59 protein-coding genes and 1 pseudogene (2 of these 60 running past the window's edge) are annotated in these 55,188 nt (G+C 60.1%); 36 read left to right on the top strand and 24 right to left on the bottom strand.

Translation table 11 applies throughout. The annotated features are described in order from the left end of the window. From ATY80_RS11135 to ligD (ATY80_RS11120), 4 genes are all read left to right on the top strand, one after another. Window positions 1-18, top strand: the 3' end of a protein-coding gene (locus ATY80_RS11135) for a DUF4142 domain-containing protein (protein WP_088692477.1). 513 nt of this gene lie to the left of the window's left edge; the window shows 18 of its 531 coding nt (coding positions 514-531); its start codon lies off the left edge, out of view; the stop codon is at window positions 16-18. A 353-nt stretch (window positions 19-371) separates the two neighbouring features. Continuing rightward, on the top strand, window positions 372-1,268 hold the full coding sequence (locus tag ATY80_RS11130; RefSeq protein WP_088692476.1) for a Ku protein: 897 nt from the start codon (window positions 372-374) through the stop codon (window positions 1,266-1,268). A gap of 15 nt (window positions 1,269-1,283) precedes the next feature. Continuing rightward, entirely contained in the window at window positions 1,284-2,093 is an 810-nt protein-coding gene (locus tag ATY80_RS11125; RefSeq protein WP_088692475.1) for a Ku protein, read from the top strand. Further along, the gene (ligD, locus tag ATY80_RS11120; protein ID WP_088692474.1) at window positions 2,090-3,133 is read left to right on the top strand and encodes a non-homologous end-joining DNA ligase; all 1,044 of its coding nucleotides are present in this window, start codon (window positions 2,090-2,092) and stop codon (window positions 3,131-3,133) included. The genes ATY80_RS11125 and ligD (ATY80_RS11120) overlap by 4 nt, the downstream gene beginning before the upstream one ends. Before the next feature lie 67 nt (window positions 3,134-3,200). On the opposite strand, the gene ATY80_RS11115 is transcribed toward ligD (ATY80_RS11120), so the two are convergent. The 3 genes from ATY80_RS11115 to ligD (ATY80_RS11105) are packed head-to-tail and all read right to left on the bottom strand — an operon-like array spanning window position 3,201 to window position 7,271. Then, window positions 3,201-3,728 (bottom strand): DUF4334 domain-containing protein, encoded by a 528-nt coding sequence (locus ATY80_RS11115; RefSeq protein WP_245306816.1) that lies wholly within the window; start codon window positions 3,726-3,728, stop codon window positions 3,201-3,203. Next, window positions 3,676-4,614 carry a hypothetical protein gene (locus ATY80_RS29560; RefSeq protein ID WP_245306815.1) on the bottom strand — a complete coding sequence of 313 codons (939 nt, stop codon included), beginning with the start codon at window positions 4,612-4,614 and terminating at the stop codon, window positions 3,676-3,678. The genes ATY80_RS11115 and ATY80_RS29560 overlap by 53 nt, the downstream gene beginning before the upstream one ends. Window positions 4,615-4,640: 26 nt before the next feature. Then, window positions 4,641-7,271: a DNA ligase D gene (gene ligD, locus ATY80_RS11105; RefSeq protein WP_088692471.1), complete on the bottom strand. Its 2,631-nt coding sequence runs from the start codon at window positions 7,269-7,271 to the stop codon at window positions 4,641-4,643. Window positions 7,272-7,579: 308 nt separating this feature from the next. Between ligD (ATY80_RS11105) and dinB the strand changes: the two genes are divergently transcribed. After that, window positions 7,580-8,659, top strand: a complete 1,080-nt coding sequence (gene dinB, locus ATY80_RS11100; protein ID WP_189637130.1) for a DNA polymerase IV — start codon at window positions 7,580-7,582, stop codon at window positions 8,657-8,659. 161 nt (window positions 8,660-8,820) lie between these two features. Continuing rightward, window positions 8,821-9,810: an IS5 family transposase gene (locus tag ATY80_RS11095; protein ID WP_088692515.1), complete on the top strand. Its 990-nt coding sequence runs from the start codon at window positions 8,821-8,823 to the stop codon at window positions 9,808-9,810. 70 nt (window positions 9,811-9,880) lie between these two features. Here ATY80_RS11095 and ATY80_RS11090 read toward each other — a convergent pair whose 3' ends face one another. From ATY80_RS11090 to ATY80_RS28570, 4 genes are read right to left on the bottom strand one after another with little or no spacing between them, the layout of a single operon-like run. Further along, the gene (locus ATY80_RS11090; RefSeq protein ID WP_088692470.1) at window positions 9,881-10,573 is read right to left on the bottom strand and encodes a response regulator transcription factor; all 693 of its coding nucleotides are present in this window, start codon (window positions 10,571-10,573) and stop codon (window positions 9,881-9,883) included. Then, window positions 10,563-10,952 (bottom strand): response regulator, encoded by a 390-nt coding sequence (locus tag ATY80_RS11085; RefSeq protein WP_088692469.1) that lies wholly within the window; start codon window positions 10,950-10,952, stop codon window positions 10,563-10,565. Before ATY80_RS11085 ends, ATY80_RS11090 begins: the two co-directional genes overlap by 11 nt. A gap of 2 nt (window positions 10,953-10,954) precedes the next feature. Continuing rightward, complete coding sequence (locus ATY80_RS11080) at window positions 10,955-11,596, bottom strand: response regulator (RefSeq protein WP_088692468.1); 642 nt, start codon at window positions 11,594-11,596, stop codon at window positions 10,955-10,957. 10 nt (window positions 11,597-11,606) lie between these two features. Beyond that, entirely contained in the window at window positions 11,607-16,076 is a 4,470-nt protein-coding gene (locus ATY80_RS28570; protein WP_245306814.1) for a PAS domain-containing protein, read from the bottom strand. Window positions 16,077-16,620: 544 nt separating this feature from the next. Here ATY80_RS28570 and ATY80_RS11065 point away from each other — a divergent pair. The 12 genes and pseudogenes from ATY80_RS11065 to ATY80_RS11015 all read left to right on the top strand — a co-directional run bounded on the left by ATY80_RS11065 (window position 16,621) and on the right by ATY80_RS11015 (window position 25,074). Next, window positions 16,621-17,376 (top strand): SDR family oxidoreductase, encoded by a 756-nt coding sequence (locus ATY80_RS11065; protein ID WP_088692467.1) that lies wholly within the window; start codon window positions 16,621-16,623, stop codon window positions 17,374-17,376. An 85-nt stretch (window positions 17,377-17,461) separates the two neighbouring features. Then, window positions 17,462-17,869, top strand: coding sequence for a cupin domain-containing protein (locus ATY80_RS11060; RefSeq protein ID WP_088692466.1), 408 nt, complete (start codon window positions 17,462-17,464; stop codon window positions 17,867-17,869). Window positions 17,870-17,961: 92 nt separating this feature from the next. Then, window positions 17,962-18,708: an NAD(P)H-binding protein gene (locus ATY80_RS11055; RefSeq protein WP_088692465.1), complete on the top strand. Its 747-nt coding sequence runs from the start codon at window positions 17,962-17,964 to the stop codon at window positions 18,706-18,708. 52 nt (window positions 18,709-18,760) lie between these two features. After that, window positions 18,761-19,246: a hypothetical protein gene (locus ATY80_RS11050; RefSeq protein WP_245306813.1), complete on the top strand. Its 486-nt coding sequence runs from the start codon at window positions 18,761-18,763 to the stop codon at window positions 19,244-19,246. 117 nt (window positions 19,247-19,363) lie between these two features. Then, window positions 19,364-20,281 (top strand): MBL fold metallo-hydrolase, encoded by a 918-nt coding sequence (locus tag ATY80_RS11045; protein ID WP_088692464.1) that lies wholly within the window; start codon window positions 19,364-19,366, stop codon window positions 20,279-20,281. 82 nt (window positions 20,282-20,363) lie between these two features. After that, on the top strand, window positions 20,364-21,029 hold the full coding sequence (locus ATY80_RS11040) for a nitroreductase (RefSeq protein ID WP_088692514.1): 666 nt from the start codon (window positions 20,364-20,366) through the stop codon (window positions 21,027-21,029). Window positions 21,030-21,120: 91 nt separating this feature from the next. After that, window positions 21,121-21,260 (top strand): annotated as a pseudogene (locus ATY80_RS28565) (IS1380 family transposase); the annotation flags it as partial. Window positions 21,261-21,591: 331 nt separating this feature from the next. Continuing rightward, on the top strand, window positions 21,592-22,365 hold the full coding sequence (locus ATY80_RS11035) for an SOS response-associated peptidase (RefSeq protein WP_088692513.1): 774 nt from the start codon (window positions 21,592-21,594) through the stop codon (window positions 22,363-22,365). 459 nt (window positions 22,366-22,824) lie between these two features. Further along, window positions 22,825-23,376, top strand: a complete 552-nt coding sequence (locus ATY80_RS11030) for a hypothetical protein (protein WP_088692463.1) — start codon at window positions 22,825-22,827, stop codon at window positions 23,374-23,376. A gap of 181 nt (window positions 23,377-23,557) precedes the next feature. Next, window positions 23,558-23,911: a DUF2934 domain-containing protein gene (locus ATY80_RS11025; protein WP_088692462.1), complete on the top strand. Its 354-nt coding sequence runs from the start codon at window positions 23,558-23,560 to the stop codon at window positions 23,909-23,911. A 192-nt stretch (window positions 23,912-24,103) separates the two neighbouring features. Beyond that, window positions 24,104-24,568, top strand: a complete 465-nt coding sequence (locus ATY80_RS11020) for a hypothetical protein (protein WP_088692461.1) — start codon at window positions 24,104-24,106, stop codon at window positions 24,566-24,568. Window positions 24,569-24,867: 299 nt separating this feature from the next. Further along, window positions 24,868-25,074 carry a hypothetical protein gene (locus tag ATY80_RS11015; protein WP_088692460.1) on the top strand — a complete coding sequence of 69 codons (207 nt, stop codon included), beginning with the start codon at window positions 24,868-24,870 and terminating at the stop codon, window positions 25,072-25,074. Between the two features lie 12 nt (window positions 25,075-25,086). Here the strand turns inward: ATY80_RS11015 and ATY80_RS11010 are convergent, their stop codons facing one another. Continuing rightward, window positions 25,087-25,266 (bottom strand): hypothetical protein, encoded by a 180-nt coding sequence (locus tag ATY80_RS11010; protein ID WP_088692459.1) that lies wholly within the window; start codon window positions 25,264-25,266, stop codon window positions 25,087-25,089. A 199-nt stretch (window positions 25,267-25,465) separates the two neighbouring features. On the opposite strand from ATY80_RS11010, the gene ATY80_RS11005 reads away from it, so the two are divergent. Continuing rightward, window positions 25,466-25,651, top strand: coding sequence for a hypothetical protein (locus ATY80_RS11005; RefSeq protein WP_088692458.1), 186 nt, complete (start codon window positions 25,466-25,468; stop codon window positions 25,649-25,651). A 124-nt stretch (window positions 25,652-25,775) separates the two neighbouring features. On the opposite strand, the gene ATY80_RS30135 is transcribed toward ATY80_RS11005, so the two are convergent. The 3 genes from ATY80_RS30135 to ATY80_RS10990 all read right to left on the bottom strand — a co-directional run bounded on the left by ATY80_RS30135 (window position 25,776) and on the right by ATY80_RS10990 (window position 28,476). Further along, window positions 25,776-25,955, bottom strand: coding sequence for a hypothetical protein (locus ATY80_RS30135; RefSeq protein ID WP_088692457.1), 180 nt, complete (start codon window positions 25,953-25,955; stop codon window positions 25,776-25,778). Window positions 25,956-26,262: 307 nt separating this feature from the next. Continuing rightward, window positions 26,263-27,048: an IclR family transcriptional regulator gene (locus ATY80_RS10995; protein WP_088692456.1), complete on the bottom strand. Its 786-nt coding sequence runs from the start codon at window positions 27,046-27,048 to the stop codon at window positions 26,263-26,265. Between the two features lie 63 nt (window positions 27,049-27,111). Continuing rightward, the gene (locus tag ATY80_RS10990; RefSeq protein ID WP_245306812.1) at window positions 27,112-28,476 is read right to left on the bottom strand and encodes an MmgE/PrpD family protein; all 1,365 of its coding nucleotides are present in this window, start codon (window positions 28,474-28,476) and stop codon (window positions 27,112-27,114) included. Window positions 28,477-28,565: 89 nt separating this feature from the next. On the opposite strand from ATY80_RS10990, the gene ATY80_RS10985 reads away from it, so the two are divergent. From ATY80_RS10985 to ATY80_RS10950, 8 genes are all read left to right on the top strand, one after another. Then, a complete protein-coding gene (locus ATY80_RS10985; RefSeq protein WP_348626632.1) occupies window positions 28,566-28,892 on the top strand; it encodes a (2Fe-2S)-binding protein in 327 nt (108 codons plus the stop codon). Beyond that, the gene (locus tag ATY80_RS10980) at window positions 28,892-30,262 is read left to right on the top strand and encodes an NAD(P)/FAD-dependent oxidoreductase (protein WP_088692453.1); all 1,371 of its coding nucleotides are present in this window, start codon (window positions 28,892-28,894) and stop codon (window positions 30,260-30,262) included. The genes ATY80_RS10985 and ATY80_RS10980 overlap by 1 nt, the downstream gene beginning before the upstream one ends. Continuing rightward, window positions 30,259-31,395: an FAD-binding oxidoreductase gene (locus ATY80_RS10975; protein WP_088692452.1), complete on the top strand. Its 1,137-nt coding sequence runs from the start codon at window positions 30,259-30,261 to the stop codon at window positions 31,393-31,395. The genes ATY80_RS10980 and ATY80_RS10975 overlap by 4 nt, the downstream gene beginning before the upstream one ends. Before the next feature lie 29 nt (window positions 31,396-31,424). Beyond that, window positions 31,425-32,306, top strand: coding sequence for a transporter substrate-binding domain-containing protein (locus ATY80_RS10970; protein WP_088692451.1), 882 nt, complete (start codon window positions 31,425-31,427; stop codon window positions 32,304-32,306). 57 nt (window positions 32,307-32,363) lie between these two features. After that, window positions 32,364-33,140: an amino acid ABC transporter ATP-binding protein gene (locus ATY80_RS10965; RefSeq protein WP_088692450.1), complete on the top strand. Its 777-nt coding sequence runs from the start codon at window positions 32,364-32,366 to the stop codon at window positions 33,138-33,140. Next, complete coding sequence (locus ATY80_RS10960) at window positions 33,133-33,783, top strand: amino acid ABC transporter permease (protein WP_088692449.1); 651 nt, start codon at window positions 33,133-33,135, stop codon at window positions 33,781-33,783. The genes ATY80_RS10965 and ATY80_RS10960 overlap by 8 nt, the downstream gene beginning before the upstream one ends. Then, window positions 33,780-34,502 (top strand): amino acid ABC transporter permease, encoded by a 723-nt coding sequence (locus ATY80_RS10955; protein WP_088692448.1) that lies wholly within the window; start codon window positions 33,780-33,782, stop codon window positions 34,500-34,502. The genes ATY80_RS10960 and ATY80_RS10955 overlap by 4 nt, the downstream gene beginning before the upstream one ends. 63 nt (window positions 34,503-34,565) lie before the next feature. Next, window positions 34,566-36,260 carry a dihydroxyacetone kinase family protein gene (locus tag ATY80_RS10950; protein ID WP_088692512.1) on the top strand — a complete coding sequence of 565 codons (1,695 nt, stop codon included), beginning with the start codon at window positions 34,566-34,568 and terminating at the stop codon, window positions 36,258-36,260. A 437-nt stretch (window positions 36,261-36,697) separates the two neighbouring features. Here ATY80_RS10950 and ATY80_RS10940 read toward each other — a convergent pair whose 3' ends face one another. Beyond that, on the bottom strand, window positions 36,698-36,979 hold the full coding sequence (locus tag ATY80_RS10940; RefSeq protein ID WP_088692446.1) for a DUF982 domain-containing protein: 282 nt from the start codon (window positions 36,977-36,979) through the stop codon (window positions 36,698-36,700). Window positions 36,980-37,262: 283 nt separating this feature from the next. Between ATY80_RS10940 and ATY80_RS10935 the strand changes: the two genes are divergently transcribed. The 3 genes from ATY80_RS10935 (at window position 37,263) to ATY80_RS10925 (ending at window position 38,965) form a co-directional block, all read left to right on the top strand. After that, the gene (locus ATY80_RS10935) at window positions 37,263-37,538 is read left to right on the top strand and encodes a BON domain-containing protein (protein WP_088692445.1); all 276 of its coding nucleotides are present in this window, start codon (window positions 37,263-37,265) and stop codon (window positions 37,536-37,538) included. A gap of 124 nt (window positions 37,539-37,662) precedes the next feature. Continuing rightward, the gene (locus ATY80_RS10930) at window positions 37,663-38,058 is read left to right on the top strand and encodes a DUF1236 domain-containing protein (RefSeq protein ID WP_088692444.1); all 396 of its coding nucleotides are present in this window, start codon (window positions 37,663-37,665) and stop codon (window positions 38,056-38,058) included. A gap of 94 nt (window positions 38,059-38,152) precedes the next feature. Then, window positions 38,153-38,965: a DUF1236 domain-containing protein gene (locus tag ATY80_RS10925; RefSeq protein WP_088692443.1), complete on the top strand. Its 813-nt coding sequence runs from the start codon at window positions 38,153-38,155 to the stop codon at window positions 38,963-38,965. Between the two features lie 234 nt (window positions 38,966-39,199). On the opposite strand, the gene ATY80_RS10920 is transcribed toward ATY80_RS10925, so the two are convergent. The 5 genes from ATY80_RS10920 to alr form a co-directional block, all read right to left on the bottom strand. Continuing rightward, window positions 39,200-39,487 carry a hypothetical protein gene (locus tag ATY80_RS10920; RefSeq protein ID WP_141105552.1) on the bottom strand — a complete coding sequence of 96 codons (288 nt, stop codon included), beginning with the start codon at window positions 39,485-39,487 and terminating at the stop codon, window positions 39,200-39,202. Further along, the gene (locus tag ATY80_RS10915; protein ID WP_088692441.1) at window positions 39,453-39,707 is read right to left on the bottom strand and encodes a hypothetical protein; all 255 of its coding nucleotides are present in this window, start codon (window positions 39,705-39,707) and stop codon (window positions 39,453-39,455) included. The genes ATY80_RS10920 and ATY80_RS10915 overlap by 35 nt, the downstream gene beginning before the upstream one ends. A 432-nt stretch (window positions 39,708-40,139) precedes the next feature. Next, on the bottom strand, window positions 40,140-40,991 hold the full coding sequence (locus tag ATY80_RS10910; RefSeq protein ID WP_088692440.1) for a TIGR01459 family HAD-type hydrolase: 852 nt from the start codon (window positions 40,989-40,991) through the stop codon (window positions 40,140-40,142). After that, entirely contained in the window at window positions 40,981-41,751 is a 771-nt protein-coding gene (locus ATY80_RS10905) for a DMT family transporter (RefSeq protein ID WP_245306811.1), read from the bottom strand. The genes ATY80_RS10910 and ATY80_RS10905 overlap by 11 nt, the downstream gene beginning before the upstream one ends. A 91-nt stretch (window positions 41,752-41,842) precedes the next feature. Then, on the bottom strand, window positions 41,843-42,928 hold the full coding sequence (alr, locus tag ATY80_RS10900) for an alanine racemase (RefSeq protein ID WP_088692439.1): 1,086 nt from the start codon (window positions 42,926-42,928) through the stop codon (window positions 41,843-41,845). A 134-nt stretch (window positions 42,929-43,062) separates the two neighbouring features. On the opposite strand from alr, the gene ATY80_RS10895 reads away from it, so the two are divergent. Next, a complete protein-coding gene (locus tag ATY80_RS10895) occupies window positions 43,063-44,226 on the top strand; it encodes a hypothetical protein (RefSeq protein ID WP_088692438.1) in 1,164 nt (387 codons plus the stop codon). A gap of 7 nt (window positions 44,227-44,233) precedes the next feature. On the opposite strand, the gene ATY80_RS10890 is transcribed toward ATY80_RS10895, so the two are convergent. Then, window positions 44,234-45,250: a C45 family peptidase gene (locus ATY80_RS10890; RefSeq protein ID WP_088692511.1), complete on the bottom strand. Its 1,017-nt coding sequence runs from the start codon at window positions 45,248-45,250 to the stop codon at window positions 44,234-44,236. A gap of 283 nt (window positions 45,251-45,533) precedes the next feature. Between ATY80_RS10890 and ATY80_RS10885 the strand changes: the two genes are divergently transcribed. Beyond that, window positions 45,534-46,487: a C45 family autoproteolytic acyltransferase/hydolase gene (locus ATY80_RS10885; RefSeq protein WP_088692510.1), complete on the top strand. Its 954-nt coding sequence runs from the start codon at window positions 45,534-45,536 to the stop codon at window positions 46,485-46,487. Window positions 46,488-46,618: 131 nt separating this feature from the next. Here the strand turns inward: ATY80_RS10885 and ATY80_RS10880 are convergent, their stop codons facing one another. The 3 genes from ATY80_RS10880 to ATY80_RS10870 all read right to left on the bottom strand — a co-directional run bounded on the left by ATY80_RS10880 (window position 46,619) and on the right by ATY80_RS10870 (window position 49,681). Continuing rightward, a complete protein-coding gene (locus tag ATY80_RS10880; RefSeq protein WP_088692437.1) occupies window positions 46,619-46,906 on the bottom strand; it encodes a DUF982 domain-containing protein in 288 nt (95 codons plus the stop codon). 364 nt (window positions 46,907-47,270) lie between these two features. After that, window positions 47,271-48,233 (bottom strand): asparaginase domain-containing protein, encoded by a 963-nt coding sequence (locus tag ATY80_RS10875; RefSeq protein WP_088692436.1) that lies wholly within the window; start codon window positions 48,231-48,233, stop codon window positions 47,271-47,273. Between the two features lie 2 nt (window positions 48,234-48,235). Next, a complete protein-coding gene (locus tag ATY80_RS10870; protein WP_088692435.1) occupies window positions 48,236-49,681 on the bottom strand; it encodes an amino acid permease in 1,446 nt (481 codons plus the stop codon). Between the two features lie 272 nt (window positions 49,682-49,953). On the opposite strand from ATY80_RS10870, the gene ATY80_RS10865 reads away from it, so the two are divergent. Continuing rightward, window positions 49,954-51,381 carry an aspartate ammonia-lyase gene (locus ATY80_RS10865; RefSeq protein ID WP_088692434.1) on the top strand — a complete coding sequence of 476 codons (1,428 nt, stop codon included), beginning with the start codon at window positions 49,954-49,956 and terminating at the stop codon, window positions 51,379-51,381. On the opposite strand, the gene ATY80_RS10860 is transcribed toward ATY80_RS10865, so the two are convergent. Next, window positions 51,353-52,066 carry a FadR/GntR family transcriptional regulator gene (locus tag ATY80_RS10860; RefSeq protein WP_088692509.1) on the bottom strand — a complete coding sequence of 238 codons (714 nt, stop codon included), beginning with the start codon at window positions 52,064-52,066 and terminating at the stop codon, window positions 51,353-51,355. The genes ATY80_RS10865 and ATY80_RS10860 overlap by 29 nt on opposite strands. A 294-nt stretch (window positions 52,067-52,360) precedes the next feature. Here ATY80_RS10860 and ATY80_RS10855 point away from each other — a divergent pair, with 294 nt between their 5' ends. Continuing rightward, window positions 52,361-52,723 carry a hypothetical protein gene (locus tag ATY80_RS10855; protein WP_088692433.1) on the top strand — a complete coding sequence of 121 codons (363 nt, stop codon included), beginning with the start codon at window positions 52,361-52,363 and terminating at the stop codon, window positions 52,721-52,723. On the opposite strand, the gene ATY80_RS28560 is transcribed toward ATY80_RS10855, so the two are convergent. Together ATY80_RS28560 and ATY80_RS10845 are read right to left on the bottom strand one after the other, a co-directional pair. Continuing rightward, window positions 52,720-53,010, bottom strand: coding sequence for a hypothetical protein (locus ATY80_RS28560; protein WP_141105551.1), 291 nt, complete (start codon window positions 53,008-53,010; stop codon window positions 52,720-52,722). The genes ATY80_RS10855 and ATY80_RS28560 overlap by 4 nt on opposite strands. Before the next feature lie 332 nt (window positions 53,011-53,342). Continuing rightward, window positions 53,343-53,972 carry a hypothetical protein gene (locus ATY80_RS10845; RefSeq protein ID WP_088692431.1) on the bottom strand — a complete coding sequence of 210 codons (630 nt, stop codon included), beginning with the start codon at window positions 53,970-53,972 and terminating at the stop codon, window positions 53,343-53,345. 280 nt (window positions 53,973-54,252) lie between these two features. Between ATY80_RS10845 and ATY80_RS10840 the strand changes: the two genes are divergently transcribed. Beyond that, window positions 54,253-54,531, top strand: coding sequence for a hypothetical protein (locus tag ATY80_RS10840; RefSeq protein ID WP_088692430.1), 279 nt, complete (start codon window positions 54,253-54,255; stop codon window positions 54,529-54,531). A gap of 237 nt (window positions 54,532-54,768) precedes the next feature. Continuing rightward, window positions 54,769-55,188: the beginning of a hypothetical protein gene (locus ATY80_RS10830; protein ID WP_088692428.1), read on the top strand. It continues 543 nt past the right edge of the window; the window shows 420 of its 963 coding nt (coding positions 1-420); the start codon lies at window positions 54,769-54,771; its stop codon lies off the right edge, out of view.

Below are 55,188 nucleotides of genomic sequence, written 5' to 3'. Positions count from 1 at the left end.
AAGGACCTGAACAAGTAAGCCTTTAGTGGATCGCGCCGCCGAGATAGCCCGCACGATCAGCAACGCACGGCGACGCAGCTGCCGCGGCGGCGTGTCCTTGCGAGCCGTCATTGTCCGGCAAATTGCCGACAGGACCCTATGGGATCCGATCGGGACCGACGCCCAACCATGCTCGGTGTGTTCGCGGGATTGTGCTCCCCAAAAAGACGGCGTGGTGTCCAAAATATGCACGCAGGCATGTGTCTGGTCTCCTCTCGAACATCGGGCGTTCGAGAGAAGACCGTGGCGCCTTGAAAATGATTCGTTTCGACGGGAACGATTCGCCGTTGAATCACTTGAATCGTTTGCGTTGCGTCGGGAGTTTTCGTGTCATGGTTTCCCCAAGGGCGAACTGGAAAGGCTTTATCAAGTTCGGACAGGTCTCCTGTCCCGTGGCGCTCTACACGGCTGCGTCCTCGTCGGAACGCATCGCCTTCAACACGCTGAACCGCAAGACCGGCAACCGCGTCAAACGGGAGTTCATCGACAGCGAGACCAGCGATCCGGTCGCGCGCGAGGATCAGGTCAAGGGCTATGAGGTCGACAACGGTCAGTATGTCGTGCTGGAAGCCGACGAGGTCACAGCCGCAATACCAGAAAGCGATAAGACGCTTAAGATCGAGGCCTTCATTCCCTGCTCGCAGATCGACACCATCTATTTTGACAAGCCCTACTACTTGGCGCCCGACAAGATGGGCATGGATGCCTTCCTGCTTTTGCGCGACGGCATGAAAAAGGAAGAGGTCGCCGGCATTGCCCGCACAGTGCTCTTCCGTCGGATGCGCACTCTCCTCATCCGCGCGCAGGGCAAAGGGCTGATCGCCTCGACGCTGAACTTCGACTACGAGGTCCGCTCGTCGCAAAAGGCGTTCGAAGACATGCCGGATCTGAAGATCGAAGGCGAAATGCTCGAGCTCGCCGAACACATCATCGCCACCAAGAAGGGGAGCTTCGACGCCAGCACGTTCGATGACCGCTACGAAGCCGCCGTCGCCGAACTGGTGAAGGCGAAGATTGAAGGCCGTGCCCTGCCGAAGAGGAAGGTTCCCGTTGCCTCCAAGCCGAGCGACCTGCTGCAGGCTCTACGCGAGAGCGCCGGTATTGGCGCGAAGGAAACGAAGCCGAAGCGGACGTCGGCAAACGCCAACAGAGACGCCGGCCGCCCGAAGGCAGCCAAACACGCCGCGAAGGCAAAAAAGGCGGCGGCCACTGGCCGCCGCGCCAGCTGATCGGAGGGAGGTGCCATGGCTCTGCGCCCATATTGGAGAGGCTATCTCAAACTGTCGCTCGTCACTTGCCCGGTGCAGATGATGCCGGCGACCTCCGAAAGCGAAAAGGTCCGCTTTCACACGCTCAACCGCCAAACCCAGAACCGCGTCGTCAGTCACTACGTCGATTCCGTCACCGGCAAGGATGTCAAGGAGGAGGACGAGGTTAAAGGCTATCAGCGCGGGGAGGGCGAGTATGTCATCCTCGAAGACGAGGAGCTCGAGAACGTCGCGCTCGAAAGCACGAAGACGATAGACATTTCCACCTTCACGCCGCGCGACAGCATCGAGTGGATCTGGCTCGACACGCCCTATTACCTTTCCCCCAACGATCCGGTCGGGCAGGAAGCCTTCTCCGTCATCCGCGACGCGATGGCGGCCCAGAATATGGTCGGCATATCCCGCCTGGTGATCTCGCGACGCGAGCGCGCCGTCATGCTCGAGCCACGCGGCAAGGGTATCGTCTTGTGGACGCTGCGCTATGGAGACGAAATTCGCGATGAGGACAGCTATTTCGAGGCGATCGGCGACGAGAAGGCCGATTCCGAGATGATGCCGCTCGTCCGGCAGCTGATCAAAAAGCAGACGAAGGACTGGAGCCCTGACATGGTCGCCGACCCGGTCCAGGAGCGGCTGCTCGATATCATCGCCGAGAAGAAGAAGTCTCTGAAGAAACCCGTCAAAGCCAAGGGCAAATCCGCCCCGTCGGCTCCGCCGAACAACGTGATCAATATCATGGATGCCCTGAAGAAATCGGTCGCGGCTGAAAAGCGGACGGGCAAATGAGTCGTCGCGCCAAACCGCTGCTGCAGGATGACCAGGTCGCCAAGTCCAAGCCGGCCCGGCCGCGCGACCCGGCACAGCCCCATCTTCCGTTCGACCCGATGCCCACCCGGGTGGAGCCGTGCCTCGCGCTGCTGAAAAAGGTACCGCCGAAAGGTCCGGACTGGTTATTCGAGGTGAAATGGGACGGCTATCGCCTGGCCATTCACATCGAGCCCATGGGGGTACGGATCATCACCCGCGGCGGCCACGATTGGACGCATCGGTTTCCTTCGATCGCTGAGGCTGCCAGAAACCTCGGCGTCGGGACTACTATCCTCGATGGCGAGGCGATCGTGCTCGACAGGGAGGGGCGTTCCGATTTTGGCGCGCTGCAGCGCTCGCTTGGCGGACGGGGTGGGAAACGCTCGTCGACGGAGTCGGTGTTTATGGCATTCGACCTGCTCTATTTCGACGGCCATGACCTGACGGGTATGGAACTGTCCGCTCGCCGCCACCTTTTGGAGGACGTTCTCGATGGCGCCACCGGCGCGATACAGCTGTCGGAGGCAGTGCATGGAGACGGGGCCGAGCTCTTGGCAAATGCCTGTTCGATCGGGCTCGAAGGCATCATCGCCAAGCATCGTGATCAACCCTATCGCTCCGGACGCACCGGTGACTGGCTGAAGATCAAATGTGTCCAGAGCGAAAGCTTCATGATCGTCGGCTATGAGCAGTCGGCAGTTGCGCGCGCCGGGATCGGCAGCCTGCTTCTCGCCGGCCGCAAGCGACATGACTGGGTCTACGTCGGCTCGGTTGGAACAGGCTTCAATACCGGGGAGGCCGAGTATTTGCGCAGCACGCTCGACCAATTGAAGACGAAACAGCCGGCGGTGCCACTCAAGGGCAAGAACCTGGTCTTCGCGCAGCCGACATTGATCGCGGAGATCGAGTTTCGCGGATGGACCAATGACGGCAATTTACGCCACGCCTCCTACAAGGGCCTGCGCGAGGTCCAGGACAATGCCGCCGTCTTTGACATCGACAAAAAGCCGATATCCTGAATAAGGGGCGCAACCTTTGCAGCAATCGCGTGTGCGCGCGGCAGACTGGCTGCACAGGCAATCCCCCTTATCGATTACCTGGCTTTGAGCGTTCGTCAACGCGCTCGAGTTCAAAAAAATAGATACGCTCGTCGCCTCGGATCGTCATCGCCCCCATGACCCTTTGCTGATCTATCCGGCGGAAATGATCGACGATCGGCTGATCGTCATAGATCATGGCCGCACTCTCGACACCGCCAAACTCCATTGTCTTGATGGACGCGACCGGGCCTGCAGCACAAAGACGGCGCTTGATAGCGGAAAACAGGTTTCGCGCGATCGGCATCCTGCCGAGCCTATAAAAGTGCAGCGTCAGGCCTAGCGGTATCCACGCCGGGTTGATGGCCATCAGGCGGCGTTCGCCTGACCGAAACAGCAATGCATCCGCACGAAGGTCCGGCATGAACCGCTTGCCGAACCAGCCGAGATTTTTCAGAACGCCATCGAAGGGGTGCCCCGACGGTATACCGTGGCCTGCCCATAGTCCGACGAGCTCGCGCGGCTTAATCGGCGGCAAGCTTCGAAACGCTTCTAGGGCTGTGCGCTGTTTGCTCACCGGATCGGCGGTCCTTGTTTCCGCGGTTTCGTCCTCGCCTTGATCTGGCGTGGCGCCGCGCAATTCGCAACTCCTCCAATGTTGGTATCCACCAACCGCGCTCCAGCTCGCTTTGTCGGGGCGGGGCCCGCGCCGGCCAGGTCGCGACGAGTTCTTCGAGTGTGCCCCGCCTCCAGAATGCCCAGACATGTTGTTCGTCCGCGCCGGTTGGAAAGTAGAATGCGCGCACCGTCGCCGGGTCTGCCAGCTCGCCATCCATCCCGACGAAGAAGACGACGCCGACATGGGTGGCGATGGCGCGCGCAAACGGGGGAGCGTCGTCGGCATGGACGGGATATCGCTTGCGCCGGCCCTCCCTTGTCCTCGCCTTGGATGCCTCGTCTTCCTCGCTCCCCCTGATTGCCTCGCGCCGCTTGAGCCGCGCCTCCGGCTCATTGCGCTCAGCCGCAGCTTCAATCGCCGGCCAGCGCCGCCGCAGTTCGTCGAACGAACGATAGGGCACGCTCCAGAGGCGGCGATCGGCGTCCCAGCGGGCATACGGGATTTCCCGTATCTCGTCGATGACTTGGCGTGAATACGGCGTGCGGATCTCGAAGGTTGCCGGTGCTGCTTCAAGATAGCGGCTTTCGATCGGCTCGAATGCGTAGGCGTCCCTGCCCTTCTCGTCAGCATAGGCGTCGGCCCTAGCTTCCATCTCGGCCAGCCAGCGACCGATGCGCATGCCGGCGGTGCGGCCCGGCACGAACCAGGCCTTCAGGTCATCGCTCCATCGTGCACGCGGAAACGCCTCCCGAAAGCGTTGGAGCGTCATCCGGTCGTGCGGCAGGTCGGCTGTTGCGCCCTCGATGGGAGCGACCTGGGGTGTGTCCTTTGTTTCCTCGTTCATATGACACCGCCTGACCACGCTTGAAGTCACGCTGCCCGTCTTGATTTTCCGAGCCGCTTGATCGCCTGTTCAAGCGGTCGCTCGCCATCGCAATAGTCCTGCCAGGCGGAGCTCTTGGCAAGAAGCGCTGGGACGGTGCGCACAGTGAACCGCTTCGGGTCGAGATCGGCCTTCACCTGGGTCCAGGTGAGCGGCATCGACACGGTGGCCCCCGGCCTGGCGCGCGGCGAAAGCGGCGCGACGGCGGTGGCCATGCGGTCATTGCGGAGATAATCGAGGAAGATCCTCCCGCCCCGAAGGCTCTTCGTCATCTTGGTGAGATAGAGGTCGGAATTGTCGCGCGCCATCTGAAGGCACACGTCATGCGCAAATCCCTTGGCCACCTGCCAAGAGAGAGGCTTTCGCTTGTTGACGGCAAGCGGTGTGACAACGTGCAGGCCCTTGCCGCCGGTGGTCTTGCAGAAGCTGACCAGTCCGAGTTCATCGAGCCGGCCGCGCATCTCGCGGGCGGCCGCAACGACGGTCGCAAACGGCACATCGGGTCCCGGGTCGAGGTCGAACACCAGCCGGCCGGGAACTTCCGGCTTGCCGGGCTCGCAGTTCCATGGATGCAGTTCGATGCCGCCGATCTGGGCGATGGCGGCGAGCCCCTCGATCCGATCAATCTGCAGGTAAGGCTTCTTGTCACCGAAGACGTTCACCAGCTCGAGAAGGTTCGAGGTGCCGGGCATCGCATGACGCTGGAAGAACTGCTCTGCGCCAATGCCATCAGGCGCGCGGATGATCGAACAGGGCCGGCCCTTGATATGCTCGATGAGCCAGGCGCCGACTTCCTCATGATAGAGCGCAAGATCTTCCTTGGTGACAGGCTCGCCGTCGTCGGCGTCCGGCCAGAGCGGCTTGTCCGGGCTGGAGATGAGGACGCCCATGACCTCGGCCTTGGCACCTTTGCGGCGGACTGGCTTTGGCTTGGCGCCAGGTCCAGCTCTATCGGTCTTGACGGGCGGAGCCGGCTTCTCAGCCTCAACCTCGCTTGCCGGCTTGTCCTCGCGCAGGCCTTTGTAAGCGGCCTGGCGGACGAGGCCGTCCGCGGTCCATCCTTCGAATTCGATTTCGGCGACAAGTTCGGGCTTCACCCAGACAACGTCGGCCTGCTTTTTTGGAGCACCGATACCGGTAAAGGGCGACTTCGCCGTCTCGAGCGCCTTCAGTTTCGCAAGCAGCGTCTCGACTTTCCTGGCGCCGTAGCCGGTTCCGACGCGGCCGACATAGACGAAGTGATCGCCACGGTAAACGCCGACCAGAAGGGACCGGAACCTGCCGCTGGTCTTGGCATAACCGCCGATCACGACCTCATGGCCCGCCCGGCATTTCGACTTGGCCCAAGTATCGGTGCGGCCCGATTGATAGGGCGCGTCCATCTTTTTGGAGATGACGCCCTCAAGATTCAGCTTGCAGGCGGAGCGGAGCACCGCGTCGCCACCGGATTCGAAATGTTCAACGAAGCGAATGCGAGGATCCTCACCGGCGCTCATGAGAAGGTTTTGCAGCCGCTTCTTCCGCTCCATCAAGGCCAGTGAGCGCAAGTCCTCTCCGCCGTCGAACACAAGGTCGAACGCGAAGTAGACCAGATTGGCAGTTTTTCCCTCAGACAGCGCCGCCTGGAGGGCGGCAAAGTCAGGTGCGCCATTCTCATCGAGCGCGCAGATCTCGCCATCGATGATGCAGTCCGGCAGTTCGCAAGCCGCATCGGCAATCTCGGGATACTTCCGGGTCCAATCAAGACCCTTTCTGGTCTTAAGCGTCACCGTTCCATCGGCGATCCGCAGCTGGATCCGGTACCCGTCGAACTTGATTTCGTGCAGCCAGTCGTCGCCGGCGGGCGGCCGCGAAAGCGTCTCACAGAGTTGCGGCGCGATGAAATCCGGCAGGTCGGCTGCCGTCGACGTCGCGACATCCTTGCGCGACTTCTTCTTGCGCTCGTCGGCCGCCAGGCCATGCTTGCTGTCCCAGACGGCGTCCGCCTCCAAACCCGCGTTCGCCATCATGAACGGCCTTGGTTTGCGCCCCTTGCCCCTTGCGATCTCATCTATGCTGCGACCTGAGGCGACCGAGTTCGTGTTCGCCTCCAGGACAGCCTCGCCGTTCTCTTCAACGGAATGGTCGTCATGATGCTTGATCAAGAGCCAGTTGGTCCGCTTGCCGTCATCACGGTCGTTGCGCATTCGGACCAGGACGAAGCTGCCGTGCAGCCGCTTGCCGTCAAGCGTGAACTTGAAGTCGCCCCTTTTCAGGGCGTCTTCCGGCGACTTGCGGCCTTCCGGCTCCCAATAGCCGCGATCCCATAACATTACCGTGCCGCCGCCATATTGGCCCTTTGGAATCGTGCCTTCGAAGTCGCCGTAATCGAGCGGATGATCCTCGACCTCGACTGCCAGCCGCTTGTCGTGAGGATCGAGCGAGGGCCCCTTGGTCACCGCCCAGGACTTGAAAACCCCGTCGAGCTCAAGCCTCAGATCGTAATGAAGCCTGGTGGCGTCGTGTTTCTGGATCACGAAACGCCTTCGGTTAGACGGTTTGACCTGCGTCTCACCGCTCGGCTCGCCGGTCTTCTTGAAATCGCGCTTTGCACGGTACGTCGAAAGATTGTCTGCCATGGAATTCGTGACCTGTTACGCACCTGTCGTCAGGTGACACTCCTCTTCAGCGCTCGGGAGCGCGGGAGATTGCGCTCGGTTGACAGAGGTGTCGAAGTCGCTCGTCATCCCTGTCTTTGCCATGGGCTGCCTCGCGCTGCTGCTCTCCATAAAATGACAACGCCTCCGGCCGCAGGTAGTTTCGCTGGCCTGTCAAATGGCGCTCATTGAATGGTTGCTATCGCGCGCAACCCTGCTATGTTCCCTTTTTGTTTCGGCGTGAATTGATTGCCGATCCGATCGCAATCGCTGAAGCCGCCGTGAACGACATGAGCTCGACCCCTGTCCGCAAAATCGTCCACGTGGACATGGATGCGTTTTACGCATCGGTCGAGCAGCGCGACGATCCCAACTTGCGCGGCAAACCGATTGCGGTCGGCGGATCGGCGGCGCGCGGCGTCGTGGCGGCGGCGAGCTACGAGGCGCGCGCCTTTGGCGTTCATTCGGCCATGCCGTCGGTGACCGCCAAAAGGAAATGCCCGGATCTGATCTTCGTGGCGCCACGCTTCGATGTCTATAAAGCAGTGTCGCAGCAGATCCGCGAGATCTTCGCCGAATATACGCCCGTCATCGAGCCACTTTCGCTCGATGAGGCCTATCTCGACGTCACGCACAATCTCAAGGGCATGGAGATCGCCACCGAGATTGCGCTGGAGATCCGCGCCAGGATCAAAGCAGTCACCGGCCTCAATGCCTCGGCCGGGATTTCCTACAACAAGTTCCTCGCCAAGATGGCGAGCGATCTCAACAAGCCAAATGGCCAGGCTGTCATCACGCCAAAGAACGGGCCCGCCTTCGTCGAGGCCCTTCCCGTCAAAAAGTTCCATGGCGTCGGCCCGGCTACAGCCGATAGGATGCACCGGCTCGGGATCAATACCGGGGCGGAGCTGAAGGAGAAGACGTTCGAGTTCCTGGTCGAGCACTTCGGCAAATCCGGCCCCTATTTCTTTAACATTGCCCGCGGTATCGACGAGCGCCAGGTCAAGCCGAACCGAGTGCGCAAGTCGGTCGGTGCGGAAGACACTTTCGCCGAGGATCTTCATGCCTTCGGACCTGCCCTGGAAGGACTAAAGCCTTTGGTCGCAAAGGTCTGGCGCTACTGCGAGGCAAATCGGATCGCCGGCAAGACGGTGACACTCAAGGTAAAGTACGCCGACTTTACACAGATCACACGCGCAAAAACGATCGGTCAGGGTTTTCGGTCAAAACAGGAAATCGAGCAATCCATTTGCGTGTTGCTGGGAGGCGTCTTTCCCACCAGCAAGGGAATACGGCTTCTCGGGGTGACACTCTCCTCGCTGGAGCCTGTGACCGAAACACGCGTCGAGCAACTGGTTCTGCGTCTTTAACGAGCGCTGCGGGGCGACGGCTATCGGTGATCGTCAGCCGAAAGGCGCCCTGCCCTAATCTCGGCTTGATCAGCGTCGGCTTGCCGAAGACCTTGGTGCGCGGATCGTTAATTGCGTTGGCGTAGATGAGCGGCAAGTGCAATAACTGGTTTTTTGCAACGATGCCTTTCAAGCACAATGCCGCTCGCCGCCGTCGCATTGGCAAGATGAAGTTCAAGGTGACGAACTGGGCAGAGTACGAGGCAGGCCTTCGCCGGCGTGGCAGCCTGACGCTGTGGATAACCGCAGAAGCTTTGTCGTCGTGGGGGGCGCCGAAGCGGACGATGCGCGGCGGTCAACCGCGCTATTCCGATCTTGCGATCGAGACCGCTCTGACGCTGGGCCTGGTGTTCGGCTTGCGGCTGCGCCAGACGGAGGGTTTGCTGGCATCGGTGCTGAAACTGATGGGACTGGATCTCGCCGTCCCCGATCACACGACGCTGAGCCGACGGGCACGGAGGGGTCGATCATTTGACAGACGGCGAGGCCGCTCCGTTTCAGCAGAAGGGCCTGTGCACGTCCTCATCGACAGCACCGGGCTTGAAGTCTACGGCGCGGGCCAGTGGCTGGAGGAGAAGCACGGTGCCAGATCTGGTCGCAGTTGGCGGAAGTTGCATCTGGCGCTGGATGCCGACAGCGGCGAGATCATCGCCCATGTCATGACCGACCAAGACGCTGGTGATGCCTCGCAGGTGGAGCCGCTACTCGACCAGATCGACGCTCAGATCGGTCAGTTCACGGCCGATGGAGCCTATGACGGTAACCCGACTTACGATGCCGTCGTCAAGCACAGCGCCGATGCTGCCGTTGTCATTCCGCCCCGCGCCAACGCGGTGGAAAGGCCGGACACCGAGCCGCCTACTCAACGAGACCAACATATCGCGGCGATCAACACGGACGGACGAATGAAGTGGCAGACTGCGACTGGCTACGGCAAGCGTTCGCTGGTCGAGGCCGCGATCGCTCGCTACAAGTCGATCATCGGTGGCCGATTGCACGCACGAACCTTCGGAGCGCAACAGACCGAGGTTGCCATCGGCTGCGTCGTTCTCAATCGGATGCTTGCATGCGCACACCCGAAATCCATCCGTCGCATTGGAACAACCTCGTAAACGACGGCATCAAAGATCAGAGTCCAAAAACTCTCCGATCCACGCACCAACGCTCCACAGAGCGGTTTCTCTAGCGCGCGGCGGCCTGGCGCATTTGCACAGGCAGAGTTTCCCACGCCCGGATCAGTTCGCCGATGGAGGCGGCCTCCATCTTGTGCATGACATTGCTGCGATGCAGCTTGACTGTCACTTCACTAATGCCGAGCTCGAAGGCGATCTGCTTATTGAGACGTCCATGAGCCACTTCATACAGCACCTCGCGCTCGCGCTGCGTCAGCGTCTCAAGACGTTCGATATTGCGCCTGGCGACCACGGCTTCCGCCCGTCGTTCGGCATCGATCGCGATGCCCGTGGTGACAGCGTCAAGCAGCGTCTGGTCCCGCACCGGCTTGGTGAGAAAATCCACAGCTCCGGCCTTCATCGCCTGAACGGTCATCGGGATATCCCCGTGCCCGGTCAGAAAGATGATCGGCTTGGGGTTTCCGTTTTCCGCCAGATGCCGCTGCAAATGGAGACCGCTTGCGCCGGGCATGCGCACATCGAGTATCAAGCAGCCGGGGCTGTCCAATATATCGGCGTCAAGTAATTCGCGGGGCGAGGCAAAGCTGACGGGCTGGAAGCCCGCTGACAGGATCAATTCCGCCAACGCTTCCCGAATAGATGCATCGTCATCGACAATAACGACGAGCGGCTGATCTTCTTCATCTCCGCGCGGCGGTGATAACGGCGCCGAACTCCGCAGCAACGGTTGGTCAACTCTCATGTAACCCTCCATCTCTCGAATTGTGTAACGCACTTGCGATGGCCGCGAGCAGTGCCTGGGCATCAAAGGGCTTGCGGAAAAAACCGCTGATGCCTCGAGCGCGGCTCTGATCCGCTATTTCGTGGCGACCCGTGACCAGGAATACCGGCAGTTCCGGACGTGCTTTCTTCACTAGGTCACGAAGTTCAAAGCCGTCTATTCCAGGCATCCCTATATCGGTGATGAGCACATCCAGGTCCGATAGTCCGTTGACGAGCAACGACGCTGCCGACGAGAAGCTGCCAGCCACATAGCCCGCAGATTCCAGAAGGTCGCCCACCGACTCAAGCATTCTTGGATCGTCATCAACAATTGCCACGACATGTCTTGTCTTGTTCATGTTCAATTCCCTCCCACTTTACGCGAGTGGGTAATCGGTGTTTCCAATCTTTCCGCGATACGCACGAGATCGGCGAGCGATGCCGCCGCCATTTTCTGCATCACGTTCCTTCTGTGGATTTGCAGCGTGACTTCGCTGATCCCCAGCTCTGCTGCCGCCTGCTTGTTGAGAAGACCACTCACGACGAGCGGCAGGACCTCGCGCTCTCGCGGTGTCAGATGGAGGTAGCGTTGTCTCAGCATGCCGAGTTCAGCGCGTTCGAATCTCTTTTCCCGATCCTGGGCAATCGCCGCGTGGACCGCTGCCATGAGATCCGCATCGCTAAAAGGCTTGGTCAGGAAATCGACGGCGCCGTGTTTGATCGCACGCACTGAAGATGGAATGTCGCCGTGTCCTGTAATGAAAACGATCGGCGGATGCCCGCCATCGGCGATCTGCTTCTGCAGGTCGAGGCCGTTGATATCGGGCAGTTCGATATCGAGTATGAGGCAGGCAGGGGCGTCAGGTTTGTCAGCGTCCACATAGTCGCCTGCAGATCCAAATGCGACAGCGCGTATGCCATGCGAGTCTAGGAGGTCGCTGAGAGCCTCTCGAATTCGTTCATCGTCATCCACGATGAAGACAATATAATCATCGGTCTTCATGGCACCGCCTTCATTTCAACCGGCAAGGTGAAGATGAACGTCGCCCCATGCGGTTCGTTGTTCTCCGCCCACAATCGTCCGCCGTGTCGACAATCGAGCGACAGATCGCCAGCCCCATGCCCATGCCGTCTTCTTTTGTTGTGAAGAATGGCTCGAATATTCTCTCGGGAAATTCGATACCTTGGCCGCGATCGCTGATGTCAGTCTGGATGACATCCCCCATATGGCGCATGCGAATCCCTAGCACTCTGTCGCCCGTAATAGAGTCCATAGCCTCCATGCCGTTGCGAATGAGATTGATCAGAACCTGCTGGATCTGGACGCGATCGATGGTAACGAGCGGAAAGTCGCCGTCGATCCTCATGTCCATCCGCACGCGGCGCCGTGACGCTTCAACAGCCATCAGGCTCCGTGCTTCGTTGATGACGCTGGCGAGTGCCGTATAGAGCCTCGTGTCCACGGATTGCTTGAACAAGGCGCGAATGCGGCTGACAACATCCGCCGCCGAGTTGGCATCCCGAATGATGCGCTCTACCGTTTTCTCCGCTCGCTCGATATTTGGCGGTTCGGCCATGAGCCAGCGTTGGCAGGCGTGCGAATTCGCGACGACGGCCGCCAGGGGCTGGTTCACCTCGTGCGCGATAGAAGCCGAAAGCTCCGAGAGGCTCGCTGCCTGGCTTGCCCGTGCAAGGCTCTCTTGCGCAAGACGCAACCTTTCCTCCGCCCGAACTTCTCCGTCGATATCGAGGCAGATGACATTCCACTGAACGATCTCACCTCCGGCGTTACGCATTGGCGCAGCGCGCGTCTCGACCCAGCGATATTCGCCATCGGAACGCCGCAAGCGGTGTCTACGCGCATATGGCTCGCCCGTAGCCAATGAATGCGCATAGTTCTCCTTGACGCCAGCGACCTCGTCAGGATGAACGCCGGCATCGAGTGTGCCGGCCAATCGGGACTTCCCAGTTCCGTCCAGTTCTTCGAGCTTATATCCGAGGAAATCTCGGAGTTGAGGGTTGCGATAGACAGGCTCCCCATCCGGCGCGGCGCAATCGATCATCACGGGGAGTGTTTCAACGAGCTGCCAGAGCGAACGCTCTCTCTCTCGCACCTCCTCCTCGATGCGCAGTTGATCGTCGATATCATGCGAGAGGCCGTACCACTGGACGATCCGCCCGCTCTCGTCCCGCAGGGGCTCCGCACGCCCCGACATCCAGCGATAGACTCCATCGGCACGACGCAGGCGATGGTTCAGGGAAAAGGTCTCGCCGGTGGCGAAGGAGTGGTCGAGCGCTTCCGCCAGTCGGACCGCATCATCGGGATGGACGAGAGCCGCTATGGCTGCAGCTAGCCCGCTCATTTCCGACCCATCGTAATCCCCTACATCCAAACCGAGGAACTCGATCATGCGCTTGCTGAAGAAGACCGGCTCGCCCGCCGGGCTTAGCCGCCATAGCAGGCTCGGAACCAGGTCGACGAGCTGCGAGAATTCCCGTTCCCGGTTGCGCAATGCCACCTCGGCCTTCTTGCGCTCGGTGATATCGATGAAGCCGACCAGACTCTTGTCGGCAACCGCACCGGGGCGAGCGGTCGTGAAAAGGACATCGATGACGCTGCCATCCATGCGCGCTACCTTGGTCTCTTCCTGAAAGACTTCCTCGCCACGATACCGCGCCTCGATGGAGCGGCGTATGGTGGCAATGCTCGGCTGCCAATAGCGGGCAATCGGCCCGAGCATCTCGCTGGCATCCTTTGCGCCGAACATCGCGATGATATGCTGGTTGACTTCTTCAACCTCCAGAGCTTCCACCGCACGCGGCAGGAATTCGGGATGTTCGTCGATGTAGGTTTTGAGTTCCGTCACACCCTGCGCCCGTAACTCCTTGAACAGGGGAATGAGCTTGCTCGCATCCACCTGGGTGAGGCCGATGGGCATGTAGTGGAAGAGGTCGCGGTAGCGGCGTTCGCCTTGCTGCAAGGCCTTCTGCGCGGTCACGAGATCGTGGATATCCACGCTCACGCCGTACCAGTGGACAATCGCACCGCTATCGTCGCGCAGCGGCTCTGCCCGGGTCTCAGTCCAACGATAGCTGCCGTCGGTCCGCAGCTGACGATACCTCTGAACGTAGGGGGCGCCCGTTCTGAATGAATGGCAGATGTCTTGCCGAGCCGCGTCTCTGTCATTCGGATGGATCACGCTCAGGGACGGCGAACCATCAGGCGCTGTGATATCCTCGAGCGTAGCGCCCGTTACATCCCTGAACCGCTTGTTGACGTAGATCGGCGTTCCCTCGCGCGTTGTCGCCCAAATCAAAGCCGGCACCGCGTCGATCAACTGCTGGAGCTCCCGCTCTCGCTCTTGCAACGCCTGCTGCGCGCGCACCTCTTCATCGATGTCCATGGCAGCCGCGTACCATTGCACGATTACTCCCTGTTCATCCCGCAATGGCTCGGCTCGGCCCTCCATCCAGCGATAGATGCCGTCTGCGCGGCGCCGGCGATACCTTATGGTATAGGGTTCACCGGTGGCGAGGGCGTGGTCAATCACGTCCCGCATGTGCGGGCCATCTTCGGGATGGACGGTTGCCCCTATGAGGGCCGCCAAGCGGCTCATGTCCGGTTTGTCCAAAGAAGCGACGTGGTCAAGGCCGATGGATTGCAAGGTGCGCTTGCTGAAGAAGGTCGGCTCGCCGTTGGGCGACATGCGGCCAATATGGACCGGGACCATATCAACGAGCAGCGACAGCTCCCGCTCCCGCAACGCCTCCTGTGCACGCACCTCGTCATCGATATCGAGGGAAACGCCATACCATTCAGCAATTATCCCGTCTGCGTCAAACCGAGGTTCCACTCTGCACTCTACCCAGCTGTAAACGCCATCCTTTTCGCGCCAACGAAATCGCATCGTCGAGCCGGCGCCGGTTGCGAAACAGTTCCGTAACGTGCCGTGCACTTCGGGAGCATCTTCTGGATGTATTAGTTCCTGCAGCAGGCTTTCGATCGTCAGCTTCTCAAGGGTATCGACGTTCGCGCCAACGGATCGGAAATGGTCCTGATAGCGCTTGTTGAAATAAATCGACCCACCCGAAGCCACAGCACTCCAGATGCGTACCGGCACCGCATCTATCATCTGCTGCAACTGTCGCTCGTTCTGCCGTAGTGCCTCCTCGGCCCGCATCTCATCATCGACATCGTGACAGATGCCGTACCACTGGGTGATGCTCCCAGCCTGATCCCGCATCGGCTCGGCACGGCTCGACATCCAGCGATAGATGCCGTCGGCGCGGCGTAGTCGATAACGCATGGAAAAGCTCTCGCCAGTGGCGAGGCAATGTGTAAGCGCATCCCTGAACCCGGAGGCATCATTGGGATGAACGACTGTCTCTATGACCGCTTCCAGCCGGCTCATGCCCGGTTTATCCCTATCCGCTACATCCAGACCGAGGAAATCGACCATGCGCCTGTTGAAGAAGGTGGGCTCGCCGTCGGGCCTCAGACGCCAAACGTGGCTCGGGACCATATCGACCAGGTGCGAGAGCTCCTGCTCCCGGTCGCGCAAGGCCTCTACGCTTTGGCGCAACGTAAGCATCGCCAGTTGGTGCTGCCGGGATATCGCGGCCACGACGAGCGCTGAAAATGCCGAGATCGCCAGAAAAAGCTGCAGCATGATCTGCTTGTGCTCCTGGGACTCGGGATCGCCGGCAAACGGACTGGCGCCGGATATTGTGAAAGCGGCGGTGATCAGTGCGAGGAGAGCCAAGGTGACGGCCGCGCCTTTGAACTCGAAACGCACCGCAGCCCAAAGGAGAGGCGGCATGATGATATAGGCAAAGGGTAGGTAACCGCTCAGGGCAAGGGCGGCGACGCCGAGAAAGATCAGCCCCAGGACGCAGGCTTCGATCCAACGAACGGTCGAAAGCTGGGCTTTACCGTGCCAGTTCTGGAATACGACCAGCGCCAGTGGAGCGACGATCAAGACACCAGTGGCGTCTCCGATCCACCAAAGGGGCCAAGCCGCCCCGAAGGTTTGCGATAGTATGCCAAACCACGCAAGTGTCGCACTTCCCACCGTCGCGCTTACGACTGGCGCAATTCCCGCGCCCAGTGAGACGAATGCAAGAACTTCCCGCAGGGTTTCGAGCCGAACCGGTCGCCTCAAGATCCGGCCCACGAGCCATGCCCCGGTTACCGCTTCTAGAGCGTTGCCGATATAGATCAGGAAGGCAGCAGGCAGCGGACTGTGGAACCACAGGAAATTGCTGAACAATTCAGCCAGACAGCCCCCCAGGATCCACCACGGCCAGCTAAGCCTGGAGGCAAGAACAAGCGTAGCAATGAAGAGCCCGCTCGGGGGCCAAACGGAAATACCCGTTCCAGGCACGATTGCCAGCAACTGCGCGAATCCGCAGCCCAGGACATAGGCGGCAATAAAAAGACCCAGATGCAAGAATTGGGGGCGGTGCGACCAGATGCGCATCATCAGCAGCTCCTGTCGGACAAAGAAAGCCAGAGGACCATCAGCGTCTCGCGCAGAACGTATTCTCGATTTTGGAGCTGGCGAACTCATGATGCGAGCGTAATCCCGCAAGGCTCCAGTCGCAACTCATGGAAATCCATGCATTGCCGGGAGACATTGCCGCTGCGCTGCGTGTCTGGAAAGCTGGAATAGGCCCGAGCGAACCGGAAGATTCGGCCGGGCCAGGCGACAACATCACCTCATCAAACGAGGGTAATTGTCTCAGTAGCTCCGTTCGAGGTCACTCATCGTGTTTGGATCGAGCAACTCTCGAACCTGCGCATGACGGAGTGAATTGCAATGAAGCCATGCCGGCGGCTGAAACCGGCAAGCAGCTGTTGTCAGCCCATGCATCCTATGTATCCCGCCTATCAACGGGGACATGTCACGTATACCTGGCGACTAGAGCTCTACATCCTCTGCACGATAGAATGATTTTGTCTCCCCTGTCACTTTCCGATGCGATCGAGTCAATTGGCCCGAAAGCGCCACAACGATGGAGATAGTCATGAAAATTGTCATTATCGGCGGCACCGGGCTTATCGGGTCCAAGACCGCAGCGCGCCTGCGCAACAAGGGCCACGAGGTTCTGGCCGCGTCGCCCAACACCGGCGTCAACACCGTCACCGGCGAAGGAGTTGCGGAAGCGCTGGCCGGTGCCGAGGTCGTCATTGACCTTGCAAACGCACCATCGTGGGAAGACAAGGCTGTGCTTGAATTCTTCGAAACAGCCGGCCGCAACCTGCTCGCCGCCGATGCCAAGGCTGGTGTCAAACACCACATTGCCCTCTCGATCGTCGGAACGGAACGGTTGCCGGACAACGGGTATTTCAAGGCGAAGCTTGCTCAGGAGAGGCTGATCAAGGAATCATCCATCCCCTACACGATCGTCCATTCCACCCAGTTTATGGAGTTTCTGAAGGGTATTGCCGACGAAGCGACGGTCGGCGCAGTCGCTCGTTTGTCACCGGCCGCTTTCCAGCCCATCGCCTCGGATGACGTTGCCGATGTGATGGCGGATGTTGCCCTCGGGAAGCCGCTTAATGGCACGATCGAGATCGCGGGTCCCGAGCGTGCTCCCATGAACGAGATCATAGCCCGGTACTTGAAAGCGGCCAACGACCCGCGGTCGGTCGAGGCAGACGTCCATGCGCGCTATTTCGGATCTGAACTCAACGATCAGTCGATCGTGCCCGGCGAAGGCGCGCGGATTGGCAAGGTCGGGCTCCAGGACTGGTTCCGTTCGTCCCAACAACCGAAATAAGCAAGGCGTCGAACCACCTGTGGGCTGGTCTTTTGCCCAGCTTTCGAACGCACATATGCATTCCACAACCAAGGGGATAACGACAATGAAGTCAGCTTTGTTGACACTGTTTGTATCGGCTTCAGTTTGCCTACTTGGCACTTTGCCGGGTGCGGCCGCCGGAAACACTGCAAAGGTCACATCGCTCATGAGCAAGGACCTTCCCAACTATCCCGGCAAGGAGGGGCTGATGATTTCCGTCGAGTATGGCCCAGGAGGTTCCGATCCCATCCATAAACACGACGCAAATGCATTCGTCTACGTTCTCGAGGGTTCGATTGTGATGCAGGTCAAGGGCGAAAAAGAGGTCACCTTGTCGCCGGGAGAGACCTTCTACGAAGGCCCCTCCGACATTCACTTGATCAGCCGCAATGCGAGCATGACGAAACCGGCGAAATTCATCGTCGTGCTACTCAAAAACAAGGACGCTCCCGCCGTCCTGCCGGTGGAGTGACTCCCCAAGCGCGCGATCGTCCAATGTTTGCCAGCTGCCCGGCAGGGCTAAACCTGGCCGCTGCCCCAGGGCACGATGGAGGGGACAAATCGATGAAAATCACGGTTATGGGGGCGACCGGGCGAATCGGGACACACCTCGTTGATAAACTTGAACAAGCAAGCGTCGAGGTGGTCGCCGCGTCCAGCTCCCTCGGCGTCAACAGTGTGACGGGAGAAAGTCTCGGATCAGCGATAGCGGGAGCTGACGTTGTCATCGACGTCACCAACGCCGCGTCGTTTGGTGACGACACGGCCCTGGATTTTTTCAAGGCCTCCACCCGGAATCTGTTGGCGGCTTCGGCAGGCGTCAAGCATTACATCGCGCTTTCCGTGGTAGGGACACCCCACCTTGTCGAGAGTGACTATTTCCGCGCGAAGATGGTGCAGGAAAATCTCATCCGGGCAGCTAGGCGGCCCTATACCATTCTCCATTCCACGCAATTCTTTGAGTTTATCAGTGGCGTGGTCGACATGGGCGCAGACGGAGACGGCTTCCGGCTTCCCTCGGCATTAGTAAAGCCGATAGCTGCTGACAACGTCGCTGAGATGCTGGTCGAATTGGCGATGGGGGCAGCAATGAACGATACCGTGGAGATCGGCGGGTGCGACCAGTTCGGTCTCGACGAGATTGCACGTATGCACCTTACAGCAAACGAAGACATCCGCCAGGTCGTGACAGATGACAGCGCCCGCTACTACGGCGTCGAACTGAACGATGACACATTGCTGCCGCTTGCGGGAGCGCGTGTCGGTTCGCTGAGCTATGTCGACTGGCTGTACCGTTCCATGGCCGATTAGACGTCTTCCGACATCGCCATCGACACGAGCGAACGGCCCAGCAAACCAGGAGATGACGAGGGCCTCCGCCCTTCCCGAACCAAAACTGGAACGCATGTTTGCGGGAATTTCGGTTCCTGACACGCCGATTGTGACCCAAGCAATGGATTATGCCCGGGAGCGATGTGAACCGTATCTGTTCAACCACGTTGCCCGCTCCTGGCTCTTTGCGGCACGGTTGGGACAAATTCGGTCCATCGAACACGGCGCGGAGGTGGTCGCCGTCTGGACGGTGCTCCACGACATCACGCTGAATGAGCGCTTCAACGGGCGAGGCGCTTCGAAGTTGAAGCCGCCGATATTGCCGGAATCGTTGAAGGGAATCGGGCGTCGACGAGCGCCGGGCACAGCTGATCTGGGACAGAGTCGCGCTGAACTCGACGGCTCAATCGACCTCTTTAAGGAGGCCGAGGTCGCGCGCTGTACAGCCAGTATCTGCCTTGGTGTGATCGGCTGGCAACTTCACGCATGCCAACATCGAATTGGACAACTGCAATGAATTCACAGGTAACGATCCCTATGCGTGAGACATACGCAGCCTATACCACAGGGTGATTCACTCTCCATTGCAAACGCAAGTATTGAAATTCAATCAGGAAATCAACAGGAGGTTAACATGAGCTTGGACAACATTTCACATTCCGGTAGACCGGCGCTCGACGAGTTAGTTCCGTCGCGCTACGCGCTGAAGATCGGCGAGATTGACGTAATGGTGGTCAGCGATGGAGTGTTGACGCTGCCGGGCAAGATGTTGGGCCACAACGCCGACCCGACCGTCCGGGCGGCCTGGCTGAACTACAATTTCCTACCGACGGAGACGCTCGATTGGGGGCTGAACGTGGTCGTGGTGCGCAGCGGCGGCCGGACCATACTCATCGACGCCGGGCTGGGGGACGACCCGAACTTGAACTTGCCGAAGGCCGGGCAACTGGCCCATCGGCTGGACGCCGCCGGCATCGATCTTCCGTCCGTGACCGACGTGGTGCTGACCCACATGCACATGGACCACATTGGCATGCTGCTCGTCGACGGGGTAAAGGACCAGCTGCGTAAGGACCTGCGAATCCACGTGGCGGAAGCCGAGGTCAAGTTCTGGACGCACCCCGATTTCTCCCACGTCTCCATGCCACAGGGGTTCCCGGACGCACTTCGGGCGGCGGCCAAGCGGTTCGCGGAAGAGTACCGCGGCAATCTGAAGACGTTCGAGGAAGAGTACGAGGTTGCGCCGGGGGTGGTCGTCACCCGCACCGGCGGCCACACCCCAGGGCACAGCGTAGTACGCCTAGCGTCCGGCGGCGACCGTTTGATGTTCGCTGGCGATGCCGTGTTCGCTGTCGGGTTCGAGCACCCCGACTGGTTCAACGGCTTCGAACACGACCCCGAAGAGGCGGCGCGCGTTCGGGTCCGCCTTTTGCGGGAGCTGTCGGCGAGCGGCGAGCTTCTGGTGGCCACTCACCTGCCGTTCCCATCCATCGGCCATGTGGCGGCGGAGGGCGACGCCTTTCGTTGGGTGCCGCTCTTCTGGGATTACTGACCGCCTACCTGTCGGGCCAGGGGCGAACTAGACGACTGGCACTTGAACGAAACGAATGGCCGGTGGTAAAAAGGAGATCATCATGGACGTATATGAGGCAGTCAAAAGCCGACGGGCGGTGCGCGGATTCAAAAGCGAGCCTGTGTCGAGGGAGGTGCTTGCGCGCGTGCTGTCCGCCGCAGCTTGGTCGCCGTCCGGATCGAACATCCAGCCGTGGAACACTTATGTGTTGACCGGCGCGCCGCTGGCTGAGCTCAAGACATGCGCCGTCGAGCGCGTGGCCCACGGCGACGCTTGGGACGAGCGGCAGTATGAGATGTACCCGCCCGTGCTGAAGTCTCCATATGGGGAGCGCCGATCCGCCTTCGGCAAGGAGCGCTACAGCGCGCTCGGCATTGCGCGCGAGGACTGGGAGGCGCGGCAGCGGGCAGCCATCGCCAATTGGAACTGTTTCGGGGCGCCCGCCGCCCTGTTCTGCTACATCGACCGCGACCTGGGCCGGCCCCAATGGGCCGACGTCGGCATGTATCTGCAGACCGTCATGCTGCTGCTCCGCGCCGAAGGGCTGCACAGTTGCGCGCAGATGGCGTGGTCGCAGGTTCGCGAGACGGTCGCCGAGGTGCTGTCACCCCCGGAGGGGCTCATCCTCTTCTGCGGCATGTCGATCGGGTACGAGGACCTCACGATGAGTTCCGCCCGTACGGGCCGTGCCCCGCTCCACGAGACTGTCACATTCATCGGCGGTTAGCCCGAATATCTCATAATAGGGGTGCATCCGCCCCAAAATCTGAGAAACTGCTTTTGCAACGAAGAGTTATCAGATTGAAAGGCGGGATTCGCTGCAAACACGGTGTAATCTCGATCCGCGCGAATTTGAAAGCTACGATGGGTAAAAGTTGTGGCTGGTTTCGATGGCGGAGCGGTCACTTTGGATGCCGGTGCACGGTTGCTTCGCCATCTCGACAGGGTCATCGGCCTGTGACCCGGAGCCCAAGATGGCCCCCGCTGGAATCTGCGATAGCGATCTGAAAATGTTGAAGATATTTAAAAAGTAGCGGGGTCAACACTTGCGCCGGGCGTGGCCCCACCACTAAATCGATTTACGAAAGTCTTTGCGCGTCGGCGCCAGGATCTCCGGATCGCCTATTGTGGCTCAGATTGCACTGGCACAAAAATCGTCGCGAATGGGCGGGGTAGCGAACACCATCTGGCGGCCAGCAGACTAAATCTGCATCAACAGGCCGGACATCTGATTGCAAGAAATCGCGTTGTCCGTATACTCAAATCCTGACGAGGGAGGAGCCGTCCACATCTGTAATCTCTACCGCCTGGATGATCGCGACTGGGTCAACAAATGGGCGCGGGAAGCCGAGAGCCTGATTAACCTGATGCCCGCCTATCAGATCAACCCCGATCAATGGGCTCCCGTCATCCGAAACACCTCCGACGGCAGCAAACAGCTGGCAAACTGCCGCTGGGGCCTACCCTCGCCGATCTACGTGCAGAAAAAGGCTGCCGAAGCTCGCGCTGAAAAGCTTCTAAAAAAAGGCCTTCCGGTCGACATGGACGAACTGCTCCGGATGGAGCCTGACGGTGGCGTCACAAACATCCGCAATCTGACTTTACCGCATTGGAAGCGATGGCACGGCGTCGAACACCGGTGCATCGTGCCCGTGACGACCTTTGCGGAGCCGGACCCGGCCAGCAAGGAAGAAGGCGGGAAGACGCCAAATGCATGGTTTTCTGCGAGCCCCGACAGACCGACTATGTTCTTTGCTGGACTGTGGGCAGCAAAATGGAAGAGCGTGCGCAAGGTCAAGGACGGACAGACGACAGACGACCTCTACGCGATTCTGACAACGGAGCCGAACGACATCGTGCGCCCCGTTCATGAGAAAGCCATGCCCGTCCTTTTGCAGACGCCAGAGGAAGCGGAAATCTGGATGCGGGCACCCTGGGAGGACGCAAAACAGCTGGCTCGACCGCTCGCGAACGACCGCATCATGATTACATCGCGCGAACCCTACGGCTCCACGATCGTCAGCAAGACGGGCGAGCCGCTTCCCGAGCCGATGGTACTTTAGCAATCTACCAACCTTGGTCGCGGTGGCCAAGGTTGAAACGGTTTGCGTGTTTGATCTCACAACCAGAAAGCGGAGTGGGTTCAACCAGACTTCTAATTTAGGCCATTATGGCGAAGCCCCCGGCGTACCCAGCCGCTGGCCGCATTCGAAGAATCACGTCGCACCAGCTCTTCCCGCAAACGTCGTCGCAACCGCCTTCGGGAGTACGCGAGATTTCGTCGATAAAGACGAAAAACCGCGATCGATGGCGTCCTCCAGGCTTCAGTGGGCAAGCTCCAAGACCCTGAGCAGACACTGGCTCTCTGAAAAATGAACGACCCAAAACCTGAACAGCTTCCCCCTGTCGAAATCGCTACGACATCCGCCGTGTCCAGGGCCCTCGTTGGGGAACAGTTTCCTTCAGTCGATGTTTCTTCACGAGGCGGCACACATTGCCATCCCAAGGCCAAGGAGGAGATCATGACCAGCAGCTACGACAAAGGATTGCCCAATTCTGCAACCGGCGGCTCGCTAGACACGCTCAGCGCGTTCTTCGATGACCGCAGCGAGGCCGAAAGCGCGATCAAGCGATTGAAGGATATCGGTCTGGCGGATGATCGTATCCGTTTTCTCCCCGGCTACGAAGCCGAGGGCGATCTACGCCGCACCGAGCCCGGCGGCTGGTGGGCCGGACTTGCCGACTGGTTCTTCCCGGCAGAGGACCGCGCCCTTTATGCCGAGGGGCTCAATCGCGGCGGATATCTCGTGTCGGTGCAGGTGGACGAGGCAAGCTACGAGCGCGCCCACGACATACTCGACGATGAAGGCAGCATCGACATGGATGAACGTGCAGACCAGTGGCGCGGCGAAGGCTGGGACGACACCCTGGCTCGCTCAACGGGGACGGACCCGGAGACGACGGACCTTGCGGTCGACGCGGCCCGCAACAGCCGCGACCTTGAAAAGTCTACCCCACGGGTTCGTTCATACCGATACGAAGACCGCACAAACGAAACCAACAAGCCCGCCTGACCGAGAAAGCGCAAGGCGAGCAGACAGGGCGGAAATCGAAGGAGCGCGATGAACGGGAGGCGCAAGGCCGACGGCGCCGGGAGCGGGCGGAGAGGATGTCTACCTCCGGTCATGGTGAAGCGCAGTAGAAACTTTCAGCCCCGACCGGAGCTCATCGGGGCGATAGCCAAGGAGCAGACCAATGGCCAAACCAACACCACCAGTCCAGGGCACACTTCCGGACGAAACCGCAATATCCACGCCCGACAGGACCCCCGATCCAGACCGTACAGACGAGGTCACCGAAAGCATCAGACGACGCGCGCATCAGATTTGGGAAAGCGAGGGACGGCCGGAGGGACGGCCCGATGATCATTGGATTCAGGCAGAGCGCGAGATCTTGCATGGCAGGAACGAACTTGGAGGCGACGACGCCCCAAACCTCGACGCTCTTCGCGAGGCCGCGCGCGAACACACCGATACGTATGTCGTCAAAACGGATCTCGAAGATGCAGATCAACGGGAAGCCACACCTGGAGTTCGCGAGCAGCCGTAGCTGACGACAGGATTCGTCCGATCCGTGCTGTGGGGCGGGTTTTTTCAAGAGCCTGGCGAAAGTCGATCTCGCCTCGGCGGATGCGCTTTTGCGGAATGGCATCCCCGTCATCACTTTGAGCTTTATCAATTCCTGGGGAACTTCTCCTTCCTTCAAGCCGTTCCCCGCCAGTGAAATGAGGAGTGCGAGTTCATGCCCGATCCAAAAGATTCCCCCGCCGTGAAATCGATGTTGAAAGAACAAGCTCAGCAAAGGCGTCGCCCGCGGCGTGGACAACTCGACAGGGGATTGGAGGACAGCTTTCCCGCATCCGATCCGCTTTCCGTCACCCAGACGACAATAGCTACCGGCAGAACCGACACGGACGCGGCGGAACATGTTAAGCGTGAAGCCGACAAATATCCCGTTGAACCTGCTGACGACGACCTTGACGAGGGTGGCCAGGCAGAAACATTAGGCAAGAATCTTCGCACCTTGCGACAGGACGCCAATCGACTCACCGGGTCGGTTTCCGGAGTTGCATCGGGTTCGATCGTTGTCGCCAAGGCTCAGGCCCGAACCCTTCTGGAAGAGGTCGAAGAGAAAGTCAAAGACAAGCCGATCACGGCAGTGGTGGTCGTCGCTGCTCTTGCATTTGTCTTTGGGCTGACGCGCTGAGCCTGGCTGCTGGCCTTTCCGAGCCGGAATTTCGAAAGGACCAAGGCGCCTTTCCGGCCGATCCGGAGACAACCAAGGCCGGGCTTGGCAGGTGAAAAGCGTGGCTTGCGACAACCTTGATGCCGCAGCTCCACGCCGACAGACTGTCGCCCTTACTGCTTTGCAAAGATGCCGTTCACGCAGAGCCTCGACTGCTGGCGCAAACGGGGCTCATTCGATCGAACGGCATTGATTGCGGTACAGGCGGGAACATTTTCACGGGCGTTCGGTTGTGGAACATAACACCTAGGAGCCGCACCATGGGAATCAAAAAACCGCAGGATGGCGCACCCGGCACAACTGACCAATCACCTCGCTGGGAAGGACCGAAGTCGAACAGACCGCGAGGATATCTTCCTGCCAAAGACGACCCTGGTTCCAATCGCGACGCGATGGATGAAAACAACCGCGATCCTGAGGTCCGCGATTTCAGCGATGCACTGAAACAAAAGAAGGACAAGCGCTGAGCTCGTCGGCTTTCAGGCGTCATCGCCGCTCCTTTGAGCTTTCGGGGCATTGGAGCGATCGTCTACTCCGCCTTTGTCGTTTGCCTTTTCTTTCTGCAAACGGGAAAGCGAGACTGGTTCAAGCTCCATCTCGGGTGGAATAAACGACTGACGGTTTTCGATGTTCAGGTCTTCGTTCAACGGCTTCGACATAAACTCGTTCCTTGTGATGAGAGTCCGAACACGATCGGCAAACCTTCCTCGGGACACATACCAAAACGTCCTCACCGGGAATTCGATCTAAGCCGGCGTCATCACGAAATATTAAAAGGGGAACACCTGGGCCTTGTTGGTGTTGCGTTCGTGAGATCTGCATTTAAGCGATCTCATGCCAATCTAGAGGAGATCTATCATGGCAAACCAAGGCGGTTCTCACGACCAGCACGTCAAGTCCGGCCAACAAAGCCACAAGAACGCAGGCGCGGACAAGACGTCAAGCTCCGCGTCTGAAAAGGCAGGACAGGGTTCCGGTACTCGTGGCGGCACGCATGAGCAGCATGTAAAAGCCGGTCAGCAAAGCCATAAGAAAAGCCACTAAGGACCTTCGCCAAGCAGGATGAAAGCGGGGATGGGAACGTTCCAGCTTCATCCTGTAACGGGGGCTTGTCTCGGCTTCGCCGCCTGCCCCTGCATGGGGTAGAGAGGGTTCCACCTTGCTTGGGCTAAGCCGCACCGGCCGGATCGCCAATTGGAAGGAGCGCCGGATCACGAGGGGGATCGTTCGGTTTCTTCTTGTCGGACGGGTCACGCACTGGGTTTACTTGAGGCTCGTCTGTCGTCTTGCCCGGCCGAACGGGGACGGGGGCCGGATCATCTGGGGTTTTTGGGACCGCTTTTGGCATTATATTTCTCCTTTCCCGACAAACGAACACGCACGGATGATGGTTCCGCAGGTGCCCTGACGACATTCGCTCAGGCAGGCGACCGACAGCCCCAAAAGCAACAGCGTCTGCCAGTGCCCCCATGATCGTGCCCCGATCCCGGCTCCTCAATGGTTGACATCAGCAAGGCAGCCTCTGGTGTCTTGCATTGATATGACAACGCTGGATTCCGCGGGCCCTAAACGCCGACCGCGATCCCGTTCAGCCTGCAAGCGACGGTCACTCCTCGGCCTCGGATGATGGGGGTCAGCAGCTCCCCGCGAAAATATCAGTCGGCGAGCGGATTGAGCTGCTGCTCGATCTCTCGCACCTCTCTTGTCAAAAGGCCGACGAGCTCGGGTGTTCTCTCGGCGGTCAGCCGGGGGCTCGTGAGATTGATCGCAATCGAAGCGATTGCGTCGCGGCCCGGCGGCAGAATCGGCACGGCGATCGAGGAGATTCCCGCAACGAGTTCCCCGTCGTCGATCGCATATCCCTGCGTTCGGATTTTCTCCAATGCATTCTTGATCTTGCGCGCGGTGAAGGTGCCGAATTTTTTGTAGAGCATTGCGTTCGTTTCGAGGATGACGTCGGCTTCGGCCGGCGGAAGAAAGGCAAGTATGGCCTGGCTTGCCGGTCCGATACCCATCGGAATCTGCCCACCGATATGACCGGTCAGGCTGTCGATGACATAGGTGCCCTGCTGGCGATCGACGCAGACCGTGTTGAAGCCGGCGCGCGCCATCAGGTAGACCGAGTCGCTTGTCGCTGCCGCAAGCCGCAGCAGTGCCGGGCGGGCGAGCTGGCGAAGTCCAGTCCCATCGGCTGCCGCTGCCCCCATTGAAAAGAGCGCCAGCCCAAGCCGATAGCGCTTTGTTTCGCGCTCGCGGTCGACGAAACCATGGCGTTCAAGGGCGGTAACGATACGATGAACCGTCGGCTGCTTCAGGCCCATAGCCTCGCCGATTGTTGCCATAGACGCGCCACGCTGGCCAGCCTCCCCGAGATATTTCAAGATCGCGACGGCCCGGTCGAGCAGCTGCGTGCCTGTTGCCGCGATCTCGTCCTTCGCCATGCATTGCCCTCACAAGTTTCAAGTCCGAGGGATTCCTTATACATCCAGGCGGCGTTGTAAACTCTAGCTGCAGCGGCTGAGGGCCTCGAATAGCGCAGCCGGATTTTGATGGATGCCGAGCCCCTCGACCGCCGCCGAAACGTCTGACGCCTGGTCCCGGCCAAGAGCCGACGAGAGTGTCAGGAACTTTTCCTGCAACTCCTCGGCCGAAAGCGGATTTTGCGGTTCTCCCCTTGGATAGAGCACTTCGATCGTTTCACTCCGTCCTCTTGCCCTCATCGTCACGCGTGCGGGCGTACCGGCCGGAAACGAGGCAGCATAGTCTCTTGCACTTTGCAACCGGATGCGCCCGGCAAGTGCGGTCACCCGGATGTCGCAAAGATGGCCATCGTCCATCGGCAGCAGCGCCTGTTGGCCGTGTACCAGTGCCAGGGCAACGCAGAAGGGAATGCTGTATTGTGCAGCCTCGGCCGATTGCGGTTCAATTTGGTTCGGCAGCGTCAGTGCACGCTCGAAGGTTTCGATCACCAAGTCCTCAATTTCATCGGGATCCGCGTCAAGTCGCGCAGCCAGCATCGATGCCCCATCGATTGCTGCGTGTGCCCAACGGCAACAGCTGTAGAGTTTGAAATAGGCCTCCTCGATCGCCCAGGCCCTTGACCAGGATCTCAACAGACGCTGCCGGTCGTAAATTGCGGGATCGTCCAGCATGTCGAGTGGGCCGCGATGGCCCGCCCTCGCAAGCGCTACCGCCTGAAGCCCGTTCGCTGTTGCCCAGGGGATGCCTTCCTTCACAGTATGGCCAAGCTTGGTCCAGCCGGTCGCCGCCTGAGACGTCGCGGTTTGCCCGGCAATGGCGATGGCGTGTGCAATGACCGCCGTCGGCTGACCCGTCAGCCATCCGCAGGCTGCCGCCACTCCCGGGCCGCACCAGAGCCCGGTGTCCGTCGTGCGGAGGGTCTTGATATCACGCGCCGCCGAAACGCGCACAGCGATCTCGTAGCCAAGGACGATGGCGCTCAAAAGCCGGTCGGCGCTCGCCCCGCAGCACGTCGCAACGGCCAGTACCGCCGGAACAATTGCGGCGGCAGGGTGACCTGACGCCTGCCGGTGTCCGTCGTCGAGATCGAGCGCAGCCGCGTAAGTGGCGTTGACGAATGCCGATCCGACCGCCGGCAGGCGCCGTTTTGAGAACCAGACCGGCGCTGCGCCCTCCCCCCATATCTCTCCCGCCGCCTTCAGCGACGCTCGGCCGGCTTGCGTCCTCGATCCGGCCGCCGCAACGCCAAGCGTGTCCAGAAGTGTCCGGCGTGCGCGCCTGCTTGCGCCAATCGGCACCTGCCTGATCCCGTTGCAATAGTCGGCCAGAATGGTAGCGACGCATTCGTCGCCCGGCTGCGTCACTATACTCTTTCTGGTGGTATCCAACTTTCGAGCATCCCTCTGTTGAACTTCGCTTTATGGATTTATGTTCGCATTGACATCCATAATATGGACATCTAGCCTGTCAACATCAAATGCGGGTGGAGGACTGGAAGATGCTGGATAAGGCGCGCACTTGCCCTGAAAGGCTTGCGGACGCAGGCGGTGCGACAATAAGGATCACGGTCGATGATCAATCCTATACCGCACGGCAGGGCGAGACCGTCCTTACGGCGATCAGGATGGGAGCAGGCCACGCGCGCAACTTCGAGTTTCTTTCCGAAAGGCGCGGCGGCTTCTGTCTGATGGGCGCCTGTCAGGATTGTTGGCTATGGCGCAAAGATGGACGGCGTCTGCGAAGCTGCACAAGCCGCGTCGAACCAGGCATGGACCTCTTAACGACTGCGCCGGAGGCCGTGTGATGGACACGACCGTTGCCATTATCGGCGCCGGACCAGCAGGCATTGCGGCTGCGGCCACCCTCGCGCAGGCCGGATTACGGCCGGTCGTCATCGACGAGGCGCTCCAACCGGGCGGACAGATCTTCCGCCAGCCACGGCCAGAACTCATGAGATCCGACGACAGGCTCTACGGCTTCGATGCACAAAGGGCGGTCGAACTGCGCGAGACCTTCGCTGTCCTCGCACCGAAGATCGACTATCGATCCGAGACCCAGGTCTGGAACGCTTGCGAAGGCAGGCTGCATCTGCTCGGAACAGACGGGCCCTTTATCCAGGCCTGGTCCCATCTGATCCTTGCGACCGGCGCCATGGACCGTATCCTGCCGCTGAAAGGCTGGACCGCCTTGGGTGTCTACAGCCTCGGAGGCGCACAGATCGCGCTCAAGGCCGAAGCATCCTTGATTGCCCGGCGCGTGGTCTTTGCCGGCACCGGCCCGCTCCTCTATCTCGTCGCCTACCAGTATGCAAAGGCGGGCGCGACGGTTGTTGCGGTTCTCGAAACCGGCAATCCCTTCCACCATCCGACGCTTCTGCCTGCGCTCGCCTCGGGCGGCACCGCCTTTGCAAGAGGGCTGTTCTACATGGCCGCGCTTCGAACGAGAGGCGTTCCGTTATTGACAGGCGTCCAATTGCTCGAGGTCCTGCGCGACACCGATGATCACGTAACAGGTATCGCCTATCATTGGCGGGGCCGGGTCCGGATTGCCACCTGCGATGGCCTCGCATTGGGACATGGGCTAAAGGCGGAGACCCAGATCGCCGATCTGCTCGGGCTCGACTTCGCCTTTGATCCTGTTCAGCGGCAATGGTTGCCCCGCGCCGATTGCGACGGCCGCTCCTCGATGGCAAGCGTCTACCTTGCCGGTGATGGGCTGTCGATCCGCGGCAGCGAAATTGCCGAGGCCAGCGGACGGATTGCCGCGGCAGCACTGCTTGGTGACACCGGTCGTGGCGGGCCGATCGAGATTGGCCGTGACCGGCGCATGGTCGCAAAAACCGCGCGTTTTCGAAAGGCCCTGGATAAGGCCTTCGCTTTCCCGCATCAGGTCGCTGCCGCGCTTCCGGACGAGGTGCTCGTCTGCCGCTGCGAAGGCGTGACCGCGGGAACGATCCGCCACGCAGTTGCGGCTTCAGGCGAGTCCGAGATCAATCGCATCAAGGCCTTCTGCAGGGTAGGCATGGGGCGTTGCCAGGGACGGGTCTGCGGCACGTCCGCTGCCGAGCTCATTGCCGCCTCGGCTGGCGTCAGCATCGAGACCGTTGGCCGCCTGCGCGGACAGGCCCCTATCAAGCCGGTGGCGCTTGCCGACCTTTTGCGAGGCAAGCCATGACCGGGAGTTTCGACATCGCAATCATTGGGGGCGGACTGGCCGGCTGTTCGACGGCTCTCCATGCCCGGCTCAAGGGTGCCTCCGTGGTGCTGGTCGAGCGCGGTCGATGTGGCGCTCAGGCAAGCGGCGTCAATTATGGAGGTGTCCGCCAACAGGGGCGTCATCCAGCCGAGCTTGCCCTTGCGCGCAGGAGCCGCACGATCTGGGGCGGCCTGAAGGGCCTGATCGGAACGGATTGCGAATTTACCGCCACCGGCCATCTGAAGCTTGCGCGCGACGATGACGACATGGCCGAACTGGTTGCGCATCATTTGCTCCTTGGTACACACGGCATCCAAACGGTTGTTCTCGGTCCAGACGATCTCAAGGTCAGGTTTCCCTATCTTTCGCGCCATTATGCGGGCGGCTCCTTTTGCGCCGAGGACGGTCAGGCCAATCCGCGGCTCGTCGCACCAGCCTTTGCGCGCGCTGCCCGTGCGCTCGGAGCTGACATCCGCGAGGGGTCCCGGGTGATCGGCGCCGAACCTTGCAAGGGCGGATTTTCCATCCGGCTCGACAACGATCCCACCGTGCTCACAGCCCGTCGCCTGGTCAACACGGCCGGTGCCTGGGGTGCGGCGATCGCCGCCCAGTTCGGCGACCATGTCGATGAGACAGTGATGGCGCCGAATATGTGTGTAACCGAGCCAATCGCTCCCCTGATCGGACCCAATCTCGGTATCTGTGGCGGCGGCATCTACATCCGCCAGGCGGCCCATGGAAGCGTCATCTTCGGCGCCGGCCTCGGCATTGCCGATCAAGAGCGCCTGCGCGCGCGGCCGCTTGCAGAAATCACCATCGAGGCTGCCGCAGCTGCCGTCGCCATGGTGCCACAGCTCAAGAACGTCCTGCTCTTGCGAAGCTGGACGGGCATTGAGGGACGGATGCCAGACGGGTTGCCGATCGTCGGACCAAGTCCCACGGTCGAAGGCCTCTTTCACGCCTTCGGCTTTTCCGGCCATGGGTTCCAACTCGGGCCAGCGGTCGGCGCCGTACTCGCCGAGCTCAGTCTCGACGGCCATTCACCGACATCCATATCCGGCCTCGCCATGACCCGGTTCATTCGGGCTCCGGCGGCGGCGGTCCAATCCTGACAGACACACATCAACGAAAGGGAACAGACATGCGACATCCGCTTCATCAATTTCTCGGCGGCGCTCTGGCGCTTGCAACAGGGCTTGCATCGGGTCCGGCTGCGGCCATCGATCCGTCCTACCATCTGAGCGAACAGAATGTGCTTTCGGTCGCCATCACCGGTGACATGCCGGGCCTGGTGGCCCGCGACGGCAAACTTGCCGGCTATGACGGTGACATCCTTCAGATCGCCGCCGACAAGCTCGGCCTGGCGATCAAGCCGGTGCCGATGGAGTGGTCGGGTGCGATCGCTGCCGTGCAGACCGGCCGCGTCGACATTATCGGCGGCAACGTTGCCTGGACAAAACAGCGTGCCGATACGCTCTCGATGACGGATCCGACCGGATATTTTCAAAACGGCATCACCTCGAAGAAGGCCTCTGGATGGCACACACTCAAGGATCTTGAAAACCGCAAGGTTGGCTCAATGACGGGCTTCTCGTTCCTGCCGGAGCTTCGAAGGGTACCTGGTCTGGAGCTCTCGCTCTACGACAGCACGGACGCGGCCCTTCGCGATCTGCTGGCCGGTCGCATCGAGGCGCTGGTGGGCGACCCACCGGTCATCGATTACGCCCTGTCGAAGAACCCCGACTGGGGCCTCGTCAATCTGGCCTTTACCGACAACAACCCTGATTTTCCACTGCTGACCGGTCTCGGCCGCCAGTATGTTTTTGGGCTTTCCAAGGAGAATGCCGCTCTTGCCGCTGATCTCAGCACCGCAATTCGTGCCCTCTGGACCTCATGTGAAGTCAAGGCAATCGGCAAACGCTACGGCAACATCAGCGAGGCGAACTATACGCCGTCGGCGGAAAACTTTCGCGTCGGTGCCGATCGCGCCCCCGACTGGACGCCGCCTTCCTGCGGCAAATAGCAAGAGTGGCGGCCGGGCGACCGGCCGCATCCACAACTCGAACACAGGAGGGGCGCCATGGCCGCCGACACTCTTCTGGAGGTCGCCAATCTCGGCAAAACCTTCGGTCACCTGACAGTCCTCAAGAATGTCTCGTTCAAGCTTGACCGCGGCGAGCGCGTCGCTCTGATCGGTCCGAGCGGCTCGGGCAAATCGACGTGTCTTAGAGCCATCAACTATCTCGAGCCGCCGACTGCAGGCGAGATCTGCCTCGAAGGGCAGTTGATCGGCCGCAGGCCGAACGGCCAGCCGATGACCGATCGGGAGATGGCGCCGCAGCGCGCGGAAATCGGGATGGTCTTCCAGCATTTCCATCTCTGGCCGCATCTTTCCGTTCGCGCCAATGTGGCACTGCAGCCGCACAAGGTCAGGGGAATGAACCGCGGCGATGCGGAAATGCTTGCAGGCGAACTGCTCGGCAAGGTTCATCTGGCGCACAAGGCCGGGGAGATGCCGCAGCGGCTCTCCGGTGGCCAGCAGCAGCGCGTGGCGATCGCCCGCGCCTTGGCGCAGCAGCCAAAGGTCCTGTTGTTCGACGAACCGACCTCGGCGCTCGATCCCGAGCTCGTCGGCGAAGTGCTTACCGTCATCAAGGAGTTGGCAGCCGAAGGCCGGGCGATGGTTCTCGTCACGCACGAGATTGCCTTTGCGCGCGAGGTTGCCGATCGCATCATTTTCATGGACGGCGGCCAAATCATCGAGGATGGCCCCGCAAAGGCGGTGCTGGATCAGCCGCAGTCAGCGCGCCTGAAGCAGTTCCTCGCAAGCCTCAAGCTCGGGGGAACTGATGCGTGACGCACTTTTAGAACCGATCGCTGAGGCATTGTTGACCGGAGCCCTGGTCACCATCCAGGTCACCGCAGGCGCCCTCGCCGTTGCGCTCGCCATTGGCATGGCGCTCGCCACCGCCGCCGTCTTGACCAACAACCGCATGCTCCAGACGAGCATCCGCATCTATGTCGAAGCGCTGCGCAATGTGCCCAGCCTGACGTTTCTATTCCTTCTCTATTTCGGCCTTGCGTCGCTTGGAATTCGGCTACCGTCGATGCTGGCGGCCATCGTCGGGCTCGGCCTGATTGGCGGTGCGATTACCCTCGACATCTTTCGCTCGGGCTTTCGATCCGTTCCCGCCGGCCAGAACGAGGCGGCCGCATCGATCGGGCTGACGCCCTTAGTCGCCTTCCGACTGATCGTGTTTCCGCAGGGGTTGAGACTGGCGCTGCCCTCGCTTGGCAATTACGCGGTGGCTCTTGTGAAGGACACGTCCCTTGTCGCCGCAATCGCTGCACCGGAGATCATGTTCAACGCTCGCCAGCTCGTCAACGAGACCTTTGAAACAGCCCTCATTTATGGAAGTGCCGCCCTCGTCTACCTGGTTCTGACTGGCGCCGTTGCGCAGTTCACGTCCCTGGTCGAGCGCCGGCTGGAGACCCGATGATGTTCGTCGAAACCGTTGCAGACAATATTGCTGACTGGATGCCGCGACTGCTGGTTGGCCTGCGATCGACGTTTGCGCTGACGGCGGGCGGATTTTGCCTTGCCACCTTGCTGGCGCTGCTGATCGAATATCTGCGCAGTCGCCGCCATGCCGCGCTCAGGCTCATTGCGCGCCTTTATATCGCATTTGCGCGCGGCGTGCCGGTTCTGGTGATCCTTTATCTCCTCTATTTCGCCTTGCCAGGCGCAGGCATCACCTTGTCGGCGCTTTCTGCCGGCACAATCGGCCTTGCCGCCGTCTACGGCGCCTATCTCGCAGAAGTGTTCCGCGCCGGTCTCGGCGCCATCCCCGCCGGCCAGCGCGAGGCGGCACTGGCCGGCGGCATGACACCGTTCCAGACATTCCGACTCGTGCTTCTGCCGCAGGCGGTCCGGCATACGATTGCGCCCCTGATGATCAACCTGGTCGCCCTGCTGAAGGACAGTTCCATCTGCGCCCTCATCGCGGTTCCGGAACTGACGCTGGTCTCGCGCGAGATCATGTCGGAGAGCTTCATGCCGCTCTCCGTCTTCGCGCTGACCGCCGTGCTTTATTTTGGCCTCGCCTGGCCGGCCTCGCTCCTTGCCCGCACTCTCGAGCAGCGCCTTCATCGGCCGCAGGCCCAGTCTGATGGCGACCGCAGCAAGGGTCCTGCTGTTGAAGCGGCGGCCTTGGGGTGACTGGAACACTGTTTGCCGCACAGCCGTGCGGTCTGTTATCCTTGAATTGTCATGGGAGCGAAGATGAAAAAACTGATCAACCGGCCAGAAGATGTCGTCAGGGAAATGCTGGAGGGCGTCGTTGCCCTGTCACCGGCCACCGCACTCCTGAGAGAGGAAAACATCGTCATTCAGGCGGGACTGCCTGAAGCTTCTTCGCGCCAGGTGGCGCTGATTTCCGGTGGCGGCAGCGGCCACGAGCCGGCACATGCCGGCTATGTGGGCCCCGGCATGCTGACAGCGGCCGTGGCAGGCGACGTGTTCACCTCGCCAAGCGCCGATGCCGTTCTCGCCGCGATCCGGGCGGTTGGCGGACCGGCCGGCGTTCTTCTCATTGTCAAGAACTACACGGGCGACAGGTTAAACTTCGGGCTCGCCGCCGAGATGGCCCGTGCTGAAGGGATAGCTGTCGAGATTGTCGTCGTGGCGGACGATACGGCGCTTCGTGACACGGTTCCGGCCGAACGCCGCCGTGGTATCGCCGGGACGGTTCTGGTCCACAAGCTCGCCGGTGCTGCCGCCGCCGAGGGTCTTCCACTTGGCCGTGTCGCAGCAATCGCCAGGTCTGCTGCGGAGCGGATCTCCTCCATGGGCGTTTCGCTTGGATCCTGTACGCTTCCCTCCGTCGGCAGGCCGGGCTTCACACTTTCGGAGAATGAAATCGAAATCGGCCTCGGCATTCACGGTGAACCGGGCGTGCGTCGGATGGCCCATGCTTCGGCCGACACATTGGTCGATCTCGTTATCGACACCATCATTGCCGACGGAAAAATCAAGCGGGGAGACGATGTCGCGCTGCTCGTTAATGGCCTTGGGTCGACGCCGCCCCTGGAGCTCGCCATCCTGGCGCGCGCCGCGCTGGCACGGCTGGAGCAAGATGGCATGACGGTCGTCCGTGCCTTTGCCGGGACGTTCCTTTCCGCCCTCGACATGCCTGGGTTTTCGCTGTCGGTTTTTCCGGTCACCGAAGATGACCTGGTGCGCCTTGATCGCCCGGTCGAAACGCTCGCCTGGCCAGGGGGAGGCAGAGTCAACAAAGTTGGTGCGACGGTCAGCATCTCCTCAGATTCCATGCTCGTTGGTGACGGTCGGGCCGCCATTGTTACGCAATCGGGACAGCGATTGCGTCACCTGTTCGAATGCATCGCCACGGCTCTTATCAACGCAGAGGACGAGTTGGCGCGGCTGGACAGCATCTCCGGCGACGGCGATCTTGGGGCCAGCATGCGTCGCGGCGCCGACGCTTTGCTGTCCCTGCCCGATGCTGCGTTTTCAAGCGTTGCCCAAGGGCTCCTGGAAGCTGGCGAACGGGTCAGGAAAGCGATCGCCGGAAGTTCGGGGCCGTTCTACGCCACTGCACTTATGCGCGCCGCACGGCACTTGTCGGGGATTGACGAGCCGACCGCCGCCGACATTGCAGCCGCATTTTTGCATGCCGTTCAGGCGATCATGGATCTTGGTGGGGCGCGTCCCGGGGATCGGACCATGGTCGACGCATTGGAGCCGGCTGCCCGGACGCTCAGCGATCAACTCGGTTCGAAGATAGGATTCACCACCGCTTGGCGCAAAGCCGTGGAGGCCGCCGAAGACGGAATGAGGCGGACGAGTGACATGCATCCGAGACTCGGACGCGCGAGCTATCTCGGGGAGCGCGCAATCGGCAATCCTGACGCCGGCGCAGTCGCCGCCGTCATATGGCTAAGAGCCACGATTGACTAGTTCCGGGGCCAAGGTGACGAAAGTTCAGTCTTGATCCTCCTCGTCTGTGCGCGCGTCACCAAAGGGGCGTCGCCATTGGCGGCGTCCTTTCGAGCAGATGTCTGGTCGTATAGAAAAGATGGCAGCTACGGGCCTTTGGTCCTCTTAGCGATATCAGGCGCACGCTTGGGCTGATGTCGGCGGGCGCGACCAGAGGAACGACGCGAATGCCATCTTTGCATTCTTTGAAGGGAGCCGCATGCAAGGCGACTGCAGATTTGACCTGCGGCAGAGCCTTCATTTGATCGTCTTGACCGGGTTCTGCGACAACGCTCCGGACTGCCTCGGGATTGCCGACAGGCTCAGACGCTTCAAGATTGGCCCGGCAGAATTCCTCTGTCCTCTTTGATGTGATCAAGACGAGCCGACCGATATCGGACCTGCCCAGAGCAATCTCGTCAGCGAACGACGGCAATGACGGGAATTCCGGCTTCTTCGGCAGCGCGAATAAGGGCGGCCCGTGCCGCCTTGGCCGGGATATGACCGTGAATGGCATCCAGGCATGTTTTCACGGCAGCCACGTATTCCTCGCCGTCGTCTGTCGGCCAGGCGATGATAAGCGCCTCGGCGACTTCGCGCAGTGATGTGACCAGCCTGTGCTTTTCTTGACCGCTCATGACAAGCATCAGTGGAGCGAAATCCTCGCTTCTGTGCCAATCCATTACACTGACCTTTTGCATGGCTAATAATCCTTTAACCCTGCAAGAAGCGTTCCGATCCGCAGCCAAGCTCATACGCTCGACCTCGATCGACAAACATCGCGCTTGATCGGGGGGCCTGGCAGGCGTTGCAAACGGTCAGGATCTCCCCAATGTCCTCTCGACAAGAATGCAAGCATCTAAGTCAGATGACAACGGCGAAAAGTCGGACCTAAGTCTGACTGGCGAGTTTAAGCTTCGCTGCGCATATTAGCTTTAGGTGAAATACATGAGGTTTCGTGGAGGGGCGAAACAGGAGGAAAGCATGAAATTCGGCTCTGACAACTACAGCCATGAAGAGTGCTGTTCACAAGGCCATAGTTCGGCGTCGACGATTGCGACAATCGAAGCAGCGCTGTCGGCTGATCCCGATATCGACAGCAGCGCCATCACGGTCAGGATGCTTGGCCCTGTCGTCCTGCTCGAAGGGTTCATAACAGACGCCGCAGACCGCGAAAAAGCCATCTCGCTTGCCGCGATGATCGTCGGCCCTCAGAACGTCCAGGACCGGATGCTTAGACGATTCCCCACGCAGGATTGAACGATAGAGAGCTTCGGACCAAGGTCCGATATGGCGACGGACTGAAGTCCCGGCTCTGGAACAGTTCCTTCATTCAGCGGTTCGACCTTCCAGCGGAACCAAACCGCGCCTAGGAGGAAAACCAATGGATATCAAAGCAGTAGGAATTGCAGCCGTTCTCCTGTTGGCATCGACATCTGCCTTTGCCCAGTCGTCTACGGTAACAGGTGCGGCAGGTGGTGCCGCAACAGGTGCGGTCGTCGGTGGCCCGGCCGGTGCTGCCGTCGGTGGCATCGTCGGCGGTGTGGCAGGCAGTCTCCTGGAGCCGCCACCGCAGCAGGTGGTGACCTACGTACAGCAGGTTCCGGCCCCCAGCGAACGTGTGGTCGTCAAGCAAAAGGTTGTCGTCGGACAGCCGCTGCCTGAGACCGTGGTCGTGACGCCAGTACCCGATGACCCGAAATACGCATACGCAATCGTCAACGACGAGCGCGTGATCGTCGAACCTTCCTCGCGGAAGGTCATCCAGGTCATCCAATAACCAACGGCTAAAGCCGTCTTTTCCAACCATGAGGGCACGCATGCACCCACCAGAATGCGGGAGGTGTGACGTGCCCAAACCTCGGAGATTGATCATGAACACCAATCATCTGACGATGATCCTGGCAGCGCTGTCGCTCACTGTGTCGCCACTGGCAACCCTTCCAGCCAGCGCCCAGCAGAACACGCAAAAGAGCGGCCAGGCCCAAACTGGCTCGCAGTCGGACATGCAATCCGGTTCACAGTCGTCGTCTGGCACCACTGGCAGCGACTGCACCCCGGATGCGTCGGGAGCCTGCCCGCAAGGCAAGGGCCAGTTGAAGCAGAAATCCGATCAGGGGTCCAAGACGCAAAAGAGCGCCAAGCAGCCCTCGAATGACAATGGGACGACGAGCGGAAGCGCCTCCGGCAAGTCTTCGACTGAGACCAAGCCCGGATCGCAGGATGCCTCAGGCGGCACCACGACAGAACAAAAGCCCACCACCAAAGCAGGAACAACCGACAGTAGCGGCACGACGACCTCTGGCAGCACCACGCAGAGCGGTGATGCGACAAAGCAGTCGAACCAAAACTCGTCGACCACCAACACCACTGAAACCAATGTCAAGAACAATACGACGAACGAGCAGACGTCGAGCACCAAGTCCGACGTCAACATCACCGTCGAGCAGCAAACCGAGCTTCGCAAGGTGGTGAAGGAAGTCCATGTCGCGCCGATCAAGGAAACAGACTTCACCGTCTCCGTCGGAACTAAAATCCCGAAAAAGATTCGGCTTCAGCCGCTGCCGCCTCGCATCGTGAAGATCGTCCCGGCGTACGAAGGCTATCGCTTCTTCCTCCTCGCAGATGGCCGGATCGTCATCGTCGATCCCAATACTCTGGCGATTGTCTACATCATCGAGGCCTAGCAGGCGTTTCCCGGCGGCGTCTTTCCACGCCGCCGGGACCGCGAGGGACAATCTGAGGATAGTCAATGATCTACCATGAAGATAAGCCGTCCGGCACCGCCTTTCCCATTATTGTCATTCTGATTGCCATGATTGCGATTGCCGGAACTTTGGCACTGTCATCAGGCCATCAGACATCGACACGGATCTTTGTTCCATCCAGTTCGGCAGGGCCTTGATCCGATCTCGTCATGCTCAACTCAAGGCAGCCGCTTCGAGCGCAGGATTGACCCGGTTGCTATCTTTCCGGCGCGAACGGCTTGGATCCACCCCATGAATGACCATCGCCTGGACGAACGTTGTCGGATACGACGCTTCTCTTTTCCTGCCAAGCGACCCGGCGCCATGGGGAAAATGGCCTTGGTTTTCATCGGCGCACGTGCCGCGCAAATGTTGGCCGTACAAGGCCTTGCAACCCTCATTGCACTCTCCGGCATTCATGACGCGATCATTCTGCGCGGTCTTGAGCTGCAGGCTCGTCAATTGTCAGTATCCCTCGCGCAGCGTCTACCAACGACCTTAGATGATGGAGTTCATGAACCCCCTGTTGATACAGCTCGATGATGATTGCCGCGACCCGCTCGGCTTCATCGGAGGGAAGTGTGACATTATTGGCGCGGCAGTACTCTTCGAGAATAATGTCGCATTTCGCCAGATCTTCTGATGTCAGCGGCTCGTCGTGCCGGTGATATCTCGGCGTCATTTCTCGTTCTCCCTTCTTCGGGTGTGGGCTGCTTTTGAGATGGTTTCAGGTTTTTCCCGATTCAAGAGCCTTCTGGCGCGATGCCGTCATCGAGCGCCGAAAAGCCGGTAAAGAAGAAGCGAGTGGAACCGCCCGACATTCCGCAGCCTTTGCCCTGTTGGGCAGCGAACCAGGTCCACTGAAAACAGCGTTTTAGAGCTTCACCTTGAAACATCGGATATTCGGGCTCTACCTGACGAAAAGCGGCCAAACAGGACCATCGCTGGTTTCGTCAGCCCGTCTCATTTTGCCAAGGCCTACAAGGCGTTTGCGGGCTGCGCGCCACAAGAAGCGCGCAAACGGCAAAGAATGGAGACAGAATGCCGCGGCCCGTTGCGCGAACCCGCCACGACAATGTAGGCGGCAGCGTAGATCGCTTAAAAGCCCGGCGTTTCAGGTCCAAGAGAACCGCTGAAGCAGGAAGTCAGGCACAGCTTTGTGCTTCTCATAGAGAGCCGTCAGCACTTTATGATCAGGCAGGTTGTTCACACATGCTTCTGCCTGGTGGATGCCTGTCATCACAAGCGCCGAGCGGATGCCTGCCCGGTTGGCCCCGGAAATGTCGGTGGCGAGACTGTCGCCGATCGCGATCACTTGCGTTGCCGGCCGATCAAGAACGCTGAGGGCGCTGACATAGGCAGACGGTTCCGGCTTTCCGAAGCGGATCACCTTGCCGCCGATTGCTTCGTATCGTTCGGCAAGAAAACCGGCACAGCGCACCCTTCGCTCGGCAATCAGGACCTCAAGGTCCGGGTTGGCGCAGACCATCGGCAAGCCCTGCTCCTGCGCCTGCTGCAGCAAATCATGGCTCTCCTCAATGTCGCCGGTTGCCAGGATGAAATCGGATTTTCCGCTCTTTGCCACCCGTTTAAACGGCAACCCGTCAAGAAGGCTTTCAAGATCTGGCGGTCCGGCGTGCCAATAGCGCCTGCCGCAAACGGCCGGGATTGCGGTGCGGTTGGCAAGTGCTGAACGCGCCATCTCTCCCGAGGTGATAAGTCCGTGGTAGAGATCTGGCCGAAGACCCATGGCGGAAAGGCGGGATGCGACCGCGCCGGCGCGCCGTGGCGAATTCGACAGCAAGCAGATGCGCATGCCGGCGGCATGCATTTTTTCGAGCGCCTCCAGTACCGGTTGGTAAAGCTCAACACCGTCATGGATGACGCCAAAGATATCGAGGATGACGCCTCGAAAGGACGCGGCTATGTCCTTTATCGCCAGCTCGTGAGACCGTTCAGTCTGCATCGGACCAATCCTCCAGATTGCGGCCGTGCTGCGGCAAGGCCAGATAGACAAGAACGGCTGTCAGGATGATGCCCGCTCCCGCGATCGTTTCGCCGGCCGGCATTTCACCAAAGGCAAGCGAGACCCACAGAGCCGATAGCGGCACTTCGGCAAGCGAGATCAGCGCTGTTTCGCCAGGCGAGAGCCCACGGGACCCGATGGAATAGAAGAGGAGGCCGAGCGTCATCTGCAGAAAGGCAAAGCAGGCAAGGAGAACACCCTGCCCGACCGAAACCTCAAGTGATGGCGCAAGGATTGCGCCGGCAAGCGAGGCAAAGCCGTTGGAAAGCGCCACCAGGAGGAGGCTCGACGTAAGCGATTGCCTGAAAGCAATCGTCATCAATGCCATGAGGGTCGTCATCAGAAGCGCAAGGCCATCTCCAGCAAGCCGCAACCCGGATGATGCCGAACCGAGAAAGATCACGGCAGTACCAATCGCGGCCACTCCGCAAAGACCGGCGGTGGAAAGGGAAATGCGCTCCCCGATCGTCATCCGCGCGAAGAGCAACGTCAGCAATGGCAAGGCGCCATGAATGACCCCGACATTGGCGACAGAGGTTAGCCTGAGCGCCGCAATGAACGAAAGCATCGCGGCCGCCGACATGATGGCCGCAACAAGACCGGATCGATCGAGCGTCATGGAGCCTGGCTCGGGGACGAACAGCATCAGGACTGAGGTAAAGGCAAGAGCAAGAGGCTGCGCCAGAACACGACCGCCCAAACGCCGGCTTCGATCAACCCCATGAACAGGCCTGCCGTGCTGAACAAGGCGGCAGACAGCAGCACATGAAACCGGGCTTGCCGCTGCGCGCTCATGGACAATGTCCGGTCGGTTGGACACTGTATCGACGCGCACATGACGCGCCCGTGCGGATCAGGATCTCCTGCGCCACTGTTGCTGCCTGGCGGGCCATGTCTTCGGGCGGTGCCGTTGCGCTGATGAAATCCACCCAGGACCCGACACGGGCGAGCCTGGCCGGCAGGTCGGTCAGGTCAATCGTGCAATATTCCATCGATACGCGTCCAACGACCGGCACAGACCACCCGCTGACGTAAGCATGCATGCGGTTGGCGACTTGCCAGGCGAGGCCATGCCGGTAGCCGATCGCGACGATACCAAGACAGGTTTTTCGATCTGCGAGGAATGTTCCCATATAGCCGACGCGTTCGCCGCAGTCGATTTGCCGGATGTCGATCAGGCGGGCTCTCAACCTGACGACGGGTTGGAACGGGTTGGGGTCGAGGCCGGTATTGTTGAGCCCATAAAGGGCTGAGCCAATGCGCACCCTCTCGAAATGATAGTCGGCGCCAAGAAAAACTCCCGCCGAGGCAACGAGACTGCGCGGTGTTGATGGCGCGAGCATCTCACACATGCCGACAAAGCGGTCCTTCTGCAGTCGGTTGCGCGCATTGGCTGCGTCGTCGGCGCAGGCAAGATGGCTCATCGCAAGCTTTGGCACCTGCAGCCTTGAGTGGATGAGCAAGCGAAGCTCGTCAAACCTCAGGCCAAGGCGGCCAAAGCCGGTTTCCAGATTGATGGCATAGGGAATAGCCTCCAACGTGGCCGACGCAACCTCCTGGATTGTATTGCAGATCGGTGTGAGGCGCCGTTCCCGGTAAACCGTCAAGCCGGCCTGCCGCAATCCTTCGAAAATGGCAATATCGGCCTGCCTCAGATGGCGGCGAACGCGGAGTGCCTCCTTTATCGTCGCGACGAAGAAACTCCGGCAGCCGGCATCCCACAGCGGCCCGATGACGCGCTCAAGTCCCAACCCATAGGCGTCGCTCTTGACCACGGCACTGACGCCCACCCCCGGCCCCACCAACGACCTGACGGTGGAGAAATTGGTCTGGATCGCCGTCAGGTCGACGGATAGCACGGGTCTATATGACTGCATGAGAAACTACCTATGCGGGTTTCTGATAACTCCAATATTCTTTTGGTTGCAATCTATCGCGAACGGATCCATGATGCAATCATTAGATGCGACAGCAATCTAATATCCGTTATGCGAGCAAAAGGAGATGACAGATGGCACGCGCGGAGCATCGCAAGAAGATCTTGATTATCGGACAAGGCGTCCTTGGCGGGGACGTCCTCGACTTCCTGCTGCAGAGCGGGGCAGATGTCGAGATTGCCATTGGCGCCCGCGATACCGGCAAGGCACTTCATCGTGTCAATCTGGCACGTTACACAGCCATGAACCTCGGTTTCTCGCCGCCCGTCGACATCGTTCCGGTCGATCTCATGAACGTCGAGGCGACAGCCGAATGCCTGTCCAAGGTCAAGCCTGACATTGTCTTTAACGCCACCACCCTGCATAGCTGGTGGGTTATCACCAAGCTCCCACAAGACGCGTTCAAGCGTCTTGATGAGGCGCGCGGCGGTATCTGGACGCCGATGCACCAGGTCCTCATCCGCAGACTGATGAAAGCCGTGCGACTGGCCAATTCCAGCGCCGTTGTCGTCAATGCCTCCTACCCCGATGTGGTCAATGCGTCATTGGCCGCCGAAGGGCTGGCGCCTGCCGTTGGCATCGGCAATATCGCCAATGCAGTTCCCGGCATCCGCCTTGCTGCCGCCTGCATGCTGGCGCTGCCCCCGGCATCGATCGAGATCAGGTTCTTCGCGCATCATTATCTCAGCTATCGGATGCCGAGCACCGGAGGAACAGATGGCGCACCCTACCACTTGAGCGTTTATGCGAATGGACGCGAGGTGCCTTGCGAGGAGATCGATCACACCATGCTCTTTTCTCTGGTTGCCGGACGGTTTCGCCGGGTGAAAGGTCTCGCGGGGCAGTCGGTCACCGCCTCGTCGGCGACCGCCATGCTTCTGGCGCTTGCACATCGGTCGGGAGAGGTCGTCCACGCTCCGGGCCCGTTCGGCCTGGTCGGCGGATATCCGGTCAGAGTGTCAGCTGACGGACTGTTGGTCGATCTTCCGGCCAATCTCAGTCTCGACGAAGCGATCGCTATCAACCGGCAATGCCAGTGCTATGACGGAATCGAAAGCGTCGAGGACGATGGAACGGTCCGCTTTACCGACATGGCTGCCGGCGTTTTACACGAGGTGCTTGGCTATGACCTGCAGTCCTATCCTCCGCAGGAGTGCGAGGCGCGTGCCGAGGAATTGGCGGCACACTTTTCGCAGTTTGCCCGTCGCAACGGAATGCCGGATACAAGCGCAAGCTGACAACATCCTAGACATGGGCCGGATGCAGCACTGTGATGCGGCGGTAGTCTGTCTGGTCCGGGCGACCAATCGCGACCATCGCCTCTCGCCGGCTGCAGTCGAAAATGACCGAGAAAGCGGTGCCGGTCTGTTCGCGCGCGGAGGGCGATTTGCAAATCGCGTCGGGCGCGCCGGTCCGATCGCGCAGCAATGCCGCGACGTCGTCGATATCAGTGAGGACAAACTGTCGCGCGGCGCGAAGACGAGAGCGACTCGACGGATAATGGCGCGCGACCTCTTCCACATCTTCCCACATGGCCGGCTTTGGGAAAAGCGGATGGTTCGTATGAACAATGCTGCGAAAGGCCCGATCGGTCACTCCAGCCGCGGGTCCGACTTCGACCGCCCGCAGGCTGCCCTGTGCGTCACCGAGCAGAAAGCATCGGCCAGACATATGTGGATGTGCGCGCAGAACCCCGATCGCGTCCTCGACGCATGTTTGCGCCAGCATCATGCGCCGGATCACGAGACTCGGCAGACCGTGTTTGGATGTGTCGAGTATGAGATCGTTGTTCACCAGGGCAAGGCCATGCCCATTCATGCCAACCCAGCCAAGGGTGCCTGCCGAAGCTATGGTCACAAGGTGGAGGTCTGCACCCTCATGGATGAAAACCGCCAAATCGCGTTCTCCTCCGACCCGGGCATCCCAGTTCTGGGCAACGACTGCGCCATTGTCCCCTACCAGTCCAGCCGAGGTACATCCGGTCCGACCCTTGGCAAAGTACTCGAAAGCCGAAAGCAGAAAGAGGTCCGAAAGCGGAAGCTCGGTTGCCTCGGCAATGCCGGCAAGTTCGGCAACGAGATCCAAAGTGATGCCGGAAAGCTGATCGATGCAAGCAGCCGCATGGCCCTGCGCCAGGCTCCAGCTTGCATCGTCCGTCGACCGCCGCAGCTCTTTGAAAGCCTCCAGGATCATGCCACGCAATATGGTGCCATGTTGGCGCCCGCGGTCGCTTGGCGATCCGCGCAGTGTAATGATGGGCATTTGATCGTGCATCATGGGACGGCTCGGTAAGGTTTACGCCTTCATATCCATATTGTGGATAACATCTGTGATCCAGTGATTGCCCTCTTGAGTTGTGCGAAACTTCAATGCAGCGTGGCGTTACGCTTGTGTGCCCTGTTCGGTTTCAGTGGCTGCCGCCACGCAAGCAGACCGACCTGTCGTGATCGGTCGGTCATCACGCGCCGGCTCGTCCGTCGATCTCATCGTCACAAAAACGCCACAACTTGCCACGTCGCCGATGCAGTCCCTATACTCGGTCGCCATGGACAAGACCTTCGTAAGCGTGCGGGAAGATCAGCCCGGGAAAGCGTGGCTGCAGCGCTTCCTCGCCGGGCGGGCGGAGGCCGAGGCATGGTATTTCGGCCAGGCCGTGTCGCCGCACCCGACCGCCAGTGAATGCCGCGCCGCCTTGCACCGACATATGCCCGAGTTGATGCCCTTCTATGACAGCGCATGTGCCCTCGTTGGCGATGATGAGGTGGCGCATCGAATGCTGAGCCACTACCGACCTTTGCCCGAGCGTTATGGCTGCAGTCAGGCTGTGTGGTTAGGAAAGGAAGGTCCGGCGCTCGTGCGCAATTTCGATTATCCCCCCAATATCGTGTCGGATCGCTTTGAGATGACCGCCTGGACCAACATGCGGGTGATCTCCAAAGCACAGCGGCCATGGGGAGGTTGCGTGGACGGCATGAATGAGGAAGGACTGGTCGCAAGCGTCACTCTCGGTGGCAGCCACGCTCGGGGCGCCGGCTTCTCGGTCATCCTGGTGATCCGTTACATCCTTGAGACGTGCCATTGCGTCGACCAGGCGGTGGAGGCGCTATGCCGCATACCGCTTGCGCTCGCACAAAACGTTACCGTCCTCGACCGTTCGGGCCACTATGCCACCCTGTTCCTCGGCCCTGGCCAGCGGCCAATCGTTTCGCGCCTGAAGGCATGCACCAACCATCAGCGCACCAACAGGCCTTCATCGTCTTCAATGGCGCGTCAACTTGCAATTCAACAAGCACTGCAGGACCCGACCATGTCGCTATCGCAGCTGATCGACCTGTTTCTCCTGCCGCCGCTATACTCCAGTGGTGGCTCGTCCCCCACGCTCTACACGGCCATCTACCGACCTGCGGAAGGCAAGGTGGATTATGTCTGGCCGGGCAACCGCTGGTCAAAAGGCTTCCTTTATTTCCAGGAAGGCTCGTACACGCACAGCTTTGCATAGTGTTTTTCAGGTCAGCACTGTTTGCAGCAGGAAACAAATCGAGGAACGAACTCTGGGCAGAGCGCGCCGCAGGGCGCTTTCCGGCATCTTGGAAGGTGGCAGTCGAGCAAGACGTCACAATCAAGCGAGGGCTAACTTGCCTTTTTCATATCGGGCATGTCGTCTGGCAGTACATGCATTCCTGCTTCGTGCGCAGCGTCGACAAAGGCAGCTCTTGCCGTTTCGCCGTCGGTGTAGAACTCCAGTGCTTCGACGGAGCGCATCAACGCATGGTGGAACCTTGCGCCGCCCCGATGATGCCACTTGCCACTAAGCAGCATCGCCGCCAGGTGGTCGACGGTTTCTGCCTTGCGATAACGTCCTGTGCCGTCGATCTCGACGTGGAGAGGCCTGATGAAGACGGGAAGATCGGTATTCATGTCGATACCTCTTGACATATGCAAAGGTACTAAAATGCAATGCGATTCCTTTGTCTAGACGAGTAGAAATATTTCGAAATCCCTGGAACAAAGTCCGTCGTCGATCGTTTTTGGCACGTTTGGAGTTTGTTTGTCTAAAGGCCGCCAGTCCTGCCGGTCACTGACACAAAGCTGCGCCGGTCACACGGGTGGCCAAGAAATTCGTTCCGACCAGCTAAGGCTAACACCGCGAAAAAGGGACTCGTAAGACAGCGGTGCGCCTCCGACTGATCATTTGTCGCATGTCGATTACGCGATGAGGTGAAGGCGGGCGACCATGACCATCAGGGCGCCCAGCAGGGTGGACGCCGCGGAAAGCTGGCATTCAAGGCTTCCTGTCGCCGGCGAAATCTGCAAATGCCTGCTCGATCAACTCGGCCGTTGCGCCGGAGGCGACGAGAGTTGCCAACAGGATCCTCGCCTGCCCCGGCCGTAGTGTCGAGGAATGGCTGGCGCCGGCGTCGGCAAGATCGTGACCGCCACCGCCGCCGCCATAGCTTGAAACCAGCAGCCCGTCCGAAACCCGGCTGGAGACCACGACGGGTACACCGACATCCGCACAGCGCCTAACGGCTTCCACCAGCCGCGGATTGGCATTGCCCGAGCCGAGGGCGGCGAGAATGATGCCATCGGCATTGGCCCTCAGGCTCGCATCCATATGCGCAGAGTCACAACCCGGATAGATCGCCACGACGTCGACACGCACGTTGTCCAATGTAGCCGCAAAACGCGGACTTGGCGGATTTTCGAGCGGCCTTGATTGCCGAAAAGCATCGGCCACATCGGAGGAATGCTTGTAGAGCCCCCAGGCAGGCAGCAAGCGACCGCCGAAAGAAATGAGTACGCCGCGACCCGCATTGACCGGATCGCTCGCGGCGGCCACCGCCGCGCCAAGATTGGCAGGCCCGTCAGCCTTGGGATGATCCGCCGTGAATTGCGCGCCCGTGAAGACGACGGGCTTGTTCAATCCGTGCTGCAGATGGACGAGCAAAGCCGTCTCTTCCATCGCGTCCGTACCATGCAGGATGACGACGCCGTTGACGGCTGCATCCGCCAGCAATTCGCCCACCTTCTTGCTGATCTCCTGCATGTCGGCGAGCGTGAGACTTGCCGAGTCCTTCGCCATCAACTCGATGGGTCTGAGATCGACAGGCATATCGGGCAGAAGGCCAAGTAGGCTCTTGCCCGACAATGACGGCGCGCTTGCGCCATTCTCTGCCCGCTCGCTTGCGATGGTGCCGCCGGTGGCAATGACTGCCACCAGCGGATTTATGCCTGTTGCCGTCACGACTAGCCCCGCTCGGTCGCCGGTTGCTCGATGCGGTCGCGCAACAGGTACCAGCCTATGACGAGGGCCGGCGCGATCAGGACGAGCGACGCGATCGTCCAGGTGCCAACGGGGTAGTCGAGCGCCATCAGCACCAGCACCGCAAAGAGGAAGACGAGGGTCAAGATGCCGGTATAGGGTGCGCCGAACATGCGGAAATCCGGACGTGCCATCTCGCCACGCGTCGACAGCTTCCAAAGCTTTAATTGGCACAGCACGATAACGCCCCAGGCCGAGATGATGCCGAGCGCCGAGAGATTGAGCGCAATCTCGAATGCGGCTGCCGGGACAACGGCGTTCAGCGCCACGCCGATGACGGTCACGGCAGCCGTCACCGCGATGCCGCCATAAGGCACGCCCGCCTTGTTCATCTTCGCAAGCGCTGCCGGCGCCGAGCCGGAAACCGCCATCGAATGCAGGATGCGGCCGGTGGAATAGAGGCCTGCATTGAGCGAGGATAAAACGGCCGTCAGCACGACGAGGTTCATGATAATGTCGGCGCCTTCGATGCCGACCGCCCCGAAGAAGGTAACGAAGGGGCTCTCGCCGGCCTTATAGGCCGTATAAGGCAGCAGCAGCGACAGAAGCAGAACCGAGCCGACATAGAAGATCAGCAGGCGTGCAACGACCGTGCGGATTGCACCCGGCATGACCTTACGGGGGTCCTCGGTCTCGCCTGCCGTCGTACCGATCAGCTCGATCGACGCATAGGCGAAGACCACGCCCTGTATGATGACGAAGGCCGGCAAAATGCCGTTGGGGAAGAAGCCGCCGCTATCCCCGATAATGCTGAAACCTGCCGAATGACCGGCAATCGGCATTCCGGAGACGACGAAATAGATGCCGATCACGAGGAAGCTGGCAAGCGCGAGGACCTTCACGAGGCTGAACCAGAATTCGAGCTCGCCGAAAACCTTGACCGACAGCAGGTTCATGAAAAGCACGACCATCAGCGCGATCAGCGCAAAGACCCACTGATCGACGCCTGCGAGCCATGGAACGTATTGCTTGAAAAAGTTCATGTAGAGCGCGACTGCGGTCACGTCGGCAACGGACGTCATGGCCCAGTTCAGCCAGTACATCCAGCCAACCGCAAAGGCCATCTTCTCGCCGTAAAATTCGCGGGCATAGGACACGAAGGAGCCGGAGCTCGGGCGATGCATGATCAATTCGCCGAGCGCGCGCAGCACCAAAAAGGCAAAGAAGCCGCAGAGCGCATAGACGAAGATCAAAGCGGGTCCGGCCGCGGCAAGCCGCCCGCCGGCCCCAAGAAAAAGCCCAGTGCCGATCGCGCCGCCAATGGCAATCATCTGGATCTGCCTCGGCTTCAGCGCCTTGTGATAGCCAAGCTCCTCATCGGCTGGTGGCCGGCGATCTGCCGGCACATTCTGGATGGTTTTGACTGACATTGCTCCTCCCTTGAGCCGTTTGTCCTGGATAGGTCCGAGGTGCTCGCTTGCACCCGACAGAATGCCGTTCGCCTCCATCAAGCCGTCGATCGAAGTTGACCACCGTCGACAATGCTGTAAGGCTGTATGACAGATTTTCCTCTACACGCACCGTTTGGCGCAGGTCAACCCGGCTCAGGCTTATTGACGCGGTTCCGGGCAATCGATAACAGATTTTAGATCTGTCTTACAGCTTGACAGATATGGCTTGATTTCGACTGCAGGAGGGTAATGTGATCAAGACGCGAAGCGAATATGATTTACTGGGCGAAAAGGATATTCCAGCCGATGTCTATTGGGGGGTGCATACCGCGCGAGCGGTTGAAAACTTCCAGGTAACGGGCACCGCGATCGGGCGCTACACACATCTCGTCCGCGGTCTTGCCTTCGTCAAGGAAGCGGCGGCCCTTGCCAATCACGAACTGGGTCTGCTCAGCAAAGAAAGGCTCGATGCCATCGTGCGCGCCTGCCGCGAAATCCGTGCCGGCGAGCTTCATGAACAATTCGTCGTCGATGTCATTCAGGGAGGTGCCGGTACCTCGACCAACATGAATGCCAACGAGGTCATCGCCAATCGCGCGCTGGAGCTGCTCGGCCATGCCAAGGGCGACTATGGTCATCTTCATCCGAACGATCACGTCAATCTCAGCCAGTCCACCAACGATGCCTATCCGACGGCCGTCAATGTCGCGGTGATCGAAGCCATCGACGGCCTGGCTGCAGCGATGGAGACATTGCAGGCAGCATTCGAACGGAAAGCCAAGGAGTTCGACAGCATCCTGAAAGTCGGTCGCACGCAACTGCAGGACGCGGTACCGATGACGCTTGGCCAGGAATTCAGAACCTTCGCGGTCATGCTCGGCGAAGATAGATCGCGCCTGATCGAATCGGCGGCCCTCCTGCACGAGGTCAATCTGGGTGCCACCGCGATCGGCACAGGCCTCAATGCACCTGTCGGTTATGCGGCGCTCGCCTGCGCTCATCTGGCCCGGCTCACCGGCCGGCCTCTGGTAACCGCGAGCGACCTTATCGAGGCCACGCAGGATCCCGGCGCCTTTGTCCACCTCTCCGGCGTGCTGAAGCGCGTCGCGGTCAAGCTGTCGAAGACCTGCAACGATCTGCGTCTCTTGTCCTCCGGCCCACGGGCCGGCATCGGCGAGATTACGCTGCCAGCCATGCAGGCAGGTTCGAGCATCATGCCTGGCAAGGTCAATCCGGTCATTCCGGAAATGGTCAACCAGGTGGCTTTTGCCGTCATCGGCAACGACATCACTATCACCATGGCTGCAGAAGCAGGCCAGCTGCAGCTCAACGCCTTCGAACCGATCATCGTGCGCTCGCTATCGGAAAGCATCATGCATCTGACGGCGGCCTGCCATATCCTTGCTGAACGTTGCGTCGACGGCATTGCGGCCAATCCGGCTCTCATGGCGCAGCGCCTTCAGGAATCGATCGGCCTTGCCACGGCGCTCAATCCGTTGATCGGCTATCAGGCCGCTACCAAGGTTGCCCGCGAGGCGCTGGCAACGGGACGCACCATACCCGAAATCGTGCTTCAGCATGAATATCTGACCGCCGAACAATTGCTCGAGGCACTACGGCCGGAGCGGCTGGCCAACCTGCCCACCGCTCTCAATGCTGCGGTTGATCCTCACCAATGATCGTGGTCACCACACGCTTCACCTGACCCAGATGCGTTTCCATCGCCGCGATGGCCCCCTCTTCGGATCCCGCCGCAATCGCTTCAACGATGTGACGGTGCTCGACATTCGAGGCCACGCGGCGCTGCGCCATCATGTTGACCAGCTCCGACTGCCGCATGAGCGCATCGCGGGCGTCCGTCACGATCTTGGCGAAGACGCTATTTCCCGAGGATTCCGCGATCATCGAATGAAATTCAGAGTCCAGATTCACCCACTTCAACGGATCTTCTTCGTGGTCCATCAGATCGCAAAGCTCAAGCAGACGCGCGAGCTGCTGCTCTGTCCGCCGCACAGCCGCCCAGCCTGCGGCGGGCACCTCAATAAAGGGGCGAGCCTCGATCAAATCGCGTGCAGAATAACCGCCGTAACGCAGCTCCGGTCCAGGTGTCGATGTTGTGACATAGGTGCCGCTGCCGGTGCGAGTCTGAGTTAAGCCGAGTGTCTGAAGGGAGCGGAGCGCTTCGCGGACAATAGGGCGGCTGACGCCATAACGGGAGGCAAGCTGCGCCTCAGCGGGCAGCCGTGTCCCGACCACCAACCGTCCCGATGTGATTGCCGAACGTATATCTTCAAATACTGCCTCAGCAGCATTTTTCCGACTGATCGGACTTGTATAAGATAACCAATCAGCCACCTCACTCATGCCATCAACCTTCACAAACATTCTCTGCTTGTCAAGGATCGAAGCCCAGCGTGCGGCCGCGAGGACCCGCCTGCCGAACGAGGGCAGCTAGCGATAGAAGCCACGCATCCGTCATCTTTCACAAGAAACTTGCGCTCTCTTTCCAGAGCGTTGATCTTCCTTCAGTTCCATGGTCTGCAAGATGGAAACTTCTTCACCCCTCCGCGGGTCCTCTCTCAAGATTCGTGAATGGTGCGTTTTCCGGGAACCAACCGAACGAACGGACGTTCTGGCTCACCGGATAGGAGACAGATGATGGCAAAGAAGAACCGCATTCCGAAGAAAATCGCTGGCTACAAAGTACCCAGAGCCGTTCGCAAATCCACGCTGATCAAGGGGTTGCTCGCCAGCGACATTGGACGTGGCATTCTTGCCAAAGCTCTGACGGCAGCAGCCGGTGCCGCCGCGGCCGTCTTGGTTGGCGAACGCGATGACGTCGCAAATGCAGCAGGCCGCAGCACGAGAAAGGGAAAGCGGGCAATCGGAATTGCTGGAACCGCGATGAGCCAGGCTGCCGAAGCCGCAATGGAAGCGGTGAGGTCCGCAACGCGCGATTCGCTTCCCAAGCGCGTGCGCAAGGACATGAAGGACCGCCCTTCCCAGGGCGCGGTGCACTAGTCGCCGCGCCCGATGATGCCGGTTATTTGGAGCGCTATGCCGTTCAACGGTTCGCACGCACCGGCGTCGAAAAAGCGATGGTGGCCGGCATCGCACGCATGGTCGTGCGCCTCGTCAAAAGACACCCGCTCGTTGCCGCCGAGCTTCTGATCGCGGGGACTGGCCACGTCGGCAAGATCGGCTGGATGGAACTCGAACGGCGGCTCGATGACACAAGCAATGGCAATCCCAAACCCATTACACACTCCGTTCCACTGATCACATCTTCGAATAACGGCAGCGATCAAGGAGGATCGTAGCTCCCGCCTTTCCAGACGACTTCTAAGCTGACAACATCGTCCCGCTTCTCTATCGGTCGGGCCCGGGAACAAGGCGGCCATGAAACCGAGCGCATCGCTCACTAAAGGTGTCGAGCTCCATGCTTATTAAAGGATTCTGGTCTGAGCGAACAATCGGCCTCGTCGTGTGGTTCGAACGGGGGCGCTCCAACCGCCGGTGACCAAGGCGTCGGGAATTCAGAGCGGCTTGGCTTCAAAGCCAAGGGCGATGTGTGCATTGATCAGGTCACGCCTGAACAGCTGGCGGCCAGAGACGCTTCCCTGACCGCACCGCCTGACCTTTATTCGTCGGGCGTCTGCGACGCGGACGTCTCCAACGACTGGCGGATCTCGTCGATCTTTCCATGAGCATCGCCAACCCCGAGGATCGTCTTGGCTTGAGCAAGAACGGCAGGGCTGACCTCGCCAGTCTTCGTTGCCGAGGCCAGCGCATCCTCCAGAGCCTCGTCTCCGAGGATCGGATCATTCACAGACGGCTCCGTTCCGTTGTCGATTTCGTACTGGGCATAGGCCATCGCATAGGCGGCAATCGCCGTCATGCGTGGGTCTGACGTGTGCATGTAGGCCTTGTAGCTCCGCTTCAGGGAGCTCAGGCCTGCAAGCTGCGCCGAGGCATTCTTTTCCTTGGTGAGGGTCCCGGTCGTATCGGCCTTTGCAGACCGGGACTTGCTGCCCGCCTCACCGGATTTGCCCTTTACGCCACCATGAGACTTGTCGCTGCTATTGGTGCTACCATGGTCGGCGTTGCTTCCACCGCCATTGCTGTTCCCGCCACCATTTCCGCCACCGTTACCACCACCATTGCCGCCATCCTTTGCCATCGCGGCGATATCGACGCCGGCAATCGTCAAGGGACTTGCGGCAACCGACAGCGAAAGGATCGCCACGGACGCCAAGGTTGAAATACGCATCGCTTTCTCCAAACAGATCAAGATAATCGAGCCAATCAACACGGGGTTGACGGGACTCGTCGGGGGCCGAGTCGATAGTTAGACAGTAAACGCGGATCGCACATCGGGCGGAGGTCCCATATCCGTCGGACCATGGTCTGATAGCCCTTGATATCGTCGGCCAAAGCGAGGAGCCTTTGATGGCGCGCCGTCGTCCCGTCACCGGCTGAGACTGAAGTCCCATGGTCGGAACCCATCGCACCCTATCGCGTTGGCTCCTTACGAACCCCGAGGAGGTTAAATGATCACCGACAACGACCATCGAGACCTGGACCTTCGCACCACGCCTCATCGGTTTCGTCGGCCTCATGCTATCTGGTGGGCGCTGCTGGCGACCCTGGCGATGTTGCTGGTCGGCGTCTACGCCTACAGCAAGCTACGCGCAGCGATCACCGTTGCGCCGAAACCTGCCGCCGAGAACCAGCCTCTATCCCTCTCGAGAGCCTTCAAACCAGGAGATCTTGCTGCAGTCGATTTTGGGAAGACGCCCGGCTCGTTCGCTCTCTCGAGAGCTGACTAATGACACTTGTTAGGTTTATGCCCGCATCTGACATGGCAACCAAAGACTGCGCAGGGCATGTAGATTTGCTGCAGTCGAGCCCGCCTGCGGTGGCCAGCGATGACAACTCAAACTCAATTCGCCGCATTGCAAACATAGGGATGCTGCGTTGCATTATAGACCAGAACTGCTTACCCTTAACGTGGGGCGCGGGGATAAAAAAGGCCGTGGACAACCACGAATGCATAAGGATATCAAATGCTTGATACGCCGAATTCCAGACCCAAAGACCTCGAAGCAATTGCCCGCACAGGGGGGCCTCTGCGCCGCATGGCAGCGCGCGTGCCGACCTACCTGACGGATTTGCGGGAAAACCCCGCCTGGTTGCCGATGTTCGTTCTGGCCCGCACGATACCATTTCGCCGGGCACATTGGCTGACGGCGCGGTCGGTTCCGCCGTCGACAAAGTCGGCGTCAATATTTGGCGATATCAAGGCACAGGACGTCGCTGCGGAATTGAGACGGACAGGCATCTTTTCCGGCCTCGATCTACCCCCGGAGATCCAGCAGGAAATCGCGACATTTGCGCGCGAAACCCCGTGTTTTGGCAATTTCGAGCGCGGCCTTGAGTTTCTGGCCGAGGACCACGCGGAAGCGGAACGCCGCTTCGGACGCACC

Source organism: Rhizobium sp. R711 (assembly GCF_002211365.1).
Classification (GTDB): Bacteria; Pseudomonadota; Alphaproteobacteria; order Rhizobiales; family Rhizobiaceae; genus Rhizobium.
This window is presented reverse-complemented; position numbering and strand designations above follow the sequence as displayed.

What these genes read in the sequence shown, in the direction of transcription:
- ATY80_RS10840 (WP_088692430.1), top strand. Translation starts at nt 54,253, where the DNA reads ATGATCACCGACAACGACCATCGAGACCTGGACCTTCGCACCACGCCT.
- ATY80_RS10965 (WP_088692450.1), top strand. Translation starts at nt 32,364, where the DNA reads ATGGCCGCCGACACTCTTCTGGAGGTCGCCAATCTCGGCAAAACCTTC.
- ATY80_RS10925 (WP_088692443.1), top strand. Translation starts at nt 38,153, where the DNA reads ATGAACACCAATCATCTGACGATGATCCTGGCAGCGCTGTCGCTCACT.
- alr (WP_088692439.1), bottom strand. Translation starts at nt 42,928, where the DNA reads ATGCAGTCATATAGACCCGTGCTATCCGTCGACCTGACGGCGATCCAG.
- ATY80_RS10960 (WP_088692449.1), top strand. Translation starts at nt 33,133, where the DNA reads ATGCGTGACGCACTTTTAGAACCGATCGCTGAGGCATTGTTGACCGGA.
- ATY80_RS11060 (WP_088692466.1), top strand. Translation starts at nt 17,462, where the DNA reads ATGAAGTCAGCTTTGTTGACACTGTTTGTATCGGCTTCAGTTTGCCTA.
- ATY80_RS10860 (WP_088692509.1), bottom strand. Translation starts at nt 52,066, where the DNA reads ATGAGTGAGGTGGCTGATTGGTTATCTTATACAAGTCCGATCAGTCGG.
- ligD (WP_088692471.1), bottom strand. Translation starts at nt 7,271, where the DNA reads ATGGCAGACAATCTTTCGACGTACCGTGCAAAGCGCGATTTCAAGAAG.
- ATY80_RS11050 (WP_245306813.1), top strand. Translation starts at nt 18,761, where the DNA reads ATGACGAGGGCCTCCGCCCTTCCCGAACCAAAACTGGAACGCATGTTT.
- ATY80_RS11040 (WP_088692514.1), top strand. Translation starts at nt 20,364, where the DNA reads ATGGACGTATATGAGGCAGTCAAAAGCCGACGGGCGGTGCGCGGATTC.
- ATY80_RS11125 (WP_088692475.1), top strand. Translation starts at nt 1,284, where the DNA reads ATGGCTCTGCGCCCATATTGGAGAGGCTATCTCAAACTGTCGCTCGTC.
- ATY80_RS10955 (WP_088692448.1), top strand. Translation starts at nt 33,780, where the DNA reads ATGATGTTCGTCGAAACCGTTGCAGACAATATTGCTGACTGGATGCCG.
- ATY80_RS30135 (WP_088692457.1), bottom strand. Translation starts at nt 25,955, where the DNA reads ATGCCAAAAGCGGTCCCAAAAACCCCAGATGATCCGGCCCCCGTCCCC.
- ATY80_RS10985 (WP_348626632.1), top strand. Translation starts at nt 28,566, where the DNA reads ATGCGGGTGGAGGACTGGAAGATGCTGGATAAGGCGCGCACTTGCCCT.
- ATY80_RS11090 (WP_088692470.1), bottom strand. Translation starts at nt 10,573, where the DNA reads ATGAGAGTTGACCAACCGTTGCTGCGGAGTTCGGCGCCGTTATCACCG.
- ATY80_RS10870 (WP_088692435.1), bottom strand. Translation starts at nt 49,681, where the DNA reads ATGTCAGTCAAAACCATCCAGAATGTGCCGGCAGATCGCCGGCCACCA.
- ATY80_RS11130 (WP_088692476.1), top strand. Translation starts at nt 372, where the DNA reads ATGGTTTCCCCAAGGGCGAACTGGAAAGGCTTTATCAAGTTCGGACAG.
- ATY80_RS11005 (WP_088692458.1), top strand. Translation starts at nt 25,466, where the DNA reads ATGGCAAACCAAGGCGGTTCTCACGACCAGCACGTCAAGTCCGGCCAA.
- ATY80_RS10885 (WP_088692510.1), top strand. Translation starts at nt 45,534, where the DNA reads ATGGACAAGACCTTCGTAAGCGTGCGGGAAGATCAGCCCGGGAAAGCG.
- ATY80_RS11015 (WP_088692460.1), top strand. Translation starts at nt 24,868, where the DNA reads ATGGGAATCAAAAAACCGCAGGATGGCGCACCCGGCACAACTGACCAA.
- ATY80_RS29560 (WP_245306815.1), bottom strand. Translation starts at nt 4,614, where the DNA reads ATGAACGAGGAAACAAAGGACACACCCCAGGTCGCTCCCATCGAGGGC.
- ATY80_RS10940 (WP_088692446.1), bottom strand. Translation starts at nt 36,979, where the DNA reads ATGCAAAAGGTCAGTGTAATGGATTGGCACAGAAGCGAGGATTTCGCT.
- ATY80_RS10910 (WP_088692440.1), bottom strand. Translation starts at nt 40,991, where the DNA reads ATGCAGACTGAACGGTCTCACGAGCTGGCGATAAAGGACATAGCCGCG.
- ATY80_RS10980 (WP_088692453.1), top strand. Translation starts at nt 28,892, where the DNA reads ATGGACACGACCGTTGCCATTATCGGCGCCGGACCAGCAGGCATTGCG.
- ATY80_RS11095 (WP_088692515.1), top strand. Translation starts at nt 8,821, where the DNA reads ATGCCTTTCAAGCACAATGCCGCTCGCCGCCGTCGCATTGGCAAGATG.
- ATY80_RS11030 (WP_088692463.1), top strand. Translation starts at nt 22,825, where the DNA reads ATGACCAGCAGCTACGACAAAGGATTGCCCAATTCTGCAACCGGCGGC.
- ATY80_RS10915 (WP_088692441.1), bottom strand. Translation starts at nt 39,707, where the DNA reads ATGACGCCGAGATATCACCGGCACGACGAGCCGCTGACATCAGAAGAT.
- ATY80_RS10970 (WP_088692451.1), top strand. Translation starts at nt 31,425, where the DNA reads ATGCGACATCCGCTTCATCAATTTCTCGGCGGCGCTCTGGCGCTTGCA.
- ATY80_RS28570 (WP_245306814.1), bottom strand. Translation starts at nt 16,076, where the DNA reads ATGATGCGCATCTGGTCGCACCGCCCCCAATTCTTGCATCTGGGTCTT.
- ATY80_RS11085 (WP_088692469.1), bottom strand. Translation starts at nt 10,952, where the DNA reads ATGAACAAGACAAGACATGTCGTGGCAATTGTTGATGACGATCCAAGA.
- ATY80_RS11065 (WP_088692467.1), top strand. Translation starts at nt 16,621, where the DNA reads ATGAAAATTGTCATTATCGGCGGCACCGGGCTTATCGGGTCCAAGACC.
- ATY80_RS10890 (WP_088692511.1), bottom strand. Translation starts at nt 45,250, where the DNA reads ATGCCCATCATTACACTGCGCGGATCGCCAAGCGACCGCGGGCGCCAA.
- dinB (WP_189637130.1), top strand. Translation starts at nt 7,580, where the DNA reads ATGAGCTCGACCCCTGTCCGCAAAATCGTCCACGTGGACATGGATGCG.
- ATY80_RS10950 (WP_088692512.1), top strand. Translation starts at nt 34,566, where the DNA reads ATGAAAAAACTGATCAACCGGCCAGAAGATGTCGTCAGGGAAATGCTG.
- ATY80_RS10975 (WP_088692452.1), top strand. Translation starts at nt 30,259, where the DNA reads ATGACCGGGAGTTTCGACATCGCAATCATTGGGGGCGGACTGGCCGGC.
- ATY80_RS10895 (WP_088692438.1), top strand. Translation starts at nt 43,063, where the DNA reads ATGGCACGCGCGGAGCATCGCAAGAAGATCTTGATTATCGGACAAGGC.
- ATY80_RS10930 (WP_088692444.1), top strand. Translation starts at nt 37,663, where the DNA reads ATGGATATCAAAGCAGTAGGAATTGCAGCCGTTCTCCTGTTGGCATCG.
- ATY80_RS10935 (WP_088692445.1), top strand. Translation starts at nt 37,263, where the DNA reads ATGAAATTCGGCTCTGACAACTACAGCCATGAAGAGTGCTGTTCACAA.
- ATY80_RS11010 (WP_088692459.1), bottom strand. Translation starts at nt 25,266, where the DNA reads ATGTCGAAGCCGTTGAACGAAGACCTGAACATCGAAAACCGTCAGTCG.
- ATY80_RS10995 (WP_088692456.1), bottom strand. Translation starts at nt 27,048, where the DNA reads ATGGCGAAGGACGAGATCGCGGCAACAGGCACGCAGCTGCTCGACCGG.
- ATY80_RS11055 (WP_088692465.1), top strand. Translation starts at nt 17,962, where the DNA reads ATGAAAATCACGGTTATGGGGGCGACCGGGCGAATCGGGACACACCTC.
- ATY80_RS11080 (WP_088692468.1), bottom strand. Translation starts at nt 11,596, where the DNA reads ATGAAGACCGATGATTATATTGTCTTCATCGTGGATGACGATGAACGA.
- ATY80_RS10855 (WP_088692433.1), top strand. Translation starts at nt 52,361, where the DNA reads ATGGCAAAGAAGAACCGCATTCCGAAGAAAATCGCTGGCTACAAAGTA.
- ATY80_RS11045 (WP_088692464.1), top strand. Translation starts at nt 19,364, where the DNA reads ATGAGCTTGGACAACATTTCACATTCCGGTAGACCGGCGCTCGACGAG.
- ATY80_RS10845 (WP_088692431.1), bottom strand. Translation starts at nt 53,972, where the DNA reads ATGCGTATTTCAACCTTGGCGTCCGTGGCGATCCTTTCGCTGTCGGTT.
- ATY80_RS10880 (WP_088692437.1), bottom strand. Translation starts at nt 46,906, where the DNA reads ATGAATACCGATCTTCCCGTCTTCATCAGGCCTCTCCACGTCGAGATC.
- ligD (WP_088692474.1), top strand. Translation starts at nt 2,090, where the DNA reads ATGAGTCGTCGCGCCAAACCGCTGCTGCAGGATGACCAGGTCGCCAAG.
- ATY80_RS11020 (WP_088692461.1), top strand. Translation starts at nt 24,104, where the DNA reads ATGCCCGATCCAAAAGATTCCCCCGCCGTGAAATCGATGTTGAAAGAA.
- ATY80_RS11025 (WP_088692462.1), top strand. Translation starts at nt 23,558, where the DNA reads ATGGCCAAACCAACACCACCAGTCCAGGGCACACTTCCGGACGAAACC.